The following is a 56687-nucleotide window of genomic DNA, read 5'->3' as shown; positions in this document are numbered from 1 at the left end:
GCACATCGCAGGCCCGCCCGATCGCCGGCACCGCGTACCGCACCGCCACCACCGCGAACGGCAGCGCCGCCGCGCCCAGCAGCGCCACCACCGCCCGCCGCCGCGTCCCCGCCAGCGCCGCCGCGAAGCCGACCGGGGCGAAGGCCGCCAGCTTCAGCTCGATGTGCCGCACGTGCAGCAGCTCGTACGGCGACCGCGGCCGGGCGCCCAGCACGGAGCAGTGCCGGACGGCGCCCTCCGAGAGCCGGAACGCCTCCGGCAGCAGCGTCGCCGCGACCACCCCGCCGAGTCCGAGCAGCAGCACGAAGCCCACCACCCAATGGGCCCGCAGCAACCGCCCCACCGGCCGGTTCAGCAGCGCCGCGGGCACCAGCGAGAGCAGCAGCCCGGGCCAGAACATCGGCATCCCGCCGAGCACCGTACTGATCACGCCTCAGACGGACGCCCCGGGCACCCGCCCGGTTCTCGCTCCGACGGGGAAAACTCGACCGCGGTGCCACCGGCCGTTCACGCCCCGGCCCCGGGGCGTGCCCCGACGAACGGACCCCGGACCGTCACCCGCCGGGCCTCAGTGCGGGATCGAGGAGATCAGCTCCTGCGCCCCCTGCCGCTTGAGCGCCAGCGCCACCGAGGTCCCGAGGTCCTCCGGGCTGAGCGCGCCCGCCCACTCGTGGGCGTCCAGCACCCGCTTGCCGTCCGGGGTGAAGACGCGGCCGCGCAGCGAGAGGCGGCCGTCCCGCTCGGCCCGGGCGTAGCCGGCGATCGGGCTGTTGCAGTGGCCCTGGAGCGCGTGCAGGAACATCCGTTCGGCCGCCGCCTCGCGCCAGGTGTCGTGGTGGCCGAGGCCGGTGACCGCCTCGATGGTCGCGGTGTCGCCCTCGCGGCACTGCAGGACGAGGATGCCGGCGCCGATCGGCGGGCACATCGCCTCGATGCCGAGCACCTCGGTGATCCGCTCCGTACGGCCGATCCGCTCCAGGCCGGAGACGGCGAGCAGCAGTGCGTCGACGTCCCCGGCGTCCAGCTTGGCGAGCCGGCTGTTGGCGTTGCCGCGGATCGGGACGCACTCCAGGTGGGGGTGGGAGGCGGCGAGCTGGGCGACCCGGCGGACGGAGGAGGTGCCGATCCGGGTGCCCGGCGGGAGGGCGGCCAGCGGCAGGCCGCCGGGGTGGACGAGGGCGTCGCGGATGTCGTCGCGGCGCAGGTAGGCGGCGAAGACGGTGCCGGCCGGCAGCGGCCGGTCGGCGGGCACGTCCTTGAGGCAGTGCACGGCGACGTCGGCCTCCCCGGCGAGCAGCGCGGCGTCGACCTCCTTGGTGAAGGCGCCCTTGCCGCCGAGTTGGGCGAGATCACCCGTCCAGCGGTCGCCCGAGGTGGTGACGGGCACCACCTCGGTGCGCAGGCCCGGCTGCAGGGCGGCGAGTTCGGTGCGGACCCGCTCGACCTGGGCGAGCGCCATGGGCGAGGAGCGGGAGACGATGCGGATCAGCTCAGCGGTGGCCATGGCGCGATGATAGGCGTCCTCACAGCGGTGATTGAGCATGCGTCAGCCGGTATGACACACGCGGCGCGGGATTCCGCAAGCTCGGACAACGCGGAGGGTCGGCCGGAAGTCCCGACCGACCCTCCGCCCCGGGCACCGCCGCGGGCTCACTCGTTGTGCAGCACCTCGGCGATCGGCAGCCGGGCCGCCGAGCGCGCCGGGACGAGCGCGCCGAGGACGGCGATCGCGACGCCGGCGAGGGCGAGGCCGCTCAACAGCGGGACGTTCCAGACGTCGAGCGTGTCCTGCGCGAACACGATCGTCCCGACGTTCTCGACGATCAGCCGGTGCGCCACCACCCCGACCGGGATACCGATGATCCCGCTGACCACGCCCTGCCAGGCCACCGAGGTGACCGTCATCGCCACCACCTGCCGTGGCGTCATCCCGATCGACTTGAGCATGCCGAGGTCCCGGCGGCGCTCACGGATGGTGAGCAGCAGGGTGTTGAAGACGCCCAGCGCGGCAACGACCGACAGCAGCACCGTGAAGATCGTGGTGAAGGCGATGACGGCGGCGATCGGCCCGGCCAGGTCGGGGTCGAAGACCGAGGTCGAGAGGCTCGGGTCGGCGTCCGACACCGCCTTGCGGTACGCCTCGGCGTCGGCGCCCTTGGCGAGCGTCACGTCGTACTCGACCACGTGCGGGTCGTCGGTGAGGGCGGCCCTGGTGGCGTCGTTGGAGGCGAACGCCCGGGGGTTGCCCTCGGCCTCCTCGCCGACGAGGGTGACGGCCACCCGCCGCCCGTCCAGGTCCAGGGTGACCTTGTCGCCGAGCTTGAGCCCGTGCTGCTTGAGGAAGGACGGGCCGGCCTCGATCTCGTTCGGGCCGGTCGCCGGGCGGCCGTTCACCACCGAGAGCCACTTGGCGTTGGCGTTGTCGTCGCCGCCGTAGAAGTCGGCGAACGCGGGCTGGGCGTAGCCGACCAGCCCGACCTGGACCAGCCCGCGCGTGCTGACCCGCTCGGCACCGGGGGTGGCGTGCAGCATGGCCTCGGTCTGGGCCGGGGTGAGCCTGGGCTCGGTCCTGTTGCCCGAGAAGTGGGCGGTCTGGACGTTGACATGGGTGTGGCCGTCGGTGTGGTCCACCAATCTGGTCAGGGTGCTGCTCAGACCTGCCGTCATCGTCACGGTGACCACGCCGAGCACGATCGCCGACATGGTCAGCGCGGTACGGGCGGGGCGGGCGAAGGGCTGGCCGAGGCCGAGGCTGACGGCGCGCGGCAGCCGGGTGCCGCTCAGCCAGCGCTGGACCTTCAGGCCGCGGCCGTTGCGCGGGGAACTGCCGGCCGAGATGGCCTGGGCGGCGGGGAGCCGATGGGCGCGCGAGGCCGGGAGCAGCGCGGCGAGGACGACCAGCAGCGGGACGCTGACCAGGGTGGCGAGCGGCAGCCAGCCGGCGGGCTCGATCACGGCAGTGCCGGTGACGATGCCGGAGAACGCGGACTTGAGGATCGGGTACGACGCCACCCAGCCGGCCGCCGTACCAAGGACGGTGCCGGCGACCGCGGGCACCGAGACCATGGTGAGGTAGACGGTCACCACCTGGCGCGGGGTGAAGCCGATCGACTTCAGCACGCCGATGTGCCGGTAGCCGGAGACGACCGCGCCGCTCACCACGTTGCCGACGATCAGCGCCGAGACGACCAGTCCGAGCACGCCGAAGACCGTCATCAACGGCAGGTAGGCGTCGGCCCCCGCCGAGAAGGCGCCCTTGAGCACCAGGTACGACTGGGCGCTGATGATCGCGTCCTTCGGCAGGCCCTCGGTGGCGGAGTCCATGGCGGAGGTGAGCCGCTGCTCACTCGCGGCGTCGGTGAAGCGGTAGAGCATCTGCCGACCGGTGGGGTGCAGGGCGGCGGCCTGCTCGGGGGTGACCCAGCCGCCGGCGCTCTGGCTCATGCTGTTGACGAAGCCGACGATGGTGAGGTACCGGCCGCCGCCGATGGGGAGCCGGGAGTTCAGGAGCTGCTCCGCCGCGCCTCCGAACAGCGAGTTGAGGACCACCTCGCCGGGTGCGGTGGCCCAGCGGCCGGACAGCAGCTCGACCCGGTCCACCGGCCCGGCCCGGTCGGCCCGGCCGACCAGGGTCAGTGGTCCGGGCGGGCTGCCGACCCAGTCGGTGGGGATCTCCACCGTCACCTGGTCGAACGGCCCGGCGGCCGCCTCGACGCCGGGCCGGTGGGCGGTGGCGGCCAGTTGCTCCGCCGAGGCCTTGGCCGGCTCGAAGGACGCCACGACGTGGGCGCCGTGCTGCCCGTCGAAGGCCGCCTCGAAGGGCGCCCGGGCGGCACTGATCACCGCCAGGGCGAGCAGCACCGTCGTGGTGGCGCAGAAGACGACGAGGCCGATCACGACGGTCTGCACCCGGCGGCGCTTCACGGCCGCCCGCGAGGCCCGCCACACCGCTCCGCTCATGCGGACGCCTCCAGCATCCGCTCGTTCGCCACGCGCCCGTCCGCCATCTCGACCAGCCGGCTGGCGCAGCGGGTGGCCAGGTCGGGGTCGTGGGTGACGATCAGCAGGGTCTGCCCGATCTGGTTGAGGTCGATCAGGAGGTCCATCACCTGCTCGCCCGAGCGGCTGTCCAGCGCGCCGGTGGGCTCGTCGGCGAGCAGCAGGGCCGGGCGGTTCATCAGGGCGCGGGCCACCGCGACCCGCTGGCGCTCGCCGCCGCTGAGCGTCGCGGGGTAGACGTCCTTGCGGTGGGCGACGCCGAGTTCGTCCAGCAGCTCCAGTGCCCGGCGGCGGGCCTGGCGGGCGTTGGTGCCGGTCAGCTGGGCGGCCAGGGCGACGTTGTCGAGGGCGGGGAGGTCGTCGATCAGGTTGAAGAACTGGAAGATCATGCCGACGTGGCGGCGGCGGAAGAGGGCCAGTCCGTTCTCGTTCAGCCCTCCGAGGTCCTGGCCCTGCACCCGGACGGTGCCGGCGGTGGGCCGGTCGAGTCCGGCCACCATGTTCAGCAGGGTGGACTTGCCGCACCCCGAGGGGCCCATCACGGCGACCGCCTCGCCCGCGCGGATCCGCAGGTCGACGCCGTCGAGCGCCTTGGCGTCGCCGAACTCCTTGTGGACCCCGGACAGCTCGACGACAACCTGCGCGTCGCCCGGCCGGGAGGTCCCGTCGTGGTCGTTGCTCATGGTGGACGACCGTAGGCGCGGGGCCGTCGCCGGCACGTCCCACCCCGGGTGTAACCGCGGGCGGCCGTAGTACCCGGGATGTACGGGGGCGGCACCCCCGGATGATGTGGATCATGCCGTGACCTGGGAGGCTGGTGCCGTGTGGGGATCGGGGTGGGAGTGGGCGGCCGTCGCGACGGCCGGAGCGGCGGCCGCGGCGGCCTGCTGGCTGGCCGTGGCGCTCGCCCGGGCGCGGCGGCTGCACCGGGCGGCCGTCGGCGAGCGCGGCTGGCTGCTGGAACGGGAGCGGGAGAGTGCCGCCCGGACCGCCGTGGACGCCGAACGGGCGCGGATCGCCGCCGAGTTGCACGACATCGTGAGCCACAACGTGAGCCTGATGGTGGTGCAGGCCGGGGCCGCGCGCGAGGTGCTGACCACCATGCCGGAGGAGGCCGCTGCGGCGATGGCCGCGGTCGAGGCGGCCGGGCGGGACGCGATGACCGAACTGCGGCACCTGCTCGGCCTGCTCGCCCCCGCCGCGGACGGCGGCGAGGAGCCGTCCGCGGACGGCTTCGCGCCGCAGCCCAGCCTGAGCCGGCTGAGCCCGCTGATCGACCGGTTCGCCTTCGCCGGGCTGCCGGTCGAGGTGCGGATCTCCGGCGAGCCGCGGCCGCTGCCCGGCGGCATCGACGTGACGGCGTACCGGATCGTCCAGGAGGCACTGACCAATGCGCTCAAGCACGGGGACGGGGTGACGGCGGAGGTGACGGTGCGCTACGCGGACCACTACCTGCGGGTGGAGGTGCTCAACAGCGGCCCGAGCGTGCTCTCCGGGGCACCCGCCGCGCCGGTCGGGCCGGGGCCGGACGGCGCCGGGCGCGGGCTGCTCGGCCTGCGCGAGCGGGTCGCGGTGTACGGCGGCGACCTGGACGCCCGGCGCCGGATCGGCGGCGGCTTCCGGGTCCGCGCCCGGATCCCGCTGGACCGGCCGTGACGGGGGGCCGCACGGACCCGGAGCAGCCGCCGGAGCGCCGTCCGCGGGTGGTGATCGCCGACGACCAGGAGCTGGTCCGCACCGGCTTCCGGATGATCCTCACCGCGCGCGGCATCGACGTGGTCGCCGAGGCCTCCGACGGCGACGAGGCGGTGGCCGCCGCCGTGCTGCACCGCCCGGACGTCGCGCTGCTGGACATCCGGATGCCCGGCACGGACGGCCTGGAGGCCGCCCGGCGCATCCTGGCCCGGGTGCCCGGCTGCCGGGTGATCATGCTGACCACCTTCGACCTGGACCACTACGTCTACGCCGCGCTGTCCGCCGGGGCCAGCGGCTTCCTGCTCAAGGACGTCACCTCGGCCCACCTCGCCGCCGCCGTACGGCTGGTGGACACCGGGGACGCGCTGCTCGCCCCCTCGATCACCCGGCGCCTGGTCGAGCGCTTCGCGGCCGGCGCGCCGCGCCCGGCCCCGGGCTCCGAGGGCCCGGCGCTGCACCGCGACCTCGCCCCGCTGACCCCGCGCGAGGCGGAGGTGCTCACGCTGCTCGGGCGCGGGCTGTCCAACACGGAACTGGCGCGCGAACTGACGCTCAGCGAGTCGACGGTGAAGACCCATGTGGCCAGGATCTTCGCCAAGCTGAACCTGCGCGACCGGGCGCAGGCGGTGGTGCTCGCCTACGAGACCGGGCTGGTCGCGCCGGGTGGCGGCTGACCGTCAACTCGCCGCCCATCCGCGCCGATTCGCGTGACTATCATCCGAATCTCACTCGTTGGAGTTAACTCTTCACCGAATTCCCCTTTTTGCCAATTCATGGGGCACCATCTGCATGTCCACGCCCGAGCCGGACCGACACACCTCGGGCGCCACCCCCCGGCACGACGACAACACTTGGACCGGCCCGTGACCACCAACCCCCCCGTGTGGGACTGCCCCTTCCACCACACCGACGGCCTGGAGTTCGACCCCCTCCTGAAGCGACTGCTCACCGAGGACCCGGTCGCCAGGATCCGGCTGCCGCACGGCGAGGGCGAGGCCTGGCTGGCCACCCGCTACGAGGACGTCAGGGTCGTCACCACCGACCGCCGGTTCAGCCGCGCCGCGGGCATCGGCCGCGACCTGCCCCGGATGACGCCCGCCCCGATCGCCCAGGCCGAGGCGATCAACCTGATGGACCCGCCCGCCCACAACCGGCTGCGCCGGCTGGTCGCCCAGGGCTTCACCACCCGCCAGGTCGAGCGGATGCGCCCGGCCACCCAGCGGACCGTCGACGGCTACCTCGACGAGATGACCGAGCACGGCGCCCCCGCCGACCTGATGCGCTTCCTCGCCGACCGTCTCCCGCTCGCCACCATCTGCGAGCTGCTGGACGTCCCCGCGGCCGACCGCGCCGAACTGCGCGGCCACGCCGTGGCGATGATGCGGATGGGCCCGGGCAGCCGGGACGGCCAGGAGGCCGCCAAGACCGCCCTGCGCGGCTACTTCGCCGAGCTGACCGCCGAACGCCGGGCCCACCCCGGCGAGGACCTGATCAGCGCCCTCGCCACCGCCCGCGACGGCGACGAACTGCTGGACCCGGACGAGCTGACCGTCATGGCGATGGTCCTGCTGGTCACCGGCCACGACACCAGCACCTACCAGCTCGGCAACCTCACCTACACCCTGCTCACCCACCCCGAGCAGCTCGCCGAGCTGCGCGCCCGGCCGGAGACGCTGCCGCGCGCCCTGGAGGAACTGCTGCGCTTCGTCCCGTTCCGCCAGGGCGTCGGCATCGCCCGGGTCGCCACCGAGGACGTCGAGCTGGGCGGCGTGCCGATCCGGGCCGGCGAGGCCGTGCACGTCTCCTACCTCACCGCCAACCGGGACCCGGCGGCCTACGAGCGCCCCGACGAGCTGGACCTCGACCGCGACGCCGGGCCCGTCAACATGACCTTCGGGCACGGCCAGCATCGCTGCCCCGGCTCACACCTGGCCCTGATGGAACTGCAGGTCGCCATCGGCACCCTGCTGCGGCGCTTCCCCGGTCTGCGGCTGGCCGTCGACCCCGCCGAACTCGACTGGAACTCCGGCTCGATCTGGCGCTTCCCGCGCACCCTGCCGGTGGCCTGGTAGCCGACTCCCCCACCTGCCGCCGCCCGCCCGCCGCCGCCCGTCACCCGCGGCCGCGCGGCGCCCGTACCGCTCCACGCATCCACCGGCCTGCCACCAGGCCCCCAGGGGAGACCCACCCATGGCAACTCTCTGCCGCCCGGCGATCGGCGTGCCCGAGCACGTCATCACGCTCGACGAGACCCTCGACCTGGCCCGCACCCTGCACGCCGGCCACCCCCAGCTCGGCCTGGCGCTGCGGCTGATCGAGAACACCGGGGTGCGCACCCGGCACCTGGTCCAGCCGATCGAGCGGACCCTCACCCACCCGGGCTTCACCGTCCGCAACGAGGTGTACGAGCGCGAGGCCAAGCGACGCGTCCCCGAAGTGGTCGAACGCGCCCTCGCCCACGGCGAGTTGACCGCCCGGGACATCGACCTGATCGTCTACGTGTCCTGCACCGGCTTCATGATGCCGTCGATGACCGCCTGGCTGATCAACACCATGGGCTTCCGCGCCGACACCCGCCAGGTGCCGATCGCCCAGCTCGGCTGCGCGGCCGGCGGCGCCGCCGTCAACCGGGCGCACGACTTCTGCCGCGCCTACCCGGGCGCCAACGTGCTGATCGTCGCCTGCGAGTTCTGCTCGCTCTGCTACCAGCCGACCGACCTCGGCGTCGGCTCGCTGCTCTCCAACGGCCTGTTCGGGGACGCCGTCGCCGCCGTGGTGATGCGCGACAACGGCGGGTACGGCGTACAGGTCGAGCGCAACGGCTCGCACCTCGTCCCGCACACCGAGGACTGGATCTCGTACGGGGTCAAGGACACCGGCTTCCACTTCCAGCTGGACAAGCGGGTGCCCGGCACCATGGAGATGCTCGCGCCCGCGCTGCGCGCCCTGGCCGGGGAGCACGGCTGGGACGTCTCCGGGCTCGGCTTCTACATCGTGCACGCGGGCGGCCCGCGCATCCTCGACGACCTGTGCCGCTACCTCAACCTGGAGCCGGCCACCTTCCGCTACAGCCGGGCGACGCTCACCGAGCGCGGCAACATCGCCAGCGCCGTGGTCTTCGACGCCCTGGCCCGGCTGTTCGCCGACGGCGGCGTGCCCGAGGGCACCACCGGACTGATCGCGGGCTTCGGACCGGGCATCACCGCCGAGATCTCACTGGGCAGTTGGGTCGGCGCACCGGCCGAGGCGCCACGCCCTCGCCGCCCGCGAGCCATCTCCACCTCCGACATTGCCCTCGTCCATCCGACCGCCCCTCGCCGTTTCCCGGCCGGCACTACCATCGCCGAATGACTGACACCACGGACCGCGCCGACACCTCCGCCAGAGCCGCCGAACTCGCCGCGAGGTTCCCGGCGTTGCACGCACCGCAGTACTGGAGCTGGGGGCGGTTCGACGCGCAGTTCTCCACCGAGCTGCCGCCGGACGCGCTGGTCACCAACATCCACCTGGTCGGCTTCGCGGACGGTCGGGTGGTGCTCTGCCGGGACGACCGGGACCACTGGTTCCTGCCCGGCGGCACCCGGGAGCGGGACGAGAGCATCGCCTCCTGCCTCGCCCGCGAGCTGGGCGAGGAGGCGGGCGCCCGGCTGCTCGGCGAGCCGCACTGGCTGGGCGCGCACCGCTGCCGCACCGAGGACCCGACGCCCTACCGGCCGTGGCAGCCGCACCCGGAGAAGGCCTGGCTGTGGGGCTGGGGCGAGGTGGCGCTGGACTCCGCGCCGACCAACCCGACGGACGGCGAGCAGGTGGTCGAGGTCCGCGCGGTGCCGCCCGCGGAGGCCCAGCGGCTGCTGCTGACCGGGCACGACGCCTGGTGGGGCGAGCTGGTCGCGCTGGCGGTGGAACTGCGCCGGCAGGCCGGCCTGGGCTGAGAGCCCGGCCCGACGGCCGTTCCCGCGGCTGTGGAAGGTCACTTGAATGGCGGAACATCAAGTGAAGATGTCCGTTTTGTGATGGTATTACTCAGCCATGGACACCACTTCACTGGCCGTGGACTACCCGGTGCTCAGCATCTTCTGGACGATGCTGGAGTTCTTCCTCTGGGTCCTCTGGTTCTTCCTGCTTTTCAAGATCATCACGGACATCTTCCGCAGCCACGACCTCAGCGGCTGGGGCAAGGCCGGCTGGCTGGTCCTGGTGATCATCCTGCCCCTGATCGGCGTCCTGGTGTACCTGATCGCCCGCGGGCAATCGATGACCAAGCGCGACCTCCAACAGGCCCAGGAGAACCAGGCCGCCTTCAAGGCCTACGTCCGGGACGCGGCAACGTCCGGGCCCGAGGCCGCCGGCCGCAGTCACGCCGACGAACTGGCGAAACTGGCGGACCTGAAGGAGAAGGGCGCCATCACCGAAGAGGAGTACCAGAAGGCCAAGGAGAAGGTCCTGGCCTGAACATCCGGACGGTCACGACGATCCGGACGGTCGCACGGCCGGGGCCGGTCGACGCGGTGGTACGCGTCGACCGGCCCCGGCCGTGATCCGTCCGTCCCGGCTCAGCGCCGCCCGGAGCGCCGGTCGCCCGAGCCGCCGTCGCCACCGCCGGTCAGGCCCGCGCGGCGCAGCGCGTCCGCCATGGCACTGTTGGCGGGCGCACCGCCGCCGGAGCCGCCCCGGTCGTTGCCCCGGTCACCGCTCCCGCGCCGGTCCTGGCCGCCACGGCCGCCCTGACCGCCCTGGTTGCCCTGACCGCCGCCGCGGCGCTCCTGGCGCGGCGGGCGGCCCTGGCGGTCGCCCCGGTCGCCCCGGTCGCCGCCGCGCTCGCGCCCGACCTCGTCGTCCAGCCGCAGGGTCAGCCCGATCCGCTTGCGCGGCACGTCCACCGTGAGCACCCGGACCTTGACGATGTCGCCGGGCTTGACCACCTCGCGCGGGTCCTTGACGAAGTTCTTCGACAGCGCCGAGACGTGCACCAGCCCGTCCTGGTGGACGCCCACGTCCACGAAGGCGCCGAAGGCGGCCACATTGGTGACCACGCCCTCCAGCACCATGCCGACCTCCAGGTCGCCGATCTTGTCGACGCCCTCCTTGAAGGTCGCGGTGCGGAAGGCCGGGCGCGGGTCGCGGCCCGGCTTGTCCAGCTCGCCGAGGATGTCGGTGACGGTCGGGACCCCGAAGGTGTCGTCGGCGAAGTCCGCCGGACGCAGCGCCCGCAGCCGCTCGCCGTTGCCGATCAGCTCGCGCAGCTCCCCACCGGTGGCGGCCAGGATCCGGCGCACCACCGGGTAGGCCTCGGGGTGCACGCTGGAGGCGTCCAGCGGGTCCGCGCCCCCGGGGATGCGCAGGAAGCCCGCGCACTGCTCGAAGGCCTTGGGGCCGAGCCGGGAGACGTCCTTGAGCTGCTTGCGGGTACGGAACGGGCCGTTGGCGTCGCGGTGCGCCACGATGTTGTCGGCCAGCGTGCCGGTGATCCCGGAGACCCGGGTGAGCAGCGGGGCCGAGGCGGTGTTGACGTCCACGCCGACGGCGTTGACGCAGTCCTCGACCACGGCGTCCAGCGAGCGGGAGAGCTTCACCTCGCTCAGGTCGTGCTGGTACTGGCCGACGCCGATCGACTTGGGGTCGATCTTGACCAGCTCGGCCAGCGGGTCCTGGAGCCGGCGGGCGATCGAGACCGCGCCGCGGATCGACACGTCCAGCTCCGGCAGCTCCTGCGAGGCGAACGCGGAGGCCGAGTACACCGAGGCGCCGGCCTCGCTGACCATCGCCTTGGTGAGATTCAGCTCGGGGTGGCGCCCCAGCAGGTCCTCGGCGAGCTTGTCGGTCTCCCGGGAGGCGGTGCCGTTGCCGATCGCGACCAGATCGACGCCGTGCTTCGCCGCCAGCGCGGCCAGGGTGGCCAGGGCCGCGTCCCACTTGTTGGCGGGCTGGTGCGGGTAGATCGTGTCGTACGCGACGACCTTGCCGGTGGCGTCCACCACGGCGACCTTCACGCCGGTGCGGAAGCCCGGGTCCAGGCCCATGGTGGCACGGGTGCCGGCCGGGGCGGCGAGCAGCAGGTCGCGCAGGTTGGCGGCGAAGACCCGCACCGCCTCCTCCTCGGCCTCGGCGCGCAGCCGGGCGCGCAGGTCGATGCCGAGCCGGACCAGGATGCGGGTGCGCCAGGCCCAGCGGACGGTGTCGCCGAGCCACTTGTCGGCCGGGCGGCCGCGGTCCGCGATGCCGAAGCGGGCGGAGATGCGCTGCTCGTAGTCGTTCTCGCCGGGCAGATCGCCCTCGGACTCGCCGTCGTACGGGGAGAGGTCGAGGTCGAGCACCTCCTCCTTCTCGCCGCGCAGCATCGCCAGGATGCGGTGCGAGGGGAGCCTGGTGTACGGCTCGGCGAAGTCGAAGTAGTCGGCGAACTTGGCGCCGTCGCCCTCCTTGCCGTCGCGGACCCGGGCGACCAGCCGGCCGCGGGTCCACATCCGCTCGCGCAGCGAGCCGACCAGGTCGGCGTCCTCGCCGAAGCGCTCGACCAGGATCGCCCGGGCGCCCTCCAGCGCGGCGGGGCCGTCCGCGACCGACTCGTTCAGGTACCGCGCGGCCAGCGCGGCCGGGTCCTGGCCCGGGTCGGCCAGCAGGGTGTCGGCGAGCGGCTCCAGGCCGGCCTCGCGGGCGATCTGCGCCTTGGTGCGCCGCTTCGGCTTGAACGGCAGGTAGATGTCCTCCAGCCGGGCCTTGGAGTCGGCGGCGAGCACCCGGGCCCGCAGCGCGTCGTCCAGCTTGCCCTGGGCCTCGATCGACTCCAGGACGGCCGCCCGGCGGTCCTCCAGTTCGCGCAGGTAGCGCAGCCGCTCCTCCAGGGCGCGCAGCTGGGCGTCGTCGAGGGAACCGGTGACCTCCTTGCGGTAGCGGGCCACGAAGGGGACGGTCGCGCCGCCGTCGAGCAGGTCGACCGCAGCCTTCACCTGCCCCTCGCGGACACCCAGCTCCTCGGCGATCTTCCGCTCGATCGCCTGCTGGGCCTGCCGGGCCACCTGTTCGACTGCCGTGGTCACGAAGCCGGTCACCTTCTCCATCAGTGCTTGCGCCGTACGCCCTGCATTCTGGCAGGTGCCGACGACGACGCCCGGCCGCACCCGGGACGGCCGGGCGTGGCGCGCCGTCCGGCGCCGTGCCGGGCGGCTCCACCGAGGCTTGAGCGGCGCCCAGTTGCCGCTTCCTAGGCTGGCGGACATGGACACTCTGGATGCCGCCGCCGAGTTGGAGCGGCTCGCCGCCGCCAAGTACCTGCTGTTCACCACGTACCGGAGGAACGGCACTCCGGTCGCCACCCCGGTGTGGGTCGCGCGCGACGGTGACGCGCTGGTCTTCACCACCGTCACGAAGACGGGCAAGGTCAAGCGCCTGCGCAACCGTTCGGACGTGCTGGTCGGGCCGAGCGACATCCGCGGGAACCTGCTCGGCGCCCAGGTGCCGGCCGCCGCGGTGCTGGACCCGGACCGGGCGCCCGCCTACCGGAAGCTACTGCGGCGCAAGTACGGGCTGCTGTGCGCGGTGGCGCTGACCGCCAACGTGCTGCGCTTCGGCAAGGGTGGCACCATCGGGGTGCGGGTCACCTTCGACTGAACGTCCGCTGATCGCTTTCGAATGGCCTTCGGAATGTGCGCAGTTCGGGAATCGGGCTGAACGGTAACGACCAGCGCTGTACGCTGCCGGGCATGTGCGCTGCCACCCGGATGCACCCCGACGGGCCGGTGGTCGACGCGACCCTGGTCCGTCGGCTGATCTCCGTCCAGTTCCCGCAGTGGGAGCGCCTTCCGATCACCCCGGTCCCCGCCCCCGGGGCGGACAACGCGATGTTCCGCCTCGGGCCCGAACTCGCCGTCCGGCTGCCCCGGGTGGAGTGGGCCGCCGGGGGCCTGCGGCGGGAGCAGCAGTGGCTGTCCCGGCTGGCGCCGCGGCTGCCGCTGCCCGTCCCGGCGCCGCTCGCGGTCGGCCGGCCCGCCGCCGGCTACCCGTGGGAGTGGTCGGTGCTGCACTGGCTGGACGGCGCCAACCCGGCCGTCAACGCGCTGGCCGCGCCCCAGGCCCTGGCCCGCGACCTGGCCGGCTTCGTCAACGCGCTGCGCGCCGTCGACCCGGCCGGCGCCCCGCCCTCCCAGCGCAGCGCCCCGCTCGCCTCCCGGGACGGTGCCACCCGCGCGGCCATCGCCCAGCTCTCCGGCTCGATCGACACGGGCGCCGCAACCACCCTGTGGGACAAGGCGCTTCGGCTGCCCGAGTACGCCGGCCCGCCGGTCTGGATGCACGGCGACCTCACCCCGGGCAATCTGCTGCTCGCCCCCACCGGGCGGCTCTCCGCCGTCATCGACTTCGCCCTGATGGGCGTCGGCGACCCGACCGCCGACCTGATCGTCGCCTGGAACCTGCTGCCCGCCGCCGCCCGGCCGGCCTTCCGCGCCGCCCTGCGCGCGGACGAGGCGATGTGGGCCCGCGGCCGCGCCTGGGCCTTCTCCATCGCCCTGGTGACGATCCCGTACTACCGCCACACCGACCAGGCGCTGACCGCCAACGCCCGCCACGTCGTCCGCGAGGTGCTCGCCGACCGCAGCGCCTAGGCTCCGTCCGCCGTGCACGGTGGCGGCACTCCCGGGCCGGGACACGCCCGCCGGAGGACCGGGTCCAAAACCTGTCCCGGTCAATCCCCGCTGCTAGCCTGAGGCGCATGACGGGACTGCGGGAGCTGAAGAAGGAGCGGACCCGGCGGGCCATCTCCGAGGCGGCCATCGCGCTGTTCCTGGAGCACGGCTTCGACCGGGTGTCGGTGGCCGACGTCGCGGCCGCCGCCGAGGTCTCCAAACCGACGCTGTTCTCCTACTTCCCCACCAAGGAGGACCTGGTCGTCCACCGCTTCGCCGACCACCAGGAACAGGCCGCCGAGGTGGTCCGCGCCCGGCCGCCCGGCGAACCGGTGCTCGACGCGCTGCTGCGGGACTTCCTGGCCGGGCTCACCCGGCGCGACCCGGTCACCGGCCTCAACGACCACCCCGCGGTGCTCGCCTTCACCGGCCTGGTCCACGGCACCCCCAGCCTGGCCGCCCGGGTCGGCGAGTACGTGGCCCGCGCCGAGCGGTCGCTGGCCGAGGCGCTGCGCGCGAGCCCCGGCCTGCCCGGGCCGCAGGAGCTCACCGCCACCCTGCTCGCCGCCCAGGTCACCGCCACCCAGCGGGTCCTCGCCCTGCACAACTGGCGCCGCATCCGGGACGGCCGCACCGCCGACGAGCTGTACGCCGAGGCCGTCGGGGACGCCACCGGCGCCTTCGACCTGCTCGCCCACGGCTACGGCCCACCCCGCGGCGAGCGGCCCGCCGCTGACTAGAGTGCGCGCATGACGACGCGTCACCACTCCTTCGATGCCCTGCACAACTTCCGCGACCTGGGCGGCTGTGCGGCCGCCGGCGGACGCTCCGTCCGGTGGGGGCTGCTGTACCGCTCCGACTCGCTCGGCAAGCTCGACTCCCCCGCGGACCTCGACCGGCTGCACGCCCTCGGCGTGCGGACCGTGATCGACCTGCGCTACCCCTGGGAGATCGCCGCCAAGGGCCGGGTGCCCGCGTTCGAGGGCCTGGAGTACCACAACCTCTCGATCGAGCACCGCCCGTACGACCAGGCCGAGATCGACCCGGAGCTCGACCCGTGGCGCTACCTCGCCGACCGCTTCGCCGAGGTCGCCGAGGACGGGGTGAAGGAGATCCGCCAGACCCTGGACGTGATCACGGCCGCCGACGCCCCGGTGGTCTTCCACTGCGCCTCCGGCAAGGACCGCACCGGGCTGATCGCCGCCCTGCTGCTCACCCTGCTCGGCGTCGGCGAGGACGACATCGCCGCCGACTTCGCCCTCACCGAGCTCGCCACCCCGCACTTCGTCGCCGACTGGCACGCCGCCCACCCCGGCCGCACCCTGCGCTGGCCCGCCTTCGGGCGCGCCCCGGAGGCCGTCATCCGGCTCACCCTCGCCGACCTCGCCGACCGCTACGGCTCGGTCGAGGCCTACCTCACCGGCACCCTCGGCATCGACCGGGAGCAGACCGCCGCCCTGCGCGCCCGCCTGCTGACCGGCTGAGCCCCGCCTCCCCGCGCGGGAAGTCGGTCGGCCCGACGTCCGGCGCGGCAGCGGCCCGCCGGGGCTTCCGGAGGTGTCAGAGCCGCCCTAGCGTCGGCGTCCGCCCCGGGCGGGGCGGCTGCCGCCCTTGCCGGAGCGGGGCCCGGCCCCTCCTCCGGCCCGGCCGCCGGCCGCCGGGGCCGGAGCGGTCTCGGGCCAGTGGGCGGGCCGGGTGAGGCCGTCCGGGAGGCGGGTGGTGGCGTCGCCGCGGGCGGCGTTGAGCTGGGCCTGGGTGAGGAAGAGGGCCGTGCCGAGGTCCGCGCCGGCCAGGTCGGCGTCCCGCAGGTCGGCGCCGACCAGGTCGGCGAGGCGCAGGTCCGCGCCGGAGAGGTCGGCCGCGACGAGCAGGGCGCCGCGCAGGTTGGCCCCCCGCAGGTCGGCGCCGCGCAGGCGGGCGCCGAAGAGGTCGGCGCCCCGGAGCTCGCGGCGGCGCGGGACGGCGGCACGGACCAGTTCACCGGCGCGCAGCAGCAGCTCGCTGACCCGCTGCCGGTGGGCCGGGACGTCGACGGCGAGGATCTCCTCGGGGGTGCCGCCGGCCAGCCGGTCGGTCTGCGCCAGCGCCTGCCGCAGTTCGTCGTGGACGGGAGCGGCGGCGGCGAAGGTGAGCGCCTCGGTGAGGTAGCGGAGCAGCTCGTGCAGCTGCCGCACGATCGGGAAGACGTCGAACATCGCCTTGGCGCTGTCCGGCTCCTCGCGCCAGCTGCGGCCGCCGAAGGTCACCTGGGAGACCCGCTGCCCGGCGCCGAAGCAGTCGTAGACCGTGCAGCCCTGGAAGCCCCGGTCGCGCAGCTGGGCGTGGATGCCGCAGCGGAAGTCGGTCCGGAGGTTGTGGCAGGCGCTGCCGGCCGCCTTGTTCATGGCGAAGTCGCTGCCGGCGGCGAACGGCAGCGCGACGCAGCAGAGGCCGAAGCAGCTGCCGCAGTCGGATTCCAGCGGGGTCGGCGCGGCCGCCGTGGGGTCCTGCGGCGGCTCGGTCTCGCGCACGTTCCGGGGTCCTTCCAGCAGCCGGCGCCGGGCGGCACCGTGAACCCGGAAATCCTACTGGCCCGACGACCCTCGCTGTCGGTAAGCTATGCACTGCCTTTGAGACCATTACACACGGGGGTGGGCGACATGCGGGAACCGGACACCAGGGACCTGGTCCGGATGTGGATCTCGGGCTGGGCCGTCTCGCGCGGCTCCGCCGAGCCGGTGGACCGGCCCTGGGGCTGGAGCATCGACGTCGGCGCGCCGGCCGGCGAGGTGGGCCGGCACGTACTGCCGGAGCCGACCGAGGCCGACGTCCGCAAGCTCGCCGAGACCGTCACCGCGCCGACCACCTGGCTGAAGCTGTTCGCCGAGGACGCCACGGTGCGCCCCTGGCTGGACGAACGGTGGCGCCTGGACGTGCCGGGCTTCCTGATGAGCGTGCCGCTCGTCGCCGAGCGGCCCGAGGTCCCGGCCGGGTACACCGTGACCGCCTGGGAGCGGGGCGGGGTCCTCCGGGCGCTGGTGCGCACCGGGGACGGGCACCTCGCCGCGCGCGGCCAGGCGGGCCTGGCCGGCCCGGTGGCCGTACCGGACCAGATCACCACCGTGCCCGAGCACCGCCGTCGGGGCCTGGGCGTCCTGGTGATGCGAACGCTCCAGTCCGCCGCGCACGAGCGGGGCGCGCACACCGGCGTACTGGTCGGCACGCCGGAGGGACAGGCGCTCTACGAGGCGATGGGCTGGACCACCCACGCCCCGATGGCGAGCCTGGTCCTCGACGCGCCGGGCGCCGGCGCCGAGGAGTAGCGAGCCTCAGCGGTACGGCAGCAGCTCCGGCCGCTTCGCCGGGCGGCCGTCGCCGGAGGAGCGGCCGGTGAGGCGGCGGCCGATCCACGGGCCGAGGTGGGTGCCCAGCCAGCGGGCGTCCTCGCGCAGCCGCTCGGCGCGGCCGGCCGGGGCGGCGGCGGGCAGCGGGGCGCGCCAGTCGAAGGCCGCGGGGCGGCCGAGCGCCTCCAGCACGCCCGCGGCGACCCGGCGGTGGCCCTCGGACGAGAGGTGCAGACGGTCCTCGGCCCACAGCCGGCGGTCGTCGAAGCAGGGCGCGGAGAACAGGTCGACCACGGCGAAGCCGTCCTGCCGGCCCAGCTCCTGGACGAAGGCCTTCATCCGCAGGATGGCGGGCAGCAGCCGGGCGCTGCCGGCCATGCGCCGGGTGGGGTCGGTGCTGGTGAACAGCACGACGGTGGCGCCGGTGGCGCGCAGCCCGGCGGCGCAGCGGCCGAGCAGCCGCTCGACCGCGTCGATGTCGCAGCCGGGGCGCAGCACGTCGTTGAGGCCGCCGGCCAGGGTGACCAGCTCGGCCCCCATCGCGGTGGCGGCGGCGAGCTGCTCGTCGTGGATCTGGCCGATGAGCTTGCCGCGGACGGCGAGGTTGGCGTACCGGAAGCCGGCGTCCGCGGGCTGTGCGTCGGCATGCTCGGCGGCCAGTGCCGAGGCGACCCGGTCGGCCCAACCCCGGTAGTGGCCGTCCGGCAGCAGATCGTCGCCCATGCCCTCGGTGAAGGAGTCGCCGACGGCGACATAGCTGCGGTAGGGGGTGGGCACGGGCTGGCCTCCGCTCTCCTGGAACGACCCCGAACGACTCTGGGCGGTCCGACGATCGTACGTGCGTGCCCGTCCGGGGCGGCGAGGGGCCCCGGCGCTCATCGCACGCCGATCGTTCGTTCATCGGTCCGGGACACACCGCAGGCACACGGGGCGGCGGTCGGCGACGGGGGCCTTGCCGCCGCCCCGTCCGGGCGACCCGGGCGCGCCCGCGGTCGTCAGCCGGCCGTGACCGCCGCCGGCTCCTCCGCCCCGCGGGGCGTGAACCAGTGCTCGCGCACGGCGTCGGTGGGCCGCTGCTCGCCGAGGGCGGCCAGCCCCCACTCCCCCAGCGCCTCGACGACCGGCCGCAGTTCACGGCCCCGCCCGGTCAGTTCGTAGACCGTCGCGTTGGCGGGCCGCTCCAGTCGGCGGCGGGTCACCAGCTCCTCCGCCTCCAGCTGCTTGAGCCGGGCGGCCAGGATGTCGGTGGAGACGCCGGGCAGGTCGGCGTGCAGGTCGGTGTAGCGGCGCGGGCCGCCGAGCAGCTCACGGACGATCAGGAGGCTCCAGCGCTCCCCCACCGCGTCCAGGGCGCGGGCGACGGCGCAGTACTGGTCGTAGCTTCGGCGTGACATGTGGATCAGCATAGCCAAGAGGTTGGACTTTCCAAGTACACACTTGGTAGAACAAAGCTGAAGCAACGGAGCGGTGGTGACGGTCGGGAGGCCGCAGATGGAGTTTCGACAGTCCAGCAAGCTGAATGACGTGTGCTACGAGATCCGGGGCCCGGTGGTCGACCAGGCCAACGCCCTGGAGGAGGCCGGGCACAGCGTGCTGCGGCTGAACACCGGGAACCCGGCCCCGTTCGGCTTCGAGGCGCCCGAGGAGATCATCCAGGACATCATCCGCAACCTGCCCAAGGCGCACGGCTACAGCGACTCGCGCGGCATCCTGCCGGCCCGCCGGGCGGTGGTGCAGTACTACCAGCAGCGCGGGGTCCAGGGCGTCACCGTCAACGACGTCTACCTCGGCAACGGCGCCTCCGAGCTGATCCAGATGGCCGTCACCGCGCTGGTGGACGACGGCGACGAGGTCCTCGTGCCGATGCCCGACTACCCGCTCTGGACGGCCGCGGTCCGGCTGGCCGGCGGCAGGGCCGTGCACTACCTGTGCGACGAAGAGGCCGAGTGGTACCCGGACCTGGACGACATCGCCGCCAAGATCACCGCCCGCACCAAGGCGATCGTCGTCATCAACCCCAACAACCCCACCGGCGCCGTCTACCCGAAGGAACTGCTGGAGGGCATCCTCGACCTGGCCCGCCGCCACCACCTGATGGTGCTGGCCGACGAGATCTACGACAAGATCCTCTACGACGGCACCGAGCACCACTGCCTGGCCGCCCTGGCCGACGACGTGCTGACCCTCACCTTCAACGGCCTCTCCAAGTCCTACCGGGTGGCCGGCTTCCGCAGCGGCTGGCTGGTCGTCTCCGGCCCCCGGCAGCACGCCACCGACTACCTGGAGGGCCTGACCATGCTCTCCGGCATGCGGCTGTGCCCCAACGTGCCCGCCCAGTACGCCGTGCAGGCGGCGCTCGGCGGCCACCAGTCCATCAACGACCTGGTGCTGCCCGGCGGCCGGCTCACCGAGCAGCGCGACATCGCCGTCAAGGCGCTCAACGAGATCCCCGGCGTCAGCTGCGTCAAGCCCAAGGGCGCGCTGTACGCCTTCGCCAGGCTGGACCCGGCGGTGCACCGGATCGTCGACGACGAACGGTTCGTGCTGGACCTGCTGCTGCGCGAGAAGATCCACGTCGTCCAGGGCACCGGCTTCAACTGGCCGCGCCCGGACCACTTCCGCTTCGTCACCCTGCCCCGGGCCGACGACCTGGAGACGGCCGTCAACCGGATCGGGCGCTTCCTGGCCACGTACCGCCAGAGCTGACGCCCTAGGCTCGGCCGCATGACCGTCCTTCGCTCCGTCGCCCTGTTCGCCCTCGCCGCCGTCGCCGAGATCGGCGGCTGCTGGCTGGTCTGGCAGAGCGTGCGCGAGCAGCGGCCGTGGTGGCTGGCCGGCCTGGGGGTGGTGGCGCTCGGCGCGTACGGCTTCGTCGCCGCCCTGCAGCCGGACAGCGACTTCGGCCGGGTGCTGGCCGCGTACGGCGGGGTGTTCGTGGCCGGCTCGCTGCTGTGGGGCGTGGCCGTGGACGGCTTCCGGCCGACCCGCTACGACGTGCTGGGCGCGCTGGTCTGCCTGGCCGGGGTCGGCGTCATCATGTACGGGCCCCGGCGCTGAGGTCCTCCCTCACCGCCGGGGCCCGTCGGGCGCGTCCGGGGAGCGCCGGCCGCTCGGGGACTACCAGCCCCAGCCGCCGCCCTGGCCGTCGTCGTCGCGGTTCGAGTCCCAGCCCTCGCCGACCGTGCGCAGGATCGTGTAGTTGTCGATCTGCGTGCCGTCCTCGGCCAGCGCGGTGACCTTCATGACCGACTTCTGGCCCAGGTGCTTCGGGGTGACGTCGACCTTGATGAAGGAGTAGCCGGTGTAGCGCACCCGCGACCACTGGATGGTCTCGGGGGTCTTCACCCTGCCCTTGCTCCAGTAGTAGGTCTTGACCTCGTCCTGGTGGTTCTCGTGCCCCTCGTAGGTGTCCGGCACGTCGAACTTGTACAGGCTGCGGCCGGCCGCACCCGCGGTGACGTAGACCACGCCGTCCTTGGCCGGCTCGATGGTGGCGCCGCTCGGCACCTGCTTCGAGACCTTGTTGCCGAGGATCGCGTCGGTGCGCTCGTAGATGTGGTTGTGGCCGTTGATGACCAGGTCCACCCGGTACTTCTCGAACAGCGGCACCCAGGCCTCGCGGACACCGCCCTCGGAGGCGTGCGCGACGGTGGTGGAGAAGGCGCAGTGGTGGAAGAAGACCACGACGAAGTCGACGGTCTCATCGTTGCGCAGGTCCTTGAGGGTGCGCTCCAGCCACTTGGTCTGCTTGTTCGCCGAGACGCCCAGGTTGGCCGGGATCTCGTAGGAGACGTCGTTGGCGTCCAGCGAGACGACGCCGACGTTCTTGTAGCGGAAGGTGTAGACGCCGGGGACGGCGCGCGGGTCCGGGCCGTTGTTCGGCAGGAAGAAGCGGGCGTTCTCGCCGCCGTAGCCGTTCGGCGAGTACCAGGCCTCGATGTCGTGGTTGCCGTACGCGACCATCCACGGGATCTCGGCGGCGACCGTCTCGGTCTGCACCAGGAAGTCGTCCCAGGTCTTCGCGTTGAAGACGGACTTGTCCGGGTCGGTGCCGGAACCGGCCGGGTCGGCGTAGCAGATGTCGCCGGCGTGCAGGTGGAAGGCCGGGTTCTGGGCCTTGATGATGTGGTCGTTGCCGGCCGCGTGCGCGCTGACGCCCTGGTCGCCGAAGGCGGTGAAGGTGAACGGCTCGTACACCTTGCCCCAGCGGTGGTCGCGGGAGGGCGCGGTGCGGAAGGTGTGCAGGGTGGAGATCTGCTGCTGCGAGGCCGGGTCGAAGCCCTCGTGGCCGACACCGTAGTAGTAGGTGGTGTCGGGGCGCAGGTCCTCCAGCGCCACGTGCAGGTAGTACTGGTCCACCGGCTGGCTGTTCGGGGTCAGCGCCGGGGTGTGCAGGGCGCGGACCTCGGCCTGGACCTTGTGGCTCAGCTCCCACGGGGTCTTCCCGAAGCGCAGGAACGGCTTCTTGACCGGGGCCGGCACCTGCCAGGAGACGCGGAACTGGGTGTCCGGCTCGGGGCCGAACTGGAGGTGACGGCCGGTCGGCGCGACCAGCGCGCCGTCGATGCCGCTGGTCGTGCCACCGGTCAGCAGCTGCGGGCCGGCCGGGGCGGCGAAGGCCGTCCCGCTGCCCAGAGCGCCGCCGACGGCGACGGCGCCCACGGTCACGGCACCGGCGCGCAGCATCCGGCGGCGGGAGAAACGGGCCCGCAGGTACTCGTGCTGCTCGGCCATGCTCATGCGGTCGGCAAGCTTGGCCGGCACGCCCATGTTGGGGATATCCATGCGCGGGACTCTTCCAGCGGCACGTTGATCGCGCACGGACGCCGGGTGAACGGGTCGCAGCGTACCCACCATTCGAACGCCAATGTTCGACCATGATTCGGTAAAGGGCGTACCCGTACCGTCTCGACGCCGCATCATGGCCCCCACCGGTCCCCCGGCCTGAGCGGTCGTCGGCGGTGTTGCGGGGCCCGCCCGGGCCCGCGGCCCGCGCCACCGGCCGGGTCCGTCCTCAGCCGGAGGGCTCGTCCCACTGGGTGGCGGCCCGGTTGCCGGTGCCGTCGCAGGTGCGGCAGATCTCGTCCCGGTAGGCGTGCTTGGCCCCGGTCGCGTCCACCCGGTAGCGCACGTACACCCCGGTGCCGTCGCAGAGGAAGCAGTTGCCGCCCCCGCCGCCCACCTCGGTGGTGCCGGTGCCCTGGCAGGTCCGGCAGCTGAGACCGGCGGTCCGGCCGGTGCCCGCGCAGATGCGGCAGACCGTCGTCATCGGCTTCCTCCCTCGCGCGGAATCGGCTCGGCGCCGTCCGCGAGGGCCCGGCGCCACCGGTCATGGTAGTGCTGACGGCCCCCGGGCAGCCCCGGATCCGTCCCGGTTGAATACGATCTGACGATCAGTCGGTAGCGCCGGGGGCACGGCCTCACTCGGGCAGGCCCTCGCGGACCCGCCGGGAGACCGAGATCAGCTGGAGGTCGAGCAGCCCGGGCGGATCGGCCAGGCCCGGGCCGCCCGCGCGCACCCAGGCGGCGATCTCGTCGATCATCTCGTCCATCAGCACGAAGCCCAGCCAGACCGGCCGGCCGCCCGCCGCCCGGCCCTCGGCCGAGGGGCCCACCACCACCACGTTGGACTGGGTGCACACGTCCAGGCACTTGACCGCCCGGACCCGGCCCGCCGGGCCCACCGCCGTGCGCAGCCGCTCGTACTGGCCCGCGTGGTCCACCCCGGGGTGCTTCGCCTCGGTGCCGCAGCAGCAGCCCCGGCACACCGTGACGGTCACGGGGGCGCCGGCGCCCCGCTTGCGGTCCCGGGCACCGTCGCGGTCTCGGCGGCTCATCGGTTCTCCTGACCCCTCCTGGGCTGCGGCACCCTGCGCACCGGCCTCCGCACTGTACCTGTCACCCCGCCGGCGCCCGGGCCGCGGGTCGGACCCGGACGGGACGGACCCGGACCGCGGGCGCTTCGACAGGGACCCCTCCCACCTCGCGCGCCCGCGCCCGCGCCCCACGCCTCGCGCCCCGCCGTCCGACGGCCGGCGCTACCCGACCGCCCGGGCCGCCGCCCGTCCCGCCGTACGGCCCGAGAACAGGCAGCCGCCCAGGAACGTCCCCTCCAGGGAGCGGTACCCGTGCACGCCCCCGCCGCCGAACCCGGAGGCCTCGCCGGCCGCGTACACCCCCGGCAGCACCTCGCCGTCCGGCCGCAGCACCCGGGAGGACAGATCGGTCTCCAGTCCGCCCAGCGACTTGCGGGTCAGGATGTTCAGCCGGACGGCGATCAGCGGCGCGGCGCCCGGGTCGAGGATGCGGTGCGGGGCGGCGGTGCGGATGAGCCGGTCGCCGAGGTGGCGGCGGGCCCCGTGGATCGCGGTGACCTGGAGGTCCTTGGCGAAGGGGTTGGCCAGCTGCCGGTCGCGGTCCTCGACGGTGCGGCGCAGCTCGTCCGGGTCGATCAGCGATTCGCCGGTCCTGGCGTTCATGCCCCGGGCGAGGTCGGCGAGGTCGCGGGCGACCACGAAGTCCCGGCCGTGCCGCAGGTGGCCCTGGACCGGGCCGGGGGCGCCGGGCAGCGCGCGCCCGAGCACACCGCGCACCGACTTGCCGGTCAGGTCGGGGTTCTGCTCGGAGCCGGAGAGGGTGAACTCCTTCTCGACGATCCGCTGGTTGAGCACGAACCAGGTGTACTCGTACCCGGTGGACATGATGTGGTCGAGCGTCCCGAGGGTGTCGAAGCCGGGGAACAGCGGGACGGGCAGCCGCTTGCCGCGGGCGTCCAGCCAGAGCGAGGAGGGGCCGGGCAGGATGCGGATGCCGTGCCGGGCCCAGATCGGGTCCCAGTTCTCGATGCCCTCGGTGTAGTGCCACATCCGGTCGCCGTTGATCAGGCTGGCCCCGGCCCGGCCGGCGACCTCCAGCATCAGTCCGTCCACGTGCGCGGGCACCCCGGAGAGCAGCCTGGCGGGCGGGGTGCCGAGCCGGGCCGGCCAGGCCTTACGGACCAGGTCGTGGTTGCCGCCGATGCCGCCGGAGGTGACGATCACGGCCTGGGCGCGCAGCTCGAAGCTCCCGGCGGCCTCCCGCGAGCTGGCCTCGCCCCGGCCCGCCGGGCTCGGCACCAGCACCTCGCCGGTGACGGTGTCGACGGCGCCCGCGGTGGCGGACAGCCCGGTGACCCGGTGCCGGAAGCGCAGGTCCACCAGGCCGCGCGCGGCGGCGGCGCGGACCCGCCGGACGAAGGGCGCCAGCAGCCCCGGCCCGGTGCCCCAGGTGATGTGGAAGCGCGGCACCGAATTGCCGGGCCCGTCGGCGAGGTAGCCGCCGCGCTCGGCCCAGCCGACCACCGGGAAGAACCGCACGCCCATGCCGTGCAGCCAGGAGCGCTTCTCGCCCGCCGCGAAGTCCACGTACGCCTCGGCCCAGCGGCGCGGCCAGGCGTCCTCGGGCCGGTCGAAGCCGGCCGTACCGAGCCAGTCCCGCAGGGCGAGGGCGTGCGAGTCGCGGATCCGCATCCGGCGCTGCTCGGGCGAGTCGACCAGGAAGAGGCCGCCGAAGGACCAGTGCGCCTGACCGCCGAAGGAGGCGGCGGGCTCCTGGTCGAGGAGGATCACCTTCCGTCCGGCGTCGGCGAGTTCGGCGGTGGCGGCGAGGCCCGCGAGGCCCGCTCCGATGACGATGACGTCGGCGTCCAGGGCCATGCGCAGTCCTCCGTCGGGGCTCGCGGTGGCGGCGCGTCCGGGACGCGCCGCCGCTGTGCGCCCGATACTGCGGTCTGCGGTGACGTCCGGTCAACCGGCGGGTAACAACCGCCCGCCTGAATTCCGCTCCGGGCCGTTTCGGAATTGCCGCCGGCAGTGGCGCGATAGCCGTTCGAGAGCCGTGCGATAGCCGTTCGGCACCCGGTGGGGCGAAATGCGGAATTCCGTCCGGGCCCGCCTGACGGAATGTCGGCAATTTCCGCGCAAACCATGGACGTCCGGGAAACCTGGCAGTAACTTACCTGCGAGTAGCTGTGGCCCGGCTCGATGCGACCCCCACCCGTCGTTTCTCTCCCCCAGGAGGAATCGTGCTCCGCCCTGCCCGGAAATCCCGGCACCTCCGGAATTCCACCGCGCTCGCCGCCGTCGCTCTCGGCGCCGCACTCGCGCTCACCTCCAGCAGCGCCCAGGCCGCCGGCGCCGCGCCGAAGCACTACGTGGCGCTCGGCGACTCCTACGCCGCCGGCGCCGGCGTGCCGGGCCAGTCGGCCGGTCTGTGCCTGCGCTCCGACCGCAACTACGGCCACCTGGTCGCCGCCGCCCTCAAGTCCGGCCGGTACACCGACGTCACCTGCTCCGCGGCCAAGATCAAGGCGATGACGCAGCCCCAGTACGACGCCTTCATCAGGGTCAACGACCCGCAGCTGGACGCGGTGACCGCCGACACCGACCTGGTCACCCTCGGGATCGGCGGCAACGACCTCGCGGCCAGCGACCTCGGCCTCGGCGAACTGGTCGCCACCTGCATCGCCGGCGCCGTCGTCAACCCGCTCGGCACGCCCTGCAAGGACGTCTACCACCACGGCCACTGGGACTGGAGCAGCATGTCCTGGCAGTACGGCACCGACGACCTGGCCGAGCGGATCCGCACCACCATCGCCCCGCAGCTGGCCGACACCCTCAAGCGCATCCACGCCAAGGCGCCCGGGGCCAGGGTGCTGCTGGTCGGCTACCCGTCCGTGCTGCCCGCCGAGGGCTCGAAGTGCGTCCTGCGCCAGCCGGTGACGCCGGGCGACGTCGAGTACATGTACGGCGTGCTCAACAAGCTGAACGCCGCGCTGAAGTCCACCGCGGCCGCGAACGGCGCGACCTACGTGGACACCGCGACGCCGACCCTCGGGCACGACGTCTGCTCGGACGACCGCTGGATCGAGGGCGCGCTGCCCGGCTCGCCCGCCGTGCCGTTCCACCCCAACGCGACCGGCGAGCAGGTGATGGCCCAGGCGGTGCTCGCCGCGCTGAAGTAGCGCGGCCGCGGCGCCCGCCCCGCGCGGCCCCCGGAAAGCCCCCGGAAAGCCCCGAGGGGCCGGTGACCGAACCCCCGGTCACCGGCCCCTCGGTCCTGCGCGCCCTACTCGGACTTCGCGGAGGCGGAGGCGGAGGCAGCACCGGCGGCGGAAGCGGCGGCCAGCCCGGCCGACCACTTCTCCTCGACGTTGCCGAGCCTCCAGTAGGCGATCGCCGCGGCCCAGGTGAGCACGAACAGTCCGACGATGGCGTAGCCGACGAAGTTGAGGTCCAGTGCGCCGATCCAGGCGACCGGACCGCTGGTGATGTCCAGCTTCTCGCCGAGCAGGCCGATCAGCTCGATCGAGCCGATCACCAGCGCGACCAGCACCGACAGCCCGGTGACGGTCAGGTTGTAGTAGATCTTGCGGACCGGCTTGGAGAAGGCCCACTCGTACGCGAAGTTCATGAACGAGCCGTCGATGGTGTCCAGCAGGCTCATTCCGGCCGCGAACAGGATCGGCAGCGTGAGCAGCGCGTACCAGGGCAGCGAGAAGGCCGCCGCGCCGCCCGCCAGCACCAGCAGGGACACCTCGGTGGCGGTGTCGAAGCCCAGGCCGAACAGCAGGCCCACCGGGTACATGTGCCAGGGCTTGGTGACGGCCCTGGTGACCCTGCCGAGGATGCGGTTCATCAGCCCGCGCCGCTCCAGCTGGCGCTCCAGCTCCGCCTCGTCGTAGTCGCCCTCGCGCATCCGGCGGAAGACCTTGAGGATGCCGTTGAAGGCGCCCAGGTTGATCAGGCCGAGCAGCAGCAGGAAGGTGCCGGAGACGGCGACGCCGATCAGGCCGGTCATCTCGTGCAGCGTCGAGTCGTCGGACTCCACCTGGCCGGCCAGCGAGCGGATGCCGAGGGCCAGCAGCGCGCAGAGGCCGAAGACGATCGACGAGTGCCCGAGCGAGAACCAGAAGCCGACCGACAGCGGCCGCTTGCCCTGGCCCATCAGCTTGCGGGTGGTGTTGTCGATGGCGGCGATGTGGTCCGCGTCGAAGGCGTGCCGCATGCCGAGGGTGTAGGCGGTCAGGCCCATGCCGGCGCCGAACACCTGGCCGCCGACGTCGTAGTGCTCGGGCTCGACCACCGCGAGCAGGGTGAACCAGCCGATGACGTGGAGCGCGAGGATGAATCCGCCCATTCCGGCCAGGCGGATCCACTCCTCACGGGTGAGCCGGTCGCGCCAGCGGGGGGCGGTCATCGTCGTGTCCTTTCGGTCGGGCGGTCGAAGCTGGGCCATCTTTCCGCCTCGGTGCGCGCAGTTGCAAGTCATGCGCAATTACGGATTCGTCCGCCCCCGGTCTCCCCCGGCTTCCACCCCCCTCCCGGAGATCGTCACGACCCGTACAAGGCTTCGTAACCTCGGAGGGCTTTCACCCGGCGCTCTACGCGCGGATACTCCCGTTCTACGCGCGAAAACCTGAGCGCTGCCCCCTCAACTCCCCACGGAGGAACGGCACATGACGATCCGCATCCGAACCGCCGCGGCCCTCGCCGGAACGGCCCTGCTCACGGCCGGTCTCACCACCCCCGCCGCCACCGCCGCGCCCGGCCCCGCCGCACTCACCGCGCCCGCCGCGCCCGCCGCCAGGACCGCCACCGTCGGCGCCACCCCGCACCGGGTGCTGTTCGACAACAGCAAGGCCGAGACCGCGGGCAACGCCGACTGGATCATCAGCACCAGCCAGCCCGACCCGCTGGCCCAGAACGCCGACCCCACCACCGAGAAGAGCTGGACCGGCGCCCTGTCCGCCTGGGGCGTCGCCCTCCAGAAGACCGGCCAGTACAGCCTGAAGACCCTCCCCGCCGGGTCCACCATCAGCTACGGCACCGGCGCCGCGCTCGACCTCGCCAACTTCGACACCTTCGTGATCCCGGAGCCCAACACGCGCTTCTCCGCGGGCGAGAAGGCCGCGATCATGAACTTCGTGAAGAACGGCGGCGGGCTCTTCCTGGTCTCCGACCACAACAACAGCGACCGCAACAACGACGGCTGGGACTCCCCGAAGATCATCAACGACCTGCTGACCAACAACGGGGTGAACAACAACGACCCCTTCGGCTTCTCGGTCGACCTGCTCAACATCACCACCGACAACCCGCGCGCGGCCGACGCCCCGACCGACCCGGTGCTGCACGGCCCCTTCGGCACCGTCACCGGCTCGATCCTGCGCAACGGCACCACCTTCACCCTCAAGCCCGCCGACAACCCGAGCGTCAAGGGCCTGGTCTACCGGACCGGCTACAGCGGCAACACCGGCGCGTTCTTCGTCACCAGCACCTTCGGCTCCGGCCGGGTCGCGATCTGGGGCGACAGCTCCCCGATCGACGACGGCACCGGCCAGTCCGGCAACACCCTGTACAACGGCTGGGACGACCCGGCGGGCACCGACGCCGCCCTCGCCCTCAACGCCACCGCCTGGCTGAGCAAGGCCTGACCGGGGACGCCCCCACCGGGGCCCCTCTCATCAGGCCCCGCGCATCAGGCCCCTCTCATCAGGCCCCTCTCATCAGGAAAAGGGCCGCTCCCTCCCCTACTGTCGGAAATACCGAACCGTCGGAAGGCCGACGCCAGGGACCGATGGGAGCGGCCATGCCGTCCTACCCCTTCCACACCACCCGCGAGGACCTGCACATCCCGCTGCCCGACGGCACCCGGCTGGCCGCCCGGCTGTGGCGGCCGGTCGGTGACGAGCCCGGCCCCGCGCTGCTGGAGTACTCCGGCGGCCGCCTCACCGACCGGACCGCCGCCGAGGACGCCCGCCGCCACCCCTGGTACGCGGGCCACGGCTACGCCGCCGTCCGGGTCGACACCCGCGGGCACGGCAACTCCGAGGGCATCCCCGGTGAGCCCGGCGGCGAACAGGAGCTGGCCGACGGCGCCGCCGTGGTCGACTGGCTCGCCCGCCGCCCCTGGTGCAACGGCCGGCTCGGCCTGCTCGGCACCGGCACCGCCGGCACCACCGCCCTGCGGCTCGCCGCCCGCACCCCCGGCACCGTCGGCGCCGTCGTCACCGCCTGCCCCGAGGGCGGCCACCGGCTCGGCGGGGCCGTGCTCGCCGCCGACCTGCACACCCGGCTCACCACCCTGGTCGCCGACGCCGCCCTGCCACCGGACCCGCGGCACGTCGGCGACGCCTGGCGGGCCGCCTGGCTGGCCCGGCTGGAGGCGCTGCAGCCGCCCGTCGACGACTGGCTCGCACCCCGCGCGAGCACCGTCCCGGTGTCCGTGCCCACCCTCGCCGTGGCCGGCTGGGGCGACCCGTCCTGCTCCTTCGTGCTGCGGCTGCTCGCCGAGTCCCCCACCGCCCACGCCCTGATCGGACCCTGGCCGCACGGCCTGCCCGAGGCCGCCCTGCCCGACACCCTGCGCTGGTGGGACCACTGGCTGCGCGGCATCGACACCGGCGCCCTCAAGGAACCCGCCCTGCGCGCCTGGCTCTCCACCCGCTGGACCGGGGACGAGGCCTGGCCCTCCCCCGACGTCCGGGAGATCCACTACGGCCTGGACGGGCCGCTGCGCACCGCCGGCACCGCCTCCCACGACCGGTACGTCCCGGTCCGGTCCCCGCAGCACACCGGCCTCAACGCGGGCGCCTACGTCCCCCACGGCCGTCCCGCCGACCGGCCGCCGGACCAGCGCGAGGAGGACGGCCGCTCGGTCTGCTTCGACTCCCAGCCGCTGCCCGAACCCGTCGAGCTGCTCGGCGCCCCGACCGTCCGGCTGCGGCTGCGCGAGGACGGGGCACCCGTCCAGGTGACGGTGCGGCTGTGCGCGGTCGGCCCGGACGGCACCTCGGAGCTGGTCACCCGGGGCTTCCTGGTCGCCGACGGGCCCGACGCCGAGGTCGAGCTCGCGGCCTGCGCCTGGACGGTCCCGGCCGGGCACCGGCTGCGGCTCGCCCTCTCCTCGGTCTACTGGCCCTGGGTCTGGCCCCCCGCGGAGGACACCGGGTACGGCGTCGACCCGTCCCGCTCCACCCTGAGCCTGCCGGTGCGCCACCTCGCCGCCGACGTCGGCGCCCCGCCCGTCACCTTCGAGCCCCCGGTGCTGCCCGCACCGCTCGACATCCACCTCACCGAACCGCTCACCGTCCGGCCCGAACACCTCACCGTGCACGACATCGGCCGCCACGAGTGGCGCGCCGAGCTCTCCCCCGCCACCGACGGCACCCGCACCCACCCCGACGGCCTGGTCCGCGACGAACACACCGTCACCGCCTACCGGGTGCTCACCGGCGCCCCGCTCAGCGCCCAGGCCCGCACCGACCGCACCGTCCGTCTGGAGCGGCCCGACATCGGCTGGGACGTCACCGTCCAGACCCGCACCCAACTGCGCTGCGACGCCGAACACTTCATCAGCGTCATCCAGCTGCGGGCGCTGGAGGCGGGCTCGGTGGTGTTCGCCCGGGAGTGGCAGCACCAGGTACCCCGAGGGGAGTAGTCAAAGTTTCCCTTATGGCCTTGCCTTATATTTCGCCCCTGGCTTATAAATAGCCCCATGAAGACCATCGGCCTGATCGGCGGCATGAGCTGGGAATCCACCGCCGAGTACTACCGCCTGCTGAACCGGCTCACCCGCGAGCGCCTCGGCGGACTGCACTCCGCCCGACTCGTGCTCTACTCCGTCGACTTCGCGCAGATCGAGCGGCTACAGGCGGCCGGCCGATGGGAGGAGGCCGGCGAGGTCCTCGCCGGCGCGGCCCGGTCACTGGAGGCGGCGGGCGCCGACCTGCTGCTGATCTGCACCAACACCATGCACAAGGTCGCCGACCAGGTCGCGGCGGCGTCCTCCATCCCCCTGCTGCACCTGGCCGACACCACGGCGGCGGCCGTCCGGGCGGCGGGCCTGCGACGGGTCGGGCTGCTCGGGACGGCCTTCACGATGGAGCAGGACTTCTACCGCGGCCGGTTGGCGGCAGGCGGCCTGGACGTCCTGGTGCCGCAGGCGGACTCGCGCGCCCTGGTCCACCGGGTGATCTACGAGGAACTGTGCGTCGGACTGGTCCGCGCGGAGTCCCGGGCAGCGTATCGGCGGGTGATCGGGGAACTGGTGGCCGGGGGCGCGGAAGGGATCGTCCTCGGCTGCACCGAGATCGAACTGCTGGTCCGGCCGGAGGACAGCCCGGTGCCCGTCTTCCCCACCACCCGGCTGCACGCCGAGGCGGCGGTCGACGCCGCCCTGGCCGAGGACTGAACGGGAGACGGCGCCGGCCGGTCCCGGGCGGGATCCCCGGAGCACGACGCACGCCGGGAGGCCTACGGGCGACGGCCACCGGACGGGGACGCGTGCTCGGCCAGCACCTCGGCGATCACGTGGCGGGCGATGGCGGTCATCCTCGGGTCGCTGTCCCGGTAGTAGGAGACTTCCATCAACGCGACGGACAGGGCCCAGCCGCGGGCGCGGTCCCAGGCCGCGTCGTCGGGGGCCGCGGCCGCGCGGAAGGCCCCGCGGGCGGCGGCGGGCAGGACGTACCAGGCGGGGATCAGGTCGACGGCCGGTTCGCCCAGGCCCGCGCAGCCGAAGTCGATGACGGCGGCGAGCCGGCCGTCCGGGGACACCAGCAGGTTGCCGGGCTGGAGGTCCCCGTGGATCCAGACCGGGGGGCCGGCGGGCGCGGGGGTGGCCAGGGCGTGCTCCCAGGCGGCGGTCGCTGCGGCGACGTCGACCAGGTCCGGCACGGCCGCGATCGCCTTCCTCGTCCCGGTGTCCCGGTCCGCCAGCGACTCGCTGCGGTAGGCGGCGGGCGCGCCGGCCGGGTCGATCCCGCGCATCGCGGTCACGAAGCCGGCCAAGTCCCGGGCCAGCAGCTCGGGTTCGGCCGGCCGCCCGGCGTCCGGGGTGTCGCCGTCCAGCCAGCGCAGCACCGACCAGGGCCAGGGGCAGCCGTCGACCGGCCCGCCCACGGCCAGCGGGCCCGGCACCGGGACCGGCAGCCGCGGGGCCAGGCGCCGCAGCCAGACGTCCTCCTTGGCGATCTCCTCGACCACCCCGGGGATCCGCGGGATGCGCACCACCAGCTCCGCCCCGAGCCGGTACATCGCGTTGCTGGTCCCGGCCGGTTCCACCGGCTCGACCGGCAGACCGGCCCACTGCGGGAACTGCTCGGCGACCATCCGGCGCACCAGGGCCTCGTCGATGTCCAGTTCGTCGGGGTGCAGCTTGCGGGAGGAGGCCATGGTGCCCGACCCTGCCACCCGCCGGCCGCGCCGGGCAACCGAATTGCCGCCGGACCGACGGCCGCCGGGGCCCGGCGTCAGGCTCGGCGCGCGGCTCCCCCGGGTTTCCGCTCATTGGCGTGGATCCAGCGCCGGTTGGCGGCGCAGGTCACGAACGGGACGATGAAGGCGAGCAGCCACCACAGGAGGCCCAGGGCCCGCTGGTGGTCCATGTCCCCCCAGCGGCCCGGGAGCAGCGGAAGCGGGAGCACCACCACCAGGAGCACCGCCCAGGTCGCCATGCACGTGATCACCCTGCGCGCCCCAACGCCCATGCGTCCCCCAACCCGAGCCCTGTTTGAACGTGTTCAATATAGCGCTCGGGGTGCCGTCGGGCGAGCCGCTAGCCCGGGTGAACCGCGCCCGCGGCGATCAGGCCGGGCAGGTCCCGCATGTCGTCGAAGACCACGGTGCCCGGCCCCGCCAGCCGCTCCGCGGCCGTGACGCCGCCCGCGTAGCCGAGCGCGCGCATCCCTGCGGCGCGGGCGGCCTCGACGCCGGGCCGGCTGTCCTCGACCACCACGCAGGCGGCCGGGTCGACGCCCATCGAACGCGCGGCGTGCAGGAAGAGGTCGGGCGCGGGCTTGCCGCGGGCGACCTCGGTGGCGCTGAAGATCCGTCCGGCGAAGTGGTCGTGGAGGCCGGTGCGGCCCAGGGTGTGGCGCATCTTCTCGTGGGTGCCGCTGGAGGCCACGCAGGTGGGCAGGGGGATCGCGGCCAGGGCTTCCGGGAGGCCGGCCACGGGGGTCAGCCCGGCGTCGACCGCGTCGGCGTGCAGTTCGACGAAGCGCTTGCTCCACAGGACGGCCGTCTCGGCGCCCAGCCGTTCGGCGACCGTCGCCCGGTTGGCGGCCTCGGACCGTCCGACGAAGAGCTCGATCGCCTCCGCCTCGGTCAGCGGCCAGCCGTGCTCCGCCCCCAGGCGCACCAGCACCCGGACGGCGATCACCTCACTGTCCACCAGGACGCCGTCGCAGTCGAAAATCACCAGCTCTATCGGCTTGATCATCCGACCAGCATAGGCCGGTGCGCACCCGAGGGCGGTGACCGTCGAACCGGCCACCGCCCCTTGGGCGTTACCTGGTCAGCCGGTCTGGACGGAGGTGTCGTCGATCACGAAGCTGGTCTGGAGCGAGGCGTCCTCGGTCCCGGCGAACTTCACGGTGACGCTCTGGCCCGCGTAGGCCGACAGGTCGAAGGTGCGCTGCTGGTAGCCGGCCGCGGCGTCCACGTTGGAGTAGGTCTTCAGCGCGGTGCCGTTGACCGACACGGTCAGCTTGTCGTACGCGGTGCTGCCCGACTCGGCGGTGTCGATGTGCAGCCAGAAGCTCAGCGTCGCCTTGCAGCCCGACGGGATGCTCACCGTCTGCGACAGCGAGTCCGAGTGGGTCGAGCCGTAGCCGTTCAGCCACGCCTTCCAGGAGCCGCCGTGGGCCGCCTGCGAGGAGCTGTTGTCCACCACGCCGCTGGACGTCGTCCACGGGGTGGCGGTGCCGGTCTCGAAGCCCGCGTTGCCCAGCAGCTGCGCCGGGGTGCAGCTGCCGCCACCGGTGGAGACCGCCCAGGCGAAGGAGGTGGAGGCCGACGTGCCCGCGGCGTCCGTGACGGTGACGGTCACGGTGGAGCTGCCCGCGGTGGAGACGGTGCCCGCGATGACGCCGGTGGAGGAGTTGATCGACAGCCCGGCGGGCAGGCCGGTCGCGGCGTAGGACAGCGGGGCGGTGCCACCGGAGGCGCCGATCTGGAGGTTCACCGCACCGCCGACGACGGTGGACTGGTTGCCCGGGTTGGTCACCGAGACGGTGCCGCTGCCGGCCGGCTTGGTGAGCAGGCAGCCGGAGACGTTGAGGTCGATGGCCCGGCTGGAGTTCAGGCAGGTGGTGAACCAGTACGTCTCCTCGCCGTAGCTCTGGCCCTTGAAGGCCTTGGTGGTGCCGTCGGCGGCCACCTCGCACGGGTTGTTGAGGGTGCACATGGCGCCGTCGTCATTGCCGGTGTTGTTGATGCCGATGATCCGCCCGCTGGCGGACTCGACGATCGGCGAGCCGGAGGTGCCGTGCGTGGTGTTGCAGCCGGAGCTGTAGCGCAGCGAGTCGTGCCAGGTCCACTCGTCCTCGCGCAGGGTCGGCACGAAGCCGTTGACGGAGCAGTTCCAGACCTGCTTCCAGTACGACGAGGGTATGTACATCGACGCGCCGTCGGTCGGGTGCGAGTCGCTGATGGTCAGCGCGGTGGCGCCGTACTTGGAGCTGATCGACCCGTAGGTGTCGGTGAGTTGGTAGAGCGCGACATCGGTGCCGGTCATCGTCGCGTAGAGCACCTTGTCGGCCTGGACGGTGCCCAGGCTGTTGCCCGCGCCGTTCAGCAGGGTGCCGCTGCGGCTGGCGGTGGCGTTCTGGATCACCTGGCCGGCCGAGGGCATGGTCGGCAGGCAGTGCCCGTTGGTGAGCATCAGCGCGCGGTCGCCGGCCACCGAGGTGGGGTAACGGACCAGCGAGGCCGAGCAGTTGCTCAGGGCGATGGTGGACGTCAGGTCGGCCGCCTGGACGGCCTGCGCGGGGGCGGCGGCGAAGGCCAGCCCGCCCGCGACGACGGCACTGGTACCGGCCACCGCGACAAATCTCTTGAACATGGCTCTCCTTGTGGGGGATCGCGGGGTGTACGACTGGTCGCCGACGCCCGCGCCGCACGAAAGTGCCATGGCCACTTCAAGAGGTCAAGGATTGTGACCGAACTCGCCACTGCCCGGCACGGGTCGTGCCATCCGAAGGCAACGACCCGTCCCGGTATGCCCGTTACGGGCAGAGGCTACGCGGCGGCTACGGCTGCGGGGCGGTGGCCGCGGTCAGCCAGGCAGAATTGCCGGTGCCCTCGCCGCCCTCCGCGCGGAGCTTGACGGTCCAGGTCGTCCCGGACGGCTCGAACTCGTACTTGTCACCGACCTTGACGAACCGGCAGTCCTGGGTGAACTGCTTCACGTCGGCGTCCCAGTCCACTCCGGTGGTGTAGTGGAAGGCGTACGAGCCCGACGTGATGCCCTCGATGGTGGCCTTCTGCCCCTTGACCACGTACATCGAGGCCACGGCCTGGCCGTCCTGGACGACCGAGACGACGGCGTCCACGTCCCCGTTGTTGGTGAAGGTCAGCTCCCCCTTGCCGCGGTTCCCGCCGTCGCGGACCGGGGAACCGTTCTCCTGGGCCCGCGGCTGCGGCTGCGGCTTGGGCAGTTGCGGAACGGTGAGGGCGGCCGGCTGGCCGGCCGTCGCCAGCTTGGCGAGCGCGGCGGGGACCGCCACCAGTCCCTGGCCGCCGCCGAGCTGTGCCTGGATGACGCCGACGGTGCAGTACTTCTTGAGGTTGAGGTCGGTGCGGATCGTCAGCGCCTCGGAGGAGAGCGTGTTCAGGCCCGTCACCAGTTCGGTGCGCGCCGCGTCGACCCCGTCCGGTGCGCCGGCTGCCTTCAGGCTCCGGACCGCGCGGTCGGCACTGGACTCCACGATGGCGAGCGCGGTCTCGACCTCCTTCACGGTCGTCGCCGCGGCCACCTTCGACAGCCCGGTGCCGACCGGCTCCAGGGACTGCGCGAGCGTCGTCCCGAACGGCGTCGCCGAGGCGCTCGGCACGACCGTCGCCGAAGCGCTCGGCGCGGCGGCACCACCACCCCCGCCGGAGCAGGCCGCGAGCAGCAGCACCCCGCCGACCGCCAGACCCGCCCCACCCGAAGACCCCGCGCACCGCATCGACTTCACGACCCCACCCCACTGTCATCCGCCGCGCACTCCCCGTACGCGTCAGGGCGGCATGCTGCCGAGCACGAACCATCCGGGTCAACCCGATAAGGACGATCATCGGAAGGGGCCGCCCCGGGGCCTCCACGGAGGTCAACTACGATCGGGCTCGTGCTCAGTCTCACCGGACTCCCGCTCCAGATCATCGCCTCCCTCCTCGCGATCGCCGTCTTCGCCGCCACCATGTGGCTCTGGCCGCGGTTCGGCGGGAAGGGCTGGAAGGCGTGGCTGGGCCGGATCGGCGCGTTCCTCGCCACCCAGGTGTCGGTCCTGGCCGCGATGGGCCTGATCGCCAACAGCTACTTCGGCTTCTACAGCTCCTGGACCGACCTGCTCGGCACCAGCGGCGGGCTCGGCACGGTGGTCGACCACCAGCCCAACGCCTCCGGGGTGGCCGTCACCGGCGAGCAGAGGTTCTACTCCGCCCAGGGCTCGGACCCGGAGCGCTCCGGCCTGATCCAGAAGGTCGACGTCAAAGGAGCCGGCAGCGGTCTGACCACCGAGGCGTACGTCTACCTGCCGCCGCAGTACTTCCAGCCGGACTACGCCAAGCAGCGCTTCCCGATGGCCCTGGTGCTGACCGGCTACCCGGGCACTCCGGAGAAGCTGATCTCGCTGATGCAGTACCCGGCGTCCACGCTGAACGCGATCGAGCAGAAGAAGCTGCCGCCGACCGTCCTGGTGATGACCCGCCCCACCCTGGTCGGCGACCGGGACACCGAGTGCGTGGACGTGCCGAACGGCCCCCAGGTGGAGACCTTCTTCACCACCGACCTGCCCAAGGCCCTCGCCACCACGTACCGGATCGGCACCGACCCGGCCAACCGGGCGGTGATCGGCAACTCCACCGGCGGCTACTGCGCGCTCAAGTTCGCGCTGCGCAAGCCCGACTCCTACCGCGCGGCGGTCGCCCTCTCCGGCTACTACAGCGCCGCCCACGACGCGACCACCGGTGACCTCTTCGGCGGCAACGACCGGCTGAAGCAGGAGAACGACCTGCTGTGGCGGCTGAAGAACCAGCCGCCGGCCCCGGTCTCACTGCTGCTGACCACCGCGAAGGACGAGAACAACCGCGACGAGACCGAGGCCATGGTCGCCGCCTTCAAGGCCCCGACCAAGATGTCCACCATCACCCTGGACACCGCCGGCCACAACTTCCACACCTGGACCCGGGAGATCCCCCCGGCCCTGGAGTGGCTGGGCGAGCACCTCACCATGCCGCCATCCGCCTGACGTTCCGGATCACACGCGCCTCACAGCCCCGTCTCACGGTTCTCTCAGCCGCGCCACCCACCGTATGGCGCATGACCACGAGCAGCTACTCCCCTCCGGCCGGCGAACCGTGGCCCGAGGCCGCGAACCACCCGCCGCCGGAGGTGCCGCCCGGCCCGGCCCGGCCGGACCCGGCGCCGCTCTTCCCCGAGCAGCCCCTGCCGCCCACCGGCCCCAAGGGTCCGGCGTCCTGGTCCGGCCGGCTGCGCACCCTCCCGGCCCGCGCCTGGCGCGGGCGCGCGGACGACCCGCGCTGGGTACGCCCGGCCCTGCTGGCGCTGCTGGCCGCGACCACCGTCCTCTACCTGTGGGGCCTGAGCGCCTCCGGCTGGGCCAACTCCTTCTACTCGGCCGCCGTGCAGGCCGGCTCCCAGAGCTGGAAGGCCTTCTTCTTCGGGTCCTCGGACGCGGCGAACTTCATCACCGTCGACAAGCCCCCGGCCTCGCTGTGGCCGATGGCCCTGTCGGCGCGGATCTTCGGCCTCTCCTCGTGGTCGGTGCTGGCCCCGCAGGCGCTGATGGGAGCGGCCACCGTCGGCGTGCTGTACGCGACGGTGCGCCGCCGCTTCTCCCCGCTCGGCGGCCTGCTGGCGGGCGCCGCGCTGGCGCTCACCCCGGTCGCGGCGCTGATGTTCCGCTTCAACAACCCGGACGCGCTGCTGGTGCTGCTGCTGACGCTGGCCGCGTACGGGCTGGTGCGCGCGGTCGAGGCGGCGGGCACCCGGTGGCTGGTGTTCACCGGGGTGGTGTTCGGCCTCGCCTTCCTCACCAAGACCCTGCAGGCCTTCCTCGTGCTGCCCGCGTTCGCGGTGATCTACCTGGTCGTCGCGCCCACCGGCCTGTGGCGGCGGGTGCGGCAGCTGCTGCTCTCGGGCGCGGCGATGGTCGTGGCCGGCGGCTGGTGGGTGGCGGTCGTCGAGCTGCTGCCCGCCTCCGCCCGCCCGTACGTCGGCGGTTCGCAGGACAACAGCTTCCTCTCGCTCACCTTCGGCTACAACGGCCTCGGCCGGATCAACGGCGACGAGACCGGCAGCGTGGGCGGCGGCGCCCGGATGCCGGCCGGGCTCGACCTGCCGGGCGGTGCGATGCGCGGCGGCGGTCGCGGCTGGGGCCGGACCGGGCTGACCCGGATGTTCGGCACCGACATCGGCGGACAGATCGCCTGGCTGCTGCCGGCCGCGCTGATCCTGCTGGTGGCCGCCCTCTGGGCGACCCGCCGCTACGCCCGCACCGACACCGCCCGCGCGGCCTTCCTGGTCTGGGGCGGCTGGCTGCTCTCCACCGCGCTGATCTTCAGCTTCATGTCCGGGATCTTCCACCAGTACTACACGGTGGCGCTGGCCCCGGCCGTCGCGGCGCTGGTCGGCATGGGTGTGGACGGCCTGTGGCGGGCCCGGCACCGGCTGCCCCGGGCGCTGGTGCTGGCCGGGACGCTCGCGGTGACGGCGGTCTGGGCGTTCGTGCTGCTCGGCCGTAGCCCGGACTTCGTGCCGTGGCTGCGCTGGGCGGTGCTGGTCGGCGGGCTGCTCGCGGCGGCGGCGCTGGCCGCCGGTCCGCTGGTCGTCGGCTCGCCGGCCGCCGGGTCGCCGACCGGGCGGTTCTCCGGCCGGACCGGCGCGCGGATCGCCTCGGTGGCGGGCCTGGTGGGCCTGGCGGCGGCGCTCGGCGGTCCGGCGGCGTACGCGGTGGACACCGTGAACACCCCGCACACCGGCTCGATCGTGACCGCCGGGCCGGGCGTGGACGGCGCGTTCGGACCGGGCGGCACGGGGCGCAAGGGCGGCAAGGGCCTCCCGGGCGGGCAGAACGGCCAGGGTTTCCCCGGCGGCCAGGGCTTCCCGGGCAGCGGCACGGGGGCGGGCACCGACCACGGCAACGGCCGCCACGAGCGCGGCAACGGCACCGGCAGCGGCACCGGCTTCCCCGGCGCGCAGGTTCCCGAGGGCACGGGCACCGACGGCCTCCCCGGCGGCGCCACCGCCGGCGGCCCGCCCCCCGGCGGCATGGGCGGCCTGCTCGACGGCCCCAAGGTGACCGACGAGGTCGCCGCCATGCTGAAGGAGAACGCCGACCACTACACCTGGGCGGCCGCCACGATCGGCTCGCAGACCGCCGCCGGCTACCAACTCGCCACCGGCGAACCGGTGATGGCCCTCGGCGGCTTCAACGGCACCGACCCCTCGCTGACCCTGGACGGCTTCCGGACGTACGTCCAGGAGGGCAAGGTGCACTGGTTCATCGGCGCCGGCGGCTCCCACCGCGGCTTCGGCGGCGCGGGCGGCGACGAGGGCGGGCAGCAGAACGAGTCCGCCCGGATCGCGTCCTGGGTGGCCGCCCACTTCACCGCGGAGACCATCGGCTCGACCACCTTCTACAACCTGACGGCCCCCACCAACTGACGGTGGGCCCGCAACCCCGAAGGGGGCGTGCCGCGTTCGCGCGGCGCGCCCCCTCCGCCGTCCCCGGCCGCCCGTCCTCAGTCGGTCGCGCAGTGGGTGTCCGCCTCCGGCAGCCGTCCGTCCACCAGGTAGGCGGCCACCGCGTCCCGGACGCAGCTGCTCCGGTAGTAGGCCATGTGCCCGTCGCCGTCCCGGGTGAGCAGCACGCCGTGCTCCAGCCCGCCCGCCAGCCGCTGCGCCCAGGCGTACGGGGTGACCGGGTCGCCGGTGGAGCCGATCACGAGGACCGGCGCGCTGCCCTGCGCCCGGACGGGCTGCGGCGCCTCGGGCGAGCGGTACGGCCAGGCCCGGCAGTCCGGGACGAGCAGGGTGCCCGCCGGGTCGTGCCCGGTGGTCAGCGGGGCGCGGGCGGCGAGTTCGGCGAGGGCCGGGCGCAGTTCCGCGGCGGTGGGCGGCGGCGGGCCGTCGGCGCAGGAGATGGCGGCGAAGGCGTCGGCCACGCTCTGGTAGCGGCCGTCCTCGCCGCGTCCGTAGACGCTGTCGGCGAGGGCGAGCAGGTTCTCGCCCTCGCCCCGGGTGACGGCCGGTTCGATGGCGTCGCGCAGCCCGGACCAGGACTGGTGGCCGTCGGCGAGCGCGTCCAGGACGGCGCCCCAGCCGAGCGCGGCGGTGAGCGTACGGCCGTCGGCGGTGCGCAGCGGGTGCTCGCGCAGGCCGTCGAGGAAGCGGGCGAGGCGCTGCGGGGCGGTGGCCGGGTCGGGGCCGAACGGGCAGGAGTCCCCGTCCTCGGTGGCGCAGTCGGCGGCGAAGGCCCGGAACCCGTCCTCGGCGGCGGCGGCCTGTTCGATGCCGAGCCGGGCGGTGGGGACGCCGTGCTCGACGGCGCCGTCGAGCACGAGCCGGCCGGTGCGCTCGGGGAACTCCTCGGCGTAGCGGGCGCCGAGGTGGGTGCCGTAGGAGAAGCCGAGGAAGTCCAGGCGGCGTTCGCCGAGGGCGCCGCGCAGCACGTCGAGGTCGCGGGCGGTGTCACGGGTGCCGAGGTGCGGGAGCAGGTCGGCGTGCCGGGCCTCGCAGGCCTCGGCGAGGACCCGGCCGCGGCCGTAGCCCGGGTCGTCGGTGGCGTCCCACTCGTCGCGCGTGGAGTCGTCCAGGCACTGGACCGGGACGGTGTCGCCGGTGCCGCGCGGGTCGAAGCCGACCAGGTCGTAGCGGTCGTGCAGCGGCCCCTGATAGTTCTTCCAGCCCCAACGGACCATCTTGACACCGGAGTTGCCGGGCCCTCCGGGGTTGAGCAGCAGGGCCCCGAGCCGGTGCTCGCGGTCCGCGGCGGGCACCTCGGTGACAGCGACGTCGATGGTGCGGCCGCCCGGGTCGGCGTAGTCCAGCGGCACCTTGAGGGTGGCGCACCGCACGACGGCCGTGTCCGGGTCGGTGCCGTCGTCGCCGGGGCAGGGCTGCCAGTCGATGTGCTGGTCGTAGAGCGCGCGCAGGGCGGGTGTCGCGGTGGCGGCGACCCGCTCGTCCAGCGGAGGCCGGGCGACGCCGCCCGTGCAGCCGCTCGACAGCGCGAGGGCGAGGACGGCGGCGAGGGCGGGCACGGCGCGCCCGGACGAGCGGGGGAACCGGGAAGTGATCGGGGGCACCGCCCACGAATACCATCCGACCTGCGTCCGAAGCACATCGCACCCGCCCCCGGCCGGGGTCAACGGTCCGTCAGCCGTCGCACTGCTGGAGCATGGCCTTCTTGTCGGCGTCGGTGACGGGCAGCTGGTACTTCAGCGAGACCTGGGCGAAGCGCACCGCGTAGGAGCAGCGGATCCCGGTGTCGGCGGGCAGCCAGGCGGCCGGGCCGGAGTCGCCCTTGGAGGCGTTCTGCGAGCCGTCGGCGGGGATCAGGTTGAGCGGGTCGTTGGCGATCTGGACGCGCTTGGCCTTGTCCCACTTGCTGGCGCCCATCTGCCAGTCGTAGGAGAGCGGCATCACGTGGTCGATCTGGATCTTGGAGGCCTGCTGCTTGGTCCACTGGACGCTCTTGCCGGTGTACGGGTCCCAGATGGTCATCGCGGTGACCGTGCAGTCCGAGCCGTCCTTGTGCTCGACGCCGGTGCCGTCCCGGGCGAGCAGGTCGTTGCGGGTGTCGCACTTGTTGCCGCCGAACGGGACGCCGTCGACGTTGTCCGTCCAGGCGGGGCCGAACTCGTTGCGGTCGTAGCCGTCCTTGGTGCCGACGGCGGCGGTGGCGACCTTGGCGATGACGTCCCGGCCGGCCTTCCGCTCCTCGGGGGTGGTCAGCGGCGCCAGGCCGGGCTTGGTGCCGTCCGGGTTCTGCAGCGGGCTGGTGCCGGTGGCCCCGGCGACAGCGCCGCCACCGGGCTTGGGGCCGGTCGACTGGTGGTCGCGGCCGCCGATCAGCCAGCCGACCAGCGCGAGCGCGCATATCAGGAACACGGTGGCGGCGGACAGGGTGGTGCGGCGGGCGGGCACGGAGAACTCCCGGGATCAGGGGCGGGGTGACGGCGAACCAGCAGATCAGCCGCCCCGAGAGCAGGTCAAGCCGACGCCACGGGCCGGGCCGGAGCATGTCGAAGCTCACACCCGCTCGTGCCGCCCCGCCCCGGCGGGGCGTTCAGCCGCCGATGGCCGACATCGGACGGTCGGGCCGGACGAACCGCGCGCTGCCGATGGCGTGCCCGGGCCCCTTGCCGGCCACCGCCACCCGCCAGGCCGCCTCGATCGCCGCGTCGTCCGCCCCACCGCGCAGCAGTGCCCGCAGGTCCGACTCCTCGGTCGCGAACAGGCGCGCAGCTGCCCGTCGGCGGTCAGCCGCACCCGCCGCAGCGGCTTCCCCTTGTGGCTTCCCACCATGCGCGCCCCGGCCCCGACCGGGCAGGCTGGCCCCATGCAGACTGCGCCGACACCCGCCGGACCGGGCCCGGTCGCCGCCCTGGTCCTGGCCGCCGGGGGCGGGCGGCGCCTGGGCGGGCGGCCCAAGGCCCTGCTCCGGTACGGGGGCCGGCCGCTGGTGGAGCACGCGGTGGCGGTGGTCCGGGCCGGCGGCTGCGCGGACGTCACGGTGGTGCTGGGCGCGCAGGGCGGGCGGGTGCGGGCCACCGCGCACCTGCCGGGCTGCCGGCTGGTCGGCAATCCGGACTGGGCGCAGGGCATGGGCTCCTCGCTGCGGGCCGGCCTGGCCGCCCTGCCGCCGCACGCCACGGCGGCGCTGGTGATGCTGGTGGACACCCCGGGCGTCACCCCGGCCGCGGTGGCCCGGCTGCTGGCCGCCCACCGGGCGGGCGCCGAACTGGCCGCGGCGGCCTACGGCGGGCGGCGCGGGCACCCGGTGCTGATCGGTGCCCGGCACTTCGCCGAGGCGGCGGCGGGCGCCCGCGGCGACGCCGGGGCCCGCGCCCTGCTGGCGGCGCACGCGGCGGAGCTCGTCCTGGTCGAGTGCGCCGACGTCGCCACCCCGGACGACCTCGACACCCCCGCCGACCTGGCCCGCTGGTCCGCCGGGTGAACGTCCCGGTCCGGCCCGCCGGACATCCCCCTCGGGGAGGATTCCGCCCCCACCCGAGCGGGCAGGATTCCCTGATCCGTCCCTGAGGATTGCCTCATTCCGCGCCCGGCGCCGGACATTTCGGGGAGCATGGGAAACGTCCCACCCACCCGCCCCCGACGGACGGAGCCCGCGATGGCCGGACTGCCCGACGACTTCACCGGACACGACCCCACGCGGCCGGGGCCGGGCGGTGGCGCCCGGGCGATCCGCTGCCCCGCCTGCCGCCGCGAGCACCTCTACGAACCTCCCTCCCTCCCCTGCCCGTGCGGGGCCTCGCTCAAGGTGCCGCTGCTGCGCGGCGGGGTGCCGGTGCAAGTGCGCTTCCGGTCCTGGGAGGACTCCTGGCTGAGCATGCGCTGCCCGCACTGCGGCCGCTCCGACCAGTGGCCGCAGCCCGAGTTCACCTGCAACTGCGGCGCCACCGTCCGGCTGCCGGTGGACCGCGCCACCCGCCTGGGCGGCGGCACCGCCGCCCCGCTCGCCGCCCCCGGCCCGCAGGCCGCCCGCCCGTACCCGGCCCACCCGATGAACGCGCCCGCCCCGGCCCCGCCCGCACCGCCCTCGGCCGGCCGCCCCCGCCCGTTCCGCCACCGCGCGCCGTTCCGCCCCCATCCGGTGCGCACCTCGCAGGACGCGGTGTTCACCGCCGCCCGCTACCTGGAGTGGCTGGGCTTCGACGACCTGGAGCTGACCGAGGCCCAGGAGCGCGACGGGGTCACCCTGCTGGGCAGCCGGATGGTCGCCCAGGTGGACACCTGGACCGAGCCCGCCGACGTGAAGTCGGTCGAGTGCCTCTGGCTGCAGACCCTGCACGCCGAGGAGATGGCCGCCGCGATGTTCACCCTCGCGGGTTATTCGCACCAGGCCACCGTGCGCGGCGAACAGCTGCTGGTCGCCCTGTTCAGCCTGGACCTGGCGGGTGTGCCGCAGCCCGCGAACGGCGCCGCCGAGGCCCTGATGGAGACCGGCTGGACCTCCTGACCCACCGGGCGGCCCGCCGGGCCGCCCCCACCTCCGCCCCCACCTCCCCCTCCCGTGTCTCCTCCGGCGTCTCCTCCCGTGCGCATCCCTAGATCATTTTTCCTCCAAAAGCAACAACCTTCGCTCGTGATCTGGTGCACAAGCTCACCCCCGTGTTGAATTGCGGCCACAGCGCGGGCCTTTCGCCCTGTCGTCGCCATGCGTGCGGGTCGTGGCGGCAGGGCCTCAGGGGCAGGTCCGCGCGCTTGCCGGATGGCGCACACAAGGAGGTGGCGTTGTCGGAGCACGGATGGAACCCGAGCGGCCCGGAGGAGCGGGGGCGGGCGGCAGCGGAGGAACCGGGCGACACCGTGTGGCGGCTGAGGTCCCGGGGGTGCTGGCAGGAGGCCGCCGAACTGCTGCGGCCGCCCGCCGAGCACGACCCGGAAGCGGCCCTGGGGCGGGCCGAACTCCTCATCGAGCAGTGCCTGTTCACCGCGGCGCACTGGACCCAGGCGGAACAGGCGCTGCGCCTGGCGGAGGCGCTGGCCTCCGGCACCGAGCAGCGCGCGGCAGCCGCCTGCGCCCGCGGCTTCCTCGCGTACGTGGCGAGCGTGCTCGGCCCGCGGGACCGGCTGGACGAGGCGCAGGCCGCGCTCGGCCGCACCTCGGCGCTGCTGCCGCCGGACGCCCCGGGCCGCCCGCTGCTGGACTTCCGGCGCGGACTGGTGGCCGAGAACCTGCTGCGCGACCGCAGCGCCGCGTGGATCGCCTACCGCCGGGCGCACGAGGGCGCCGGCGAGCGCGGGGACGAACTGCTGCGCTCGTACACCTGGCGGCACCTGGCCGCGCTGGCGCTCTCGCGCGGGGACCGCGGGAACGCCCGGGAGGGCTTCGAGGCCTCCCTGCGGCTGCGCGAGCAACTCGGCTTCACGGTGGGGGTGGCCCCGGCGCTCGCGGCGCTCGCCGAGGTCTCCGAGCCGCCCGAGGCCGCGCGGCTGCGGGCCGAGGCGGCCCGGCTGGTGGCCGGCCTGGGCGGGGTGCCGGTCTGGCTCGCGCGCCAGTTGGCCGCCTCCCGTGCGCCGGGGCCTCCCTCGGACGGGCGCATCACGAGCGAGACTGGAGGAACAATCAGCTAAGGTGAGGCTAACCTGGCCGGGGGGAGCAGTACCCCGGCCAGGTCGCCTTGCCGTTCCCCGGGCACCGCCATGCCCCGGTCCGGCCGCGTCCGACGGCCCGTGCCGCCGGGCACCGCCGGGCGGACCATGGGCGCCCCGGTCGACCCGATGGGGCCGCCCATGACCGCGAGCAGCACCCGGCCCGGCCCCAGGCCGCGCGTCCCCCGCACCACCGGGGCGCGCACCGCCGTCCCCGCCCCCGCTCCCGCCACCCCGGGCGCCCCCTCGTACCACCGGCTGTCCGGACTCACCCCCGTTCTGACGGTGCGCTGCGCCCCGCCCCGGCGCCGCGACGGCTGGCTGCCCGCCGCCGACCTGGCCACCCGCCCCGAGGCGGTGCGCGAGCTGATCGCCCACGACGCCCGGCGGGGCCTCGCCCGCTACGGGCAGCCGCTGCGCCCGGACGTCGCGGCCGGCTTCGGGCTGCACCGCTTCGTCTGGCCGGTCTCGCTGCTGTTCACGCTGCCGTGGTTCCTGGAGCGGCGCGTCCCGCTGCTCACCCTGCGGGACGTCGCGCTGCGCAGGCGCCCCGACGCGGTCGAACTGACCGTCCGCGCGGCGGAGTTCGCCTGCCTGCCGGAGGACCCGGCAGCCGGAGCCGGGCAGGCCCGGACGGTGCCGGACGAGCCGGCGCTGGCCGCCGCCCTGCGGTCCGCCCTGGGCGCCTTCCTGGCCCCGGTGCTCACCGCCTTCGGCCCGGAGGCCCGGCGCGGACCCCGGGTGCTCTGGGCGATGGCCACCGACGCGGTGGTGGAGGGGCTCTGGTACGCGGGCGGGCTACTCGGGGAGCGGGAGCGGGCGCGGACCGAACTGACCGCGCTGCTGGCGCCCGGCGGGGCCCTCGACCCCGCGCGCACGCCCGGCGCGAACGACCGTCCCGCCCCGGCCCCGGCGCCCTTCACCCCGGGCGCCGGTTTCGCGCCCCCGGCGCTCGGTGCGGAGAGCGCCCCACCCCCGGACCGGTCCCGGGCCAGTTGCTGCCTCGTCTACACCGCCGATCCGAGGGACATGTGCGGCGGCTGCCCACGCGTCACGCGGCGTTGACGAAAAGCCGTTCGACTTCGGGTTAGAAAAGCCCGCCATTCCTGGAAAAACCCAGTCGCATTCCTATGACCATGCGATGGTCACCGGGTCAGAAATCCCTCTCCTCAGCGCATTGACGGCGAATCGGCCATTCCTCCGCGCGGAATCCGCCATGATGGTCCCCGCCATCACGGCGCAGGAAAGCGACGCAGGAAAGCGAGGCCGGTTCCGGCGATGAAATTGTCCGACATACCGCTCGGGTGGGCGATCACCGTGGTCGTGGGGCTGCTGGTCAGCGCACTCCTGGTGGCCCTGCTCCGCAGCCGGGGGGCCACCTCCTCCACCGCCGGCCCCGATTCCTGGGAACGTTCCGAGGAACGGCGCCGCCGCAAGGAATCCCTGTACGGCGGCGCCTCCTACACCCTGTTGTTCTGCTGCGCCGGCGTCGCGGCCGCCCTCTCCTTCCACGGCCTGGTCGGCTTCGGCGTACAGAACCTCGGCCTGTCCGGCGGCTGGGAGTACCTCGTCCCGTTCGGGCTCGACGGCGCCGCGATGTTCTGCTCGGTGCTCGCCGTCCGCGAGGCCAGCCACGGCGACGCGGCGCTCGGCTCCCGGCTGCTGGTCTGGCTCTTCGCCGGCGCCTCGGCCTGGTTCAACTGGGTGCACGCCCCGCGCGGGCTGACCCACGCCGGCGCCCCGCAGTTCTTCTCCGGCATGTCCCTCTCGGCGGCGATCCTCTTCGACCGGGCGCTCAAGCAGACCCGCCGGGCCGCGCTGCGCGAACAGGGCCTGGTCCCCCGCCCGCTGCCGCAGATCCGCATCGTCCGCTGGCTGCGCGCCCCGCGCGAGACCTACGCGGCCTGGTCGCTGATGCTGCTGGAGAACGTCCGCAGCCTGGACGAGGCGGTCGACGAGGTGCGCGAGGACAGGCGGGAGCGCACCGTCGAGAAGCAGCGCCGCAAGCTGGCGGGGCGCCGGGAACGGGCCGAGATCCGGGCGATCAACCGCTCCAACAGCGCCTGGCGGCGCGTCGGCGGTGCGACGGCACGGCGGCTGGAGTCCGGCCCGGAGCCCGCCGTGGCCGCCGCGGCCCCCGGAGCGGGGCGTCCCGGAGTGGAACGGTCCGCGGCGGAACGGGTCCGGGCCGAACGGCCCGGGGTGGAGCGGGCCGCCGCGCCGCGCGAGGTGGAGCCGGCCGAGGGCACGGTCGTCCAGCCGGGCCTGCCGGCGCGTCCGGAGCGGCGCACCATCGACCTCACCATGGAGGAGGACACCGTCACCCTGCCCCGGCTGGACTCGCTGGAACGCAAACTGAAGGACCTGGAGCAGCAGTTCGGCTGATCCCCTCCGGCCCGGTCCCCCCGGGCGGCGCGCCGCCTCCCCGGGGAGCCGGAACCGAACGGGGGGTCAGGCCGCTGCCGCCGCCGTCCCGCTGAGTTCGAACCACATCCGCTTGCCGGTGCCGCGCGGCTCCACGCCCCAGGAGTCCGCGAGCGCCTCCACCAGCATCAGCCCGCGCCCGGAGGAGGCCTGCTCCCCCGGCGTCCGGCGGGTCGGCCAGAGGTCCGACTCGTCCTCCACCTCGACCCGCAGCCGGGCCCGGCCGCCGTCCGCCTCCGGCTCCCGGTAGAGCCGGGCGGTGAACATGGCGTCCCGGTCGGTGTGCCGGATGGCGTTGGTGACCAGCTCGGAGGAGAGCAGCTCGGCGGTGTCGATGAACTCGGCCACGCCCCAGCGGCGCAGCGCGTCGCGCAGTTCGGCCCGCACCTCGGCCACCCGCGCCAGGTCGGCCTGGCCGATCCGGCGGCGCAGCTGCTGGGCGGTCAGGCCGCCGGCCGGGCCGTCCCAGCGCAGGAGCAGCAGCGCTATGTCGTCCTCGCGCTCGCTGGAGTCGGCGGCCTGGGAGGCGATCCGGTCGGCCAGCTCCTCCAGCGGGTCGCGGGCGGCCTGCGCGGCGTCCGGCAGCGGGCGGGCGAGCGCCCGGGTGAGCCGCGCGATGCCCTCGTCCAGGTCCATGCCGCGCGCCTCGACCAGGCCGTCCGTACAGAGCAGCACGGTCTCGCCCGGGTCCAGGCTGAACCGGGTGACCCGGTACTCCTGGTCCGGGTCGATGCCCAGCGGCAGCCCGCCGGCCACCGGCACCACGGCGGCGGTGCCGTCCGCGCGGCGCACCACCGGGTCGAGGTGGCCGGCCCGGACGGCGTAGACCACGCCGTAGTCCACGTTGACCTCGGCGTAGGCGCAGGTCGCGAAGTGGTCGGTGTCGAGGTCGGCGAGGAAGCGCGAGGCGCGGGCCATCACGGCGGCGGGCGGGTGGCCCTCGGCCGCGTAGGCGCGCAACGCGATCCGCAGCTGGCCCATGATCCCGGCGGCGTGCACGTCGTGCCCCTGGACGTCGCCGATCACCAGGCCGACGTGTCCGCCGGGCAGCGGCACCACGTCGTACCAGTCGCCGCCGATCTGGAGGCCGGAACCGGCCGCGAGGTAGCGCACCGCCGTGGTCACGCCCGGGACGGACGGGACGGTGCGCGGCAGCATCACCCGCTGGAGGCCGGCCGCCAGCTCGTGCTCGGCGTCGTGCAGCCGGGCCCGGGCCAGCGACTGGGCGACCAGCCCGCCCAGGGTGGTGAGCAGGGTGCGCTCGTCCGCGTCGAGCTCGCGCTCGTCGTCGAAGCTGACCACGCACACGCCGATCGCCCGGCCGCTGGCCACCAGCGGCAGGTACGCCCAGGAACCCCGGCCGCTGCGGCTGGTCGGCTCCCACACCTCGGGGTAGCCCTCGCGGAACTCCTCGCGGGTCGAGACGAAGACCGGCGTACGGTGGCGCAGCGCCTCGGCCGCCGGGTGCCCGGGCGGCAGCACGGTGCGGTCCCAGACCGCCAGCGTGTCGGCGCGGTAGCCGGAGGCCCCGAGGATCTGCGCCCGGCCGGCCTCGAAGGAGGCCAGCACCAGGCCGTCCGGCGGCAGCCCGGGCAGCGGCAGCTCGGTGAACACCCGGGCCACGTCACGCACGGTGACGGCTTCGGAGAGGGCGCGCGCCGCCTCCTTGATGAACCGGGAGCGCTCCTCGCGCAGCAGCGCCATCCGGTCGGCGTGGTCCCGCTTGTGCAGCTCGACGGTGGCGTCCCAGACGAAGCCGACCATCCGGGAGGCCCGGCCGAAGGCGTCGGCGAGCACCCGGCCGCGGAAGCGCACCGCGCGCATGCCGCCCTTCGCCCCGACCGTGCGGTAGTAGGCGCCGCACTGGCCCAGCTCGGCCACCGCGCGCTCGACCCGGCGGCGCACCACGGGCGCGTCCTCGGGGTGCAGCAGGGCCAGGAAGGAGGCGGCGGTGCGGTCGAAGCGCCCGTGCTCCAGGGCGTCCAGTCCGACGATCGTGCAGGCCCGCTGGTCGCCCTCCAGGACGTCGCGGCGGATGTCCCAGTCGAAGGAGCCGATGCCGTTGGCCGCCATCGCGGGCTCCAGCCAGTCCGGCATGGTGTCCGCGGAGGACGGCGGCAGTCCGCCCGACAGCACGGGCGCCAGCCGGGCGGCGGCGAGGCTCGGCGACGGGCGCACCGCGGAGCCGCGGCGCGTGGTCTGGGCGGGCGGCCGGGCCCGGCCGGTCCCGGTGGTGGTGGCGCCGGCGACGGGCCGCCCGGGAGTGCGCGGCTCCGGGGCGCCCGGCTGCTCGGCGACGCGCGGCTCGACGGCCCGCTGTCCGACCGCTCGCGGCCCGGCGGCTCTCGGGTCGGCGGTGCGCGGCTCCACGCTTCGCGGTTCCACGGTTCGCGGCTCGACGCCGGGCGCCGCGCCGGGAGGAAGTGCCGGCCCCGGCGACTCGGGCTCAGTGGGCATGCTGCTCCTGCCGCTGCCGTGGCGGACCGCGCCGACCGTCCGGACGGGCCGCATGGCGGTGTGATGGGTCGTGCTGGATAGGACGGTGCGACGGACGGTGGCCAGTCGAGGTTCGGTCTCCCCGCTGCTTCCCGCCACGTGGACACACATTCCCACCATCCTGGCCAATGTTCGGCCGAGCGGCAATGCCAACGGGCCGGAAACCTTCCGTTCCGCCTTCTGTTCCGGGCTTCCTTCGACAGCGAATCAATCGATGGCGAACGATCGTACGACCCCGGTGACGGGCCCGGTGACGGGCCCGGTGACGGGCCCGGGGGCCGTCGGGCCGTGGCCGCGCCGATGCCGAGACCGATGCCGAGACCGGTGCCGGTGCCGATGCCGATGCCGATGCCGATGCCGAGAGACTGTGCCGGCGCCGGGGCCGGGATCAGGGCGTGGCGAGTTCGAACCAGGTGACCTTGCCGTCGCCGCGCAGCTGTACGCCCCAGGAGTCCGCGAGCGCCTCCACCAGCAGCAGGCCGCGCCCCGAGGTCGCGTACTCGGCCTCCGGATCGCGGCGGCGCCCGGGAAGTCTGCTGGTGCCGTCCTGCACCTCGATCCGCAGCCGGTGGTCCGAGTCGAGCACCGCGTCGAACACCGCGCCCGTGCCCGTGTGCAGCAGCGCGTTGGTGACCAGCTCGGAGGAGAGCAGCTCGGCAGTGTCGGACAGCTCCGGCACCCCCCAGTGGCTCAGCGCCGAACGCAGCCGCCGCCGGACCGCGCCCACCCCGACCAGGTCCGCCGGATCGAGCGTGAGGTGCAACCGCCGGTGCAGGGCACAACCCGGAGCCGGTGCACCCGGCAGGGTCGTCCCGGTGCTGCCGGTCGGCCCCTGGACCGGCCCGGACCGGTAGGCGTCGCCGGAACTCGTCCGCTGCCGCGGGAATCGCGACTGACCGTCCATCAACCCATGCCCCCGCCCTGAAATCCGGGCCCCCGCCTCCGGATCCCCCGCCGGCCGGGTGGCCCCCTCGTTCTGACCACTCATCCTCATGCCCAGTTGACGGCGTTTGCAACAGTGTGCGTCCGATCACGTGGGGTGAAAGGGGCACGGAGTGGTTCGCGTGATCCAACTGCCCGCGCCGGACAGGTTTGCGAAGCGCAGAGGCGATTTTCGAGGGCGCCGCCACCCGATCCCGCGCACACCCGGCGCCCGTACGGACCGCGCGCCCGACCGCGCGCCCCCGCCCCGCTCCGGCCGCGCGCCCGACCCGGGCGGCGGGTCTGCGCTCCGGGTCCGGGTGGCGGGTCCGGGTGGCGGTCCGCGGACCCGACCGGCCCGCCACCCCCGTCGCGCCCCTCACCCCCATCCCCCGCCCAGCAAGCCGAACCCCCGCGGAGCGGCAACGCTGGACAGGGCGGCCCGGTGCGGGTTCAATGACCCGAGATGTTTGAACGATGTTCTAACATTGCCCCCGACAGCCCCCAGGCCCCCCGAGCCGACCCCCTCCCCGGCGACCGCGAGCGAGGAACCGTGCGACTGACCCCCACCGAGCGGGACCGGCTGCTGATCTTCACAGCAGCCGAGCTGGCCCGCGCCCGCCGCGCCCGGGGCGTGCGCCTCAACATCCCCGAGGCCACCGCCCTGATCGCGGACGCCGTCTGCGAGGCCGCCCGCGACGGCCGGCGCCTGGCCGAGGCCATCGAGGCCGGCCGCTCCGTGCTGACCGCCGACGACGTCCTGCCCGGCGTGCCGGACGTGGTCACCGTCGTCCAGGTCGAGGCCGTCTTCGAGGACGGCACCCGCCTCGCCGTCGTCAACGACCCGTTCAAGGGCGTCGGCTCGCTCGGCGACGAGGCCCCCGGCGGCGCGCTGATCGGCGACGGAGCCGGCTACGACCCGGTCGAGGAGACACTGCTGCTCCCCGTGCACAACACCTCCGCGGTGCCGATCTCGGTCACCTCGCACTTCCACTTCTTCGAGGCCAATCCGCGGCTCGCCTTCGACCGCGCCGCCGCCTACGGCACCCACCTGGCCGTCCCGGCCGGCTCCTCGGTGCGCTTCGATCCCGGCGCCACCGTCGAGGTCGGCCTGGTGCCGATCGGCGGCGGGCGGGTCGCGATCGGTTTCGCGGGGCTCGTGGACGGCCCGCTGGACGCGCCCGGCGCGAAGGAGGCCGCCCTGGCGAAGGCCCGCGCCACCGGCTACCTCACCCACTTCGACGACGCGGAGGTCGAGTCGTGACGTCCATCACCCCGCACGACTACATCTCGGTGCACGGCCCGCGCGCCGGGGACCGGGTCCGGCTCGGCGACAGCGGACTGATCGTCCGCGTGGAGTCCGACTCCCAGGCGCCCGGTGACGAGTTCCTGGCCGGCTTCGGCAAGACCGCCCGCGACGGCCTGCACCTCAAGCCCGCCGCGGTCCGGGACACCTGCGACGTCGTGATCAGCAACGTGCTGGTGATCGACGCGATCCAGGGCATCCGCAAAACCTCGATCGGCCTGATCGGCGACCGGATCGCCTCGATCGGGCGGGCCGGCAACCCGGACACCCTGGACGGCGTGGACGTGGTCGTCGGCACCGGCACCACGATCGTCTCCGGCGAGGGCATGATCGCCACCGCCGGCGCCATCGACACCCACGTCCACCTGCTCTCGCCGCGGATCATGGAGGCCTCGCTGGCCTCCGGCGTCACCACCATCATCGGCCAGGAGTTCGGCCCGGTCTGGGGCGTCGGCGTCAACTCGCCCTGGGCACTGCGCCACGCCTTCAACGCGTTCGACGCCTGGCCCGTCAACATCGGCTTCCTGGGCCGAGGTTCGTCCTCCGACGAGGCCCCGCTGATCGAGGCGCTGGCCGAGGGCGGGGCGTCCGGCTTCAAGGTGCACGAGGACATGGGCGCGCACACCCGCGCCCTGGACACCGCGCTGCGGGTCGCCGAGGAGTACGACGTCCAGGTCGCCCTGCACACCGACGGGTTGAACGAGTGCCTGTCGGTCGAGGACACCCTGAAGGTGCTGGAGGGCCGGACCATCCACGCCTTCCACATCGAGGGCTGCGGCGGCGGACACGTCCCCAACGTGCTCAAGATGGCCGGCGTGCCGAACGTCATCGGCTCCTCCACCAACCCGACGCTGCCGTTCGGCCGGGACGCCCTCGGCGAACACTTCGGCATGATCGTCTCCGCGCACGACCTCAAGGTCGACCTGCCCGGCGACGCCGCGATGGCCCGCGACCGCATCCGGGCCGGCACCATGGGCGCCGAGGACGTCCTGCACGACCTCGGGGTCATCGGCATCACCTCCTCCGACGCCCAGGGCATGGGCCGGGCCGGCGAGACGGTGCGCCGCACCTTCGCCATGGCCGGCAAGATGAAGGCCGAACTCGGCCCGCTCGACGGCACCGGCTCGTACGGCACGACGGAGAGCGGCGACGACAACGAGCGCGTGCTGCGCTACATCGCCAAGCTCACCATCAACCCGGCCATCGCCCACGGCCTCGCGCACGAGGTCGGCTCCATCGAGATCGGCAAGCTCGCCGACATCGTGCTGTGGCGCCCGGACCACTTCGGCGCCAAGCCGCAGCTGGTCCTCAAGGCCGGATTCCCCGCGTACGGCGTGGTCGGCGACCCCAATGCCTCCACCGACCGCTGCGAACCGCTCGTCCTGGGACCGCAGTTCGGCGCCCACGGCGCGACCGCCGCCGACATCTCGGTGGCCTTCGTCGCCCAGGCCGCCGCCGACGGCGCGTACCTCGACCGGGCCGCCGACGGGCTGCCCACCCGCCGCCGCCGGGTCGGCGTCCGGGGCACCCGCGGCATCGGACCGCGCGACATGGTGCGCAACGCCCGCGTCGGCCACGTCGAGGTCACCGAGACCGGGCTGGTCTCGCTCGACGGCTCGCCGCTGCGCTCCGAACCCGCGGACAGCGTCTCGCTCAGCCGCCTCTACTTTCTCTGACCCCCCGCGCTCCGACCCCCCGCGCCACGGCCCCGGACCTCTTGAGGACTCGATGACGACCACCCCCACGCCCGCCTCCCTCGGCTACCGGATGCCCGCCGAGTGGCACCCGCACGAGCGCACCTGGATGGCCTTCCCCACCACCAACCCCACCTTCGACGGCCCCGAGCAGCTGCACGCCGCCCGCCAGGCCTGGGCCGCCGTCGCCGACACCATCGTCGGGTACGAGCCGGTGACGCTGATCGTCAACACCGGTGAGACCGAGGAGGCCCGCAAGTACGTCTCCGAGCGGGTCGACATCGTCGAGCGCCCGCTGAACGACGCGTGGATGCGCGACATCGGCCCGTCCTTCCTGATCGACGGCAAGGGCTCGCTGGCCGCCGCCGACTGGATCTTCAACGGCTGGGGCGCGCAGTCCTGGGCCCGCTGGGACAAGGACCAGCACATCGCCGAGCACATCGGCGAACTGACCGGGGTGCGGCGCTTCGCCTCCCGGCTGATCAACGAGGGCGGCGGCATCCACGTCGACGGCGACGGAACGGTGCTGGTCACCGAGACCGTCCAGCTCGGCGAGGGCCGCAACGCCGACTGGACCAAGGAGGAGGTCGAGGCCGAGCTGCACGCCTTCCTCGGCACCACCAAGGCGATCTGGCTGCCGCGCGGACTCACCCGCGACTACGACGAGTTCGGCACCCGCGGGCACATCGACATCGTCGCCTCCTTCGTGCGCCCCGGCGTCGTGGTCGCCCACGTCCAGCCCGACCCCTCGCACCCGGACCACGAGGTCTGCCGCGAACTGGTCGCCGTGCTGCGCGCCTCGACCGACGCCCGGGGCCGGCCGCTGGAGGTCGTCGAACTGCCCGCCCCCACCGTCCTGCTGGACGAGGACGGCGAGCCGGTCGACTACTCCTACATCAACCACTACGTGGCCAACGGCGCGGTCGTCCTGTGCGCCTTCGACGACCCGCGCGACCAGGAGGCCGCCGCCATCCTCGCCGAGGCCTACCCGGGCCGCACCGTCGAACTCGTCGACGCCCGCGAGATCTTCGCGAACGGCGGCGGCATCCACTGCATCACCCAGCAGCAGCCGAAGGCACTCTGACGCCCCGTCCGGGCGGGGGCCCCGCGCCCCCGCCCGGACGGCTTCCGAGGCCCCGTTCCACCGAGGAGACCCGCACATGGCCGACCCCCGCCCGCGCCGGCCGGCCCGCCCCCGCGAGGAGGTCTTCGCCACCGCCCGGGCCGCGATCGCCGAACACGGGCTCGCCAAACTCACCATGGCCGGGCTCGGCAAGCAGCTCCGGATGAGCGCCGGGCACCTGCTCTACTACTTCGGCAGCAAGGACCAGCTGCTGCTGGAAACCCTGCGCTGGAGCGAGGAGCAGCTCGGCGCCCGCCGCCGCGAGGCCCTCGCCGACCGCACCCTCGACCCCTGGCAGCGCCTCGACGCCTACCTGCGCCTCTACCTGCCGGAGGGCGCGGGCGACCCGCGCTGGATCCTCTGGGTCGAGGTGTGGGGCCGCTCCCCCGCGAGCGCCGAGATCCGCCAGGGCCAGCAGGAGATCGAGGCCCCCTGGCACGCCGACCTGGTCGCCCTCATCGAGGAGGGCGCCGCCGCCGGCCACTTCACCCCCGGCCCCGCCGCCGACCGCGCCCTGCAGATCCGCGCCCTGCTCGACGGCCTCGCCGTCCCCATCGCCATCGGCCTCCCCGACGCCCACCGCCCCGCCGCCCTCACCCAGGCCACCGCCGTCACCGGCATCCTCCTGCGCACCTGAACCCGCCCGCGGCTCCCGCCCGCGGCCGCGCGAGAAGTCGGCCTGGCCGACTTCTCGCG

Annotated in this window: 47 protein-coding genes and 5 pseudogenes (1 of these 52 running past the window's edge); 28 read left to right on the top strand and 24 right to left on the bottom strand. The window is 74.0% G+C overall.

Annotation, left to right across the window (positions count from 1 at the left end; translation table 11 throughout):
* From ACZ6EM_RS27520 to ACZ6EM_RS27505, 4 genes are all read right to left on the bottom strand, one after another.
* Positions 1–430, bottom strand: partial view of a hypothetical protein gene (locus tag ACZ6EM_RS27520; protein ID WP_465773458.1) — the 5' portion only. It extends 98 nt beyond the left edge of the window; the window shows 430 of its 528 coding nt (coding positions 1–430); it begins with the start codon at positions 428–430; its stop codon lies beyond the left edge, outside the window.
* Positions 431–568: 138 nt separating this feature from the next.
* Positions 569–1504 carry a hydroxymethylbilane synthase gene (gene hemC / locus ACZ6EM_RS27515; RefSeq protein ID WP_401049064.1) on the bottom strand — a complete coding sequence of 312 codons (936 nt, stop codon included), beginning with the start codon at positions 1502–1504 and terminating at the stop codon, positions 569–571.
* 146 nt (positions 1505–1650) lie between these two features.
* Positions 1651–3960, bottom strand: coding sequence for an FtsX-like permease family protein (locus ACZ6EM_RS27510; RefSeq protein WP_401049062.1), 2310 nt, complete (start codon positions 3958–3960; stop codon positions 1651–1653).
* Positions 3957–4682: an ABC transporter ATP-binding protein gene (locus ACZ6EM_RS27505; protein WP_401049061.1), complete on the bottom strand. Its 726-nt coding sequence runs from the start codon at positions 4680–4682 to the stop codon at positions 3957–3959. The genes ACZ6EM_RS27510 and ACZ6EM_RS27505 overlap by 4 nt, the downstream gene beginning before the upstream one ends.
* A gap of 118 nt (positions 4683–4800) precedes the next feature.
* Here ACZ6EM_RS27505 and ACZ6EM_RS27500 point away from each other — a divergent pair, with 118 nt between their 5' ends.
* The 6 genes from ACZ6EM_RS27500 to ACZ6EM_RS27475 all read left to right on the top strand — a co-directional run bounded on the left by ACZ6EM_RS27500 (position 4801) and on the right by ACZ6EM_RS27475 (position 10146).
* The gene (locus tag ACZ6EM_RS27500; protein ID WP_465773457.1) at positions 4801–5655 is read left to right on the top strand and encodes a sensor histidine kinase; all 855 of its coding nucleotides are present in this window, start codon (positions 4801–4803) and stop codon (positions 5653–5655) included.
* Complete coding sequence (locus ACZ6EM_RS27495; RefSeq protein WP_359915336.1) at positions 5652–6368, top strand: response regulator transcription factor; 717 nt, start codon at positions 5652–5654, stop codon at positions 6366–6368. Before ACZ6EM_RS27500 ends, ACZ6EM_RS27495 begins: the two co-directional genes overlap by 4 nt.
* A gap of 189 nt (positions 6369–6557) precedes the next feature.
* On the top strand, positions 6558–7766 hold the full coding sequence (locus ACZ6EM_RS27490) for a cytochrome P450 (RefSeq protein WP_401046797.1): 1209 nt from the start codon (positions 6558–6560) through the stop codon (positions 7764–7766).
* Positions 7767–7884: 118 nt separating this feature from the next.
* Positions 7885–9045 (top strand): type III polyketide synthase, encoded by a 1161-nt coding sequence (locus tag ACZ6EM_RS27485; protein WP_380349544.1) that lies wholly within the window; start codon positions 7885–7887, stop codon positions 9043–9045.
* The gene (locus ACZ6EM_RS27480; protein ID WP_452177239.1) at positions 9042–9626 is read left to right on the top strand and encodes an NUDIX hydrolase; all 585 of its coding nucleotides are present in this window, start codon (positions 9042–9044) and stop codon (positions 9624–9626) included. Before ACZ6EM_RS27485 ends, ACZ6EM_RS27480 begins: the two co-directional genes overlap by 4 nt.
* A 97-nt stretch (positions 9627–9723) precedes the next feature.
* Entirely contained in the window at positions 9724–10146 is a 423-nt protein-coding gene (locus ACZ6EM_RS27475) for an SHOCT domain-containing protein (RefSeq protein WP_465773456.1), read from the top strand.
* Positions 10147–10247: 101 nt separating this feature from the next.
* Here the strand turns inward: ACZ6EM_RS27475 and ACZ6EM_RS27470 are convergent, their stop codons facing one another.
* Complete coding sequence (locus tag ACZ6EM_RS27470; RefSeq protein ID WP_465773455.1) at positions 10248–12731, bottom strand: Tex family protein; 2484 nt, start codon at positions 12729–12731, stop codon at positions 10248–10250.
* 178 nt (positions 12732–12909) lie between these two features.
* Between ACZ6EM_RS27470 and ACZ6EM_RS27465 the strand changes: the two genes are divergently transcribed.
* From ACZ6EM_RS27465 to ACZ6EM_RS27450, 4 genes are all read left to right on the top strand, one after another.
* Positions 12910–13302 carry a PPOX class F420-dependent oxidoreductase gene (locus ACZ6EM_RS27465; protein ID WP_359912243.1) on the top strand — a complete coding sequence of 131 codons (393 nt, stop codon included), beginning with the start codon at positions 12910–12912 and terminating at the stop codon, positions 13300–13302.
* 92 nt (positions 13303–13394) lie between these two features.
* Positions 13395–14294 (top strand): aminoglycoside phosphotransferase family protein, encoded by a 900-nt coding sequence (locus tag ACZ6EM_RS27460; protein ID WP_401046784.1) that lies wholly within the window; start codon positions 13395–13397, stop codon positions 14292–14294.
* 107 nt (positions 14295–14401) lie between these two features.
* On the top strand, positions 14402–15055 hold the full coding sequence (locus ACZ6EM_RS27455) for a TetR family transcriptional regulator (protein ID WP_401046782.1): 654 nt from the start codon (positions 14402–14404) through the stop codon (positions 15053–15055).
* 9 nt (positions 15056–15064) lie between these two features.
* Complete coding sequence (locus tag ACZ6EM_RS27450) at positions 15065–15799, top strand: tyrosine-protein phosphatase (RefSeq protein WP_401046779.1); 735 nt, start codon at positions 15065–15067, stop codon at positions 15797–15799.
* An 87-nt stretch (positions 15800–15886) separates the two neighbouring features.
* Here ACZ6EM_RS27450 and ACZ6EM_RS27445 read toward each other — a convergent pair whose 3' ends face one another.
* Positions 15887–16825: a pentapeptide repeat-containing protein gene (locus tag ACZ6EM_RS27445; protein WP_452177240.1), complete on the bottom strand. Its 939-nt coding sequence runs from the start codon at positions 16823–16825 to the stop codon at positions 15887–15889.
* A gap of 129 nt (positions 16826–16954) precedes the next feature.
* On the opposite strand from ACZ6EM_RS27445, the gene ACZ6EM_RS27440 reads away from it, so the two are divergent.
* Positions 16955–17617, top strand: coding sequence for a GNAT family N-acetyltransferase (locus tag ACZ6EM_RS27440; protein ID WP_401050404.1), 663 nt, complete (start codon positions 16955–16957; stop codon positions 17615–17617).
* Positions 17618–17623: 6 nt separating this feature from the next.
* Here ACZ6EM_RS27440 and ACZ6EM_RS27435 read toward each other — a convergent pair whose 3' ends face one another.
* Positions 17624–18415: an SGNH/GDSL hydrolase family protein gene (locus ACZ6EM_RS27435; RefSeq protein ID WP_465773454.1), complete on the bottom strand. Its 792-nt coding sequence runs from the start codon at positions 18413–18415 to the stop codon at positions 17624–17626.
* A 263-nt stretch (positions 18416–18678) separates the two neighbouring features.
* Positions 18679–19032: pseudogene (locus ACZ6EM_RS27430) on the bottom strand (winged helix-turn-helix transcriptional regulator); the annotation flags it as partial.
* Positions 19033–19129: 97 nt separating this feature from the next.
* On the opposite strand from ACZ6EM_RS27430, the gene ACZ6EM_RS27425 reads away from it, so the two are divergent.
* Together ACZ6EM_RS27425 and ACZ6EM_RS27420 are read left to right on the top strand one after the other, a co-directional pair.
* On the top strand, positions 19130–20344 hold the full coding sequence (locus ACZ6EM_RS27425) for a pyridoxal phosphate-dependent aminotransferase (protein ID WP_465773453.1): 1215 nt from the start codon (positions 19130–19132) through the stop codon (positions 20342–20344).
* 18 nt (positions 20345–20362) lie between these two features.
* Positions 20363–20695, top strand: a complete 333-nt coding sequence (locus ACZ6EM_RS27420) for a YnfA family protein (protein ID WP_401050411.1) — start codon at positions 20363–20365, stop codon at positions 20693–20695.
* Positions 20696–20755: 60 nt separating this feature from the next.
* On the opposite strand, the gene ACZ6EM_RS27415 is transcribed toward ACZ6EM_RS27420, so the two are convergent.
* From ACZ6EM_RS27415 to ACZ6EM_RS27400, 4 genes are all read right to left on the bottom strand, one after another.
* Positions 20756–22423, bottom strand: coding sequence for a purple acid phosphatase family protein (locus tag ACZ6EM_RS27415; protein WP_387730439.1), 1668 nt, complete (start codon positions 22421–22423; stop codon positions 20756–20758).
* A gap of 229 nt (positions 22424–22652) precedes the next feature.
* Positions 22653–22907, bottom strand: a complete 255-nt coding sequence (locus ACZ6EM_RS27410) for a hypothetical protein (RefSeq protein ID WP_359912273.1) — start codon at positions 22905–22907, stop codon at positions 22653–22655.
* Positions 22908–23058: 151 nt separating this feature from the next.
* Positions 23059–23475, bottom strand: a complete 417-nt coding sequence (locus tag ACZ6EM_RS27405) for a (2Fe-2S) ferredoxin domain-containing protein (RefSeq protein WP_380538649.1) — start codon at positions 23473–23475, stop codon at positions 23059–23061.
* Between the two features lie 201 nt (positions 23476–23676).
* Positions 23677–25332, bottom strand: a complete 1656-nt coding sequence (locus tag ACZ6EM_RS27400) for an FAD-binding dehydrogenase (RefSeq protein WP_465773452.1) — start codon at positions 25330–25332, stop codon at positions 23677–23679.
* Positions 25333–25700: 368 nt separating this feature from the next.
* Here ACZ6EM_RS27400 and ACZ6EM_RS27395 point away from each other — a divergent pair, with 368 nt between their 5' ends.
* On the top strand, positions 25701–26639 hold the full coding sequence (locus tag ACZ6EM_RS27395) for an SGNH/GDSL hydrolase family protein (protein ID WP_465773451.1): 939 nt from the start codon (positions 25701–25703) through the stop codon (positions 26637–26639).
* A 104-nt stretch (positions 26640–26743) separates the two neighbouring features.
* On the opposite strand, the gene nicT is transcribed toward ACZ6EM_RS27395, so the two are convergent.
* Positions 26744–27874 (bottom strand): Nickel transporter NicT, encoded by a 1131-nt coding sequence (nicT, locus tag ACZ6EM_RS27390; RefSeq protein WP_401053605.1) that lies wholly within the window; start codon positions 27872–27874, stop codon positions 26744–26746.
* Between the two features lie 259 nt (positions 27875–28133).
* On the opposite strand from nicT, the pseudogene ACZ6EM_RS27385 reads away from it, so the two are divergent.
* The 3 genes and pseudogenes from ACZ6EM_RS27385 to ACZ6EM_RS27375 form a co-directional block, all read left to right on the top strand.
* Positions 28134–29108, top strand: a pseudogene (locus tag ACZ6EM_RS27385) (hydrolase); the annotation flags it as partial.
* A gap of 158 nt (positions 29109–29266) precedes the next feature.
* Entirely contained in the window at positions 29267–31117 is a 1851-nt protein-coding gene (locus tag ACZ6EM_RS27380; protein ID WP_452177245.1) for a CocE/NonD family hydrolase, read from the top strand.
* A 57-nt stretch (positions 31118–31174) separates the two neighbouring features.
* Complete coding sequence (locus ACZ6EM_RS27375) at positions 31175–31870, top strand: aspartate/glutamate racemase family protein (RefSeq protein ID WP_465773450.1); 696 nt, start codon at positions 31175–31177, stop codon at positions 31868–31870.
* 62 nt (positions 31871–31932) lie between these two features.
* Here the strand turns inward: ACZ6EM_RS27375 and ACZ6EM_RS27370 are convergent, their stop codons facing one another.
* From ACZ6EM_RS27370 to ACZ6EM_RS27345, 6 genes and pseudogenes are all read right to left on the bottom strand, one after another.
* The gene (locus ACZ6EM_RS27370; RefSeq protein WP_465773449.1) at positions 31933–32853 is read right to left on the bottom strand and encodes an aminoglycoside phosphotransferase family protein; all 921 of its coding nucleotides are present in this window, start codon (positions 32851–32853) and stop codon (positions 31933–31935) included.
* Between the two features lie 77 nt (positions 32854–32930).
* Positions 32931–33134 carry a hypothetical protein gene (locus tag ACZ6EM_RS27365; protein ID WP_465773448.1) on the bottom strand — a complete coding sequence of 68 codons (204 nt, stop codon included), beginning with the start codon at positions 33132–33134 and terminating at the stop codon, positions 32931–32933.
* 101 nt (positions 33135–33235) lie between these two features.
* Positions 33236–33901 carry an HAD family hydrolase gene (locus ACZ6EM_RS27360; protein WP_465773447.1) on the bottom strand — a complete coding sequence of 222 codons (666 nt, stop codon included), beginning with the start codon at positions 33899–33901 and terminating at the stop codon, positions 33236–33238.
* Positions 33902–33976: 75 nt separating this feature from the next.
* Positions 33977–34696: pseudogene (locus tag ACZ6EM_RS27355) on the bottom strand (Ig domain-containing protein); the annotation flags it as partial.
* 210 nt (positions 34697–34906) lie between these two features.
* Positions 34907–35524, bottom strand: a pseudogene (locus ACZ6EM_RS27350) (trypsin-like peptidase domain-containing protein); the annotation flags it as partial.
* Positions 35525–35711: 187 nt separating this feature from the next.
* Positions 35712–36641 (bottom strand): hypothetical protein, encoded by a 930-nt coding sequence (locus ACZ6EM_RS27345; RefSeq protein WP_401049527.1) that lies wholly within the window; start codon positions 36639–36641, stop codon positions 35712–35714.
* Between the two features lie 150 nt (positions 36642–36791).
* Here ACZ6EM_RS27345 and ACZ6EM_RS27340 point away from each other — a divergent pair, with 150 nt between their 5' ends.
* Together ACZ6EM_RS27340 and ACZ6EM_RS27335 are read left to right on the top strand one after the other, a co-directional pair.
* On the top strand, positions 36792–37913 hold the full coding sequence (locus tag ACZ6EM_RS27340; protein ID WP_452177249.1) for an alpha/beta hydrolase: 1122 nt from the start codon (positions 36792–36794) through the stop codon (positions 37911–37913).
* Between the two features lie 71 nt (positions 37914–37984).
* Positions 37985–40351: a glycosyltransferase family 39 protein gene (locus tag ACZ6EM_RS27335; protein WP_465773446.1), complete on the top strand. Its 2367-nt coding sequence runs from the start codon at positions 37985–37987 to the stop codon at positions 40349–40351.
* Positions 40352–40428: 77 nt separating this feature from the next.
* On the opposite strand, the gene ACZ6EM_RS27330 is transcribed toward ACZ6EM_RS27335, so the two are convergent.
* From ACZ6EM_RS27330 to ACZ6EM_RS27320, 3 genes and pseudogenes are all read right to left on the bottom strand, one after another.
* Positions 40429–41994: an alpha/beta hydrolase gene (locus ACZ6EM_RS27330; RefSeq protein ID WP_401054890.1), complete on the bottom strand. Its 1566-nt coding sequence runs from the start codon at positions 41992–41994 to the stop codon at positions 40429–40431.
* Positions 41995–42064: 70 nt separating this feature from the next.
* Positions 42065–42835 carry an HNH endonuclease family protein gene (locus ACZ6EM_RS27325; protein ID WP_465773445.1) on the bottom strand — a complete coding sequence of 257 codons (771 nt, stop codon included), beginning with the start codon at positions 42833–42835 and terminating at the stop codon, positions 42065–42067.
* A gap of 142 nt (positions 42836–42977) precedes the next feature.
* A pseudogene (locus tag ACZ6EM_RS27320) lies at positions 42978–43183 on the bottom strand (GTP 3',8-cyclase MoaA); the annotation flags it as partial.
* A gap of 67 nt (positions 43184–43250) precedes the next feature.
* On the opposite strand from ACZ6EM_RS27320, the gene ACZ6EM_RS27315 reads away from it, so the two are divergent.
* From ACZ6EM_RS27315 to ACZ6EM_RS27295, 5 genes are all read left to right on the top strand, one after another.
* Positions 43251–43868 (top strand): nucleotidyltransferase family protein, encoded by a 618-nt coding sequence (locus tag ACZ6EM_RS27315; RefSeq protein WP_452177254.1) that lies wholly within the window; start codon positions 43251–43253, stop codon positions 43866–43868.
* A gap of 174 nt (positions 43869–44042) precedes the next feature.
* Positions 44043–44891 (top strand): hypothetical protein, encoded by an 849-nt coding sequence (locus tag ACZ6EM_RS27310; protein WP_359908005.1) that lies wholly within the window; start codon positions 44043–44045, stop codon positions 44889–44891.
* A 275-nt stretch (positions 44892–45166) separates the two neighbouring features.
* Positions 45167–46009 (top strand): hypothetical protein, encoded by an 843-nt coding sequence (locus tag ACZ6EM_RS27305; protein ID WP_401054453.1) that lies wholly within the window; start codon positions 45167–45169, stop codon positions 46007–46009.
* A 159-nt stretch (positions 46010–46168) separates the two neighbouring features.
* Positions 46169–47092, top strand: coding sequence for a (2Fe-2S)-binding protein (locus tag ACZ6EM_RS27300; protein ID WP_465773444.1), 924 nt, complete (start codon positions 46169–46171; stop codon positions 47090–47092).
* 213 nt (positions 47093–47305) lie between these two features.
* A complete protein-coding gene (locus tag ACZ6EM_RS27295) occupies positions 47306–48412 on the top strand; it encodes a DUF2637 domain-containing protein (protein WP_401054449.1) in 1107 nt (368 codons plus the stop codon).
* A gap of 66 nt (positions 48413–48478) precedes the next feature.
* Here ACZ6EM_RS27295 and ACZ6EM_RS27290 read toward each other — a convergent pair whose 3' ends face one another.
* Together ACZ6EM_RS27290 and ACZ6EM_RS27285 are read right to left on the bottom strand one after the other, a co-directional pair.
* Positions 48479–50821, bottom strand: a complete 2343-nt coding sequence (locus tag ACZ6EM_RS27290) for an ATP-binding SpoIIE family protein phosphatase (RefSeq protein ID WP_452177256.1) — start codon at positions 50819–50821, stop codon at positions 48479–48481.
* Positions 50822–51335: 514 nt separating this feature from the next.
* Positions 51336–51710, bottom strand: coding sequence for an ATP-binding protein (locus ACZ6EM_RS27285; protein ID WP_401054655.1), 375 nt, complete (start codon positions 51708–51710; stop codon positions 51336–51338).
* Between the two features lie 711 nt (positions 51711–52421).
* Between ACZ6EM_RS27285 and ACZ6EM_RS27280 the strand changes: the two genes are divergently transcribed.
* The 4 genes from ACZ6EM_RS27280 to ACZ6EM_RS27265 all read left to right on the top strand — a co-directional run bounded on the left by ACZ6EM_RS27280 (position 52422) and on the right by ACZ6EM_RS27265 (position 56628).
* On the top strand, positions 52422–53132 hold the full coding sequence (locus ACZ6EM_RS27280; protein ID WP_401055214.1) for an urease subunit gamma: 711 nt from the start codon (positions 52422–52424) through the stop codon (positions 53130–53132).
* Complete coding sequence (locus ACZ6EM_RS27275; protein ID WP_465773443.1) at positions 53129–54850, top strand: urease subunit alpha; 1722 nt, start codon at positions 53129–53131, stop codon at positions 54848–54850. The genes ACZ6EM_RS27280 and ACZ6EM_RS27275 overlap by 4 nt, the downstream gene beginning before the upstream one ends.
* Positions 54851–54902: 52 nt before the next feature.
* Positions 54903–55952, top strand: coding sequence for an agmatine deiminase family protein (locus tag ACZ6EM_RS27270; protein ID WP_401056518.1), 1050 nt, complete (start codon positions 54903–54905; stop codon positions 55950–55952).
* Between the two features lie 76 nt (positions 55953–56028).
* Positions 56029–56628: a TetR/AcrR family transcriptional regulator gene (locus tag ACZ6EM_RS27265; RefSeq protein WP_465773442.1), complete on the top strand. Its 600-nt coding sequence runs from the start codon at positions 56029–56031 to the stop codon at positions 56626–56628.
* The last annotated feature ends 59 nt before the right edge of the window (positions 56629–56687 follow it).

It is taken from the genome of Kitasatospora sp. NPDC041917 (genome assembly GCF_055589745.1).
This window is presented reverse-complemented; position numbering and strand designations above follow the sequence as displayed.

Excerpts from the sequence above, each read along its gene's own strand:
- ACZ6EM_RS27360 (WP_465773447.1), bottom strand. The coding sequence starts at position 33,901 with ATGATCAAGCCGATAGAGCTGGTGATTTTCGACTGCGACGGCGTCCTG.
- ACZ6EM_RS27480 (WP_452177239.1), top strand. The coding sequence starts at position 9,042 with ATGACTGACACCACGGACCGCGCCGACACCTCCGCCAGAGCCGCCGAA.
- ACZ6EM_RS27335 (WP_465773446.1), top strand. The coding sequence starts at position 37,985 with ATGACCACGAGCAGCTACTCCCCTCCGGCCGGCGAACCGTGGCCCGAG.
- ACZ6EM_RS27505 (WP_401049061.1), bottom strand. The coding sequence starts at position 4,682 with ATGAGCAACGACCACGACGGGACCTCCCGGCCGGGCGACGCGCAGGTT.
- ACZ6EM_RS27475 (WP_465773456.1), top strand. The coding sequence starts at position 9,724 with ATGGACACCACTTCACTGGCCGTGGACTACCCGGTGCTCAGCATCTTC.
- ACZ6EM_RS27425 (WP_465773453.1), top strand. The coding sequence starts at position 19,130 with ATGGAGTTTCGACAGTCCAGCAAGCTGAATGACGTGTGCTACGAGATC.
- ACZ6EM_RS27310 (WP_359908005.1), top strand. The coding sequence starts at position 44,043 with ATGGCCGGACTGCCCGACGACTTCACCGGACACGACCCCACGCGGCCG.
- ACZ6EM_RS27315 (WP_452177254.1), top strand. The coding sequence starts at position 43,251 with ATGCAGACTGCGCCGACACCCGCCGGACCGGGCCCGGTCGCCGCCCTG.
- ACZ6EM_RS27410 (WP_359912273.1), bottom strand. The coding sequence starts at position 22,907 with ATGACGACGGTCTGCCGCATCTGCGCGGGCACCGGCCGGACCGCCGGT.
- ACZ6EM_RS27370 (WP_465773449.1), bottom strand. The coding sequence starts at position 32,853 with ATGGCCTCCTCCCGCAAGCTGCACCCCGACGAACTGGACATCGACGAG.
- ACZ6EM_RS27270 (WP_401056518.1), top strand. The coding sequence starts at position 54,903 with ATGACGACCACCCCCACGCCCGCCTCCCTCGGCTACCGGATGCCCGCC.
- ACZ6EM_RS27400 (WP_465773452.1), bottom strand. The coding sequence starts at position 25,332 with ATGGCCCTGGACGCCGACGTCATCGTCATCGGAGCGGGCCTCGCGGGC.
- ACZ6EM_RS27485 (WP_380349544.1), top strand. The coding sequence starts at position 7,885 with ATGGCAACTCTCTGCCGCCCGGCGATCGGCGTGCCCGAGCACGTCATC.
- ACZ6EM_RS27440 (WP_401050404.1), top strand. The coding sequence starts at position 16,955 with ATGCGGGAACCGGACACCAGGGACCTGGTCCGGATGTGGATCTCGGGC.
- ACZ6EM_RS27365 (WP_465773448.1), bottom strand. The coding sequence starts at position 33,134 with ATGGCGACCTGGGCGGTGCTCCTGGTGGTGGTGCTCCCGCTTCCGCTG.
- ACZ6EM_RS27455 (WP_401046782.1), top strand. The coding sequence starts at position 14,402 with ATGACGGGACTGCGGGAGCTGAAGAAGGAGCGGACCCGGCGGGCCATC.
- ACZ6EM_RS27415 (WP_387730439.1), bottom strand. The coding sequence starts at position 22,423 with ATGGATATCCCCAACATGGGCGTGCCGGCCAAGCTTGCCGACCGCATG.
- ACZ6EM_RS27375 (WP_465773450.1), top strand. The coding sequence starts at position 31,175 with ATGAAGACCATCGGCCTGATCGGCGGCATGAGCTGGGAATCCACCGCC.
- ACZ6EM_RS27510 (WP_401049062.1), bottom strand. The coding sequence starts at position 3,960 with ATGAGCGGAGCGGTGTGGCGGGCCTCGCGGGCGGCCGTGAAGCGCCGC.
- ACZ6EM_RS27420 (WP_401050411.1), top strand. The coding sequence starts at position 20,363 with ATGACCGTCCTTCGCTCCGTCGCCCTGTTCGCCCTCGCCGCCGTCGCC.
- nicT (WP_401053605.1), bottom strand. The coding sequence starts at position 27,874 with ATGACCGCCCCCCGCTGGCGCGACCGGCTCACCCGTGAGGAGTGGATC.
- ACZ6EM_RS27265 (WP_465773442.1), top strand. The coding sequence starts at position 56,029 with ATGGCCGACCCCCGCCCGCGCCGGCCGGCCCGCCCCCGCGAGGAGGTC.
- ACZ6EM_RS27295 (WP_401054449.1), top strand. The coding sequence starts at position 47,306 with ATGAAATTGTCCGACATACCGCTCGGGTGGGCGATCACCGTGGTCGTG.
- ACZ6EM_RS27380 (WP_452177245.1), top strand. The coding sequence starts at position 29,267 with ATGCCGTCCTACCCCTTCCACACCACCCGCGAGGACCTGCACATCCCG.
- hemC (WP_401049064.1), bottom strand. The coding sequence starts at position 1,504 with ATGGCCACCGCTGAGCTGATCCGCATCGTCTCCCGCTCCTCGCCCATG.
- ACZ6EM_RS27405 (WP_380538649.1), bottom strand. The coding sequence starts at position 23,475 with ATGAGCCGCCGAGACCGCGACGGTGCCCGGGACCGCAAGCGGGGCGCC.
- ACZ6EM_RS27465 (WP_359912243.1), top strand. The coding sequence starts at position 12,910 with ATGGACACTCTGGATGCCGCCGCCGAGTTGGAGCGGCTCGCCGCCGCC.
- ACZ6EM_RS27460 (WP_401046784.1), top strand. The coding sequence starts at position 13,395 with ATGTGCGCTGCCACCCGGATGCACCCCGACGGGCCGGTGGTCGACGCG.
- ACZ6EM_RS27300 (WP_465773444.1), top strand. The coding sequence starts at position 46,169 with ATGACCGCGAGCAGCACCCGGCCCGGCCCCAGGCCGCGCGTCCCCCGC.
- ACZ6EM_RS27450 (WP_401046779.1), top strand. The coding sequence starts at position 15,065 with ATGACGACGCGTCACCACTCCTTCGATGCCCTGCACAACTTCCGCGAC.